Origin of the sequence: Brevundimonas albigilva, assembly GCF_023503965.1 — a bacterium.
In the GTDB taxonomy this organism is placed as follows: domain Bacteria; phylum Pseudomonadota; class Alphaproteobacteria; order Caulobacterales; family Caulobacteraceae; genus Brevundimonas; species Brevundimonas albigilva.
In genome coordinates this window covers 2555054-2609337 of record NZ_CP097298.1, presented here as the reverse complement: position 1 = coordinate 2609337, position 54284 = coordinate 2555054, and the positions used below count along the sequence as shown (strand labels likewise).

Here is a 54284-nt window from a genome sequence, read left to right as displayed (position 1 = left end):
GGCACGACCTTGTTGGCCGCGTCGTGGCCGATGTCGGCGGCGCCCAGATAGGGAATGCCCGCGCGACCGCACCAGAAGCGCACGATCTTTTCGGGCGTCTGGCCGAAATCGGGATCGTTGAAGGTCACGTCGGAGACGCGCCCCAGACGGATGCCCGCCACCCGTCGGATCGAGGCCTGACCGGTCAGGTGGAACATCATCCGGTCGACGCGATAGAGCGCCTCCGACACCTCCTCCAGCATCAGGACGTGGCCGCTCAGATCCGGCTCCAGCGCGGTTCCGACCAGCTGGTCGATGATCGACAGGTTGAAGGCGACCGCCGGGCGCGGGTCGCTGAGCAGGGACGGCTCCAGCGAGGCGGGATCGTCCCGCAGGAACCAGTTGAGGGCGCGATAGGCCGTCTCGTCGTGACGGATGGCGTCGGACGCCATCGGCCCGTGCGCCAGATGGGGAAAGCCGGCCTTGTACAGGATCGCCAACAGGCTGCCGGCGTCGGAATAACCCATGTATTTCTTCTTGCGCGCCACCGCCGTCAGGCGCGGCAGAACCGCCTCGGCGATGCGGCAGGCGCCGTAGCCGCCCCGTCCGAACCAGATGGCGTCCAGGCGCGGATCGTTGGCGAAGTCCACAAAGGCGTCGGCCCGGGCCGCGTCGTCCCCGGCGAAGTGGCCGTGCTTCAGAAAGCAGGACGGATGGAACACCACCGAGACCGACCGATCGGGGAAGTGGGCGGCCATCCAGGCGTCGACGGCCTTGGCCCGATCCTTGGAAAAGCGCGAACTGGCGACGACGACGCCGATCTTCATGACAAGTTCCGTCTGGCCCCGGGCATCGCCCGTGCTAGTCAGGCGCGGTCCAGTCCTCCCGGTTTCGCCTCCATGAATCAAGACGCCTCCTACTTCTTCTGCGGCATCGGCGGATCGGGGATGCTGCCCCTGGCCCTGATCGTCCAGGCGCGCGGCGGACGGATCGAGGGCTCGGATCGCGCCCTGGACCAGGGCCGGACGCCCGAGAAGTTCGACTGGCTGCGCGCGCACGGCGTGACCCTGCACCCCCAGGACGGGTCCGGGGTGACGCGGCCCGACCAGATCGTGGTGGCCACCGGAGCGGTCGAGGACACGGTGCCCGACATCGGCGCAGCCCGTCGCGTCGGCGCGGCGATCAAGACCCGCCCCCAGCTGCTAAGCGAACTGTTCAACGCCGCCGAGACCTCGGTCGGCGTGGCGGGCACCAGCGGCAAGTCCACGATCACCGGCATGATCGCCTGGATCCTGCACCAGACCGGTCGGGCGCCGACCGTGATGAACGGGGCGGTGATGAAGAACTTCGCCGACGCGGACCATCCGTTCGCCAGCGCCCTGGTCGGCGACCCGGCGCTGTTCGTGGCCGAGGTGGACGAATCCGACGGCTCCATCGCCCGCTACGATCCGACGGTGGCGGTGGTGTCCAACATCTCGCTGGACCACAAGTCGATGGAGGAGCTGCGCGACCTGTTCGGCGGCTTCGTCGGCCGGGCCCGCACGGCCGTTCTGAACCTGGACAACCCCGAAACCGCCGCCCTGGCCCAGACGCTGGCGCCCGGCAAGGCGATCACCTTCGGCCTGGGCGAAGAGGCGGCCGACCTGTCCGCCCACGACCTGGAGCCGCTGCCGGCGGGCATGAAGTTCCGACTGATCGCGGGCTGGACCGAGTTCGACGTCGTGCTGAACGCGCCGGGCGCCCACAACGTCGCCAACGCCCTGGCGGCCATCGGCGCGGTCCAGGCGCTGGGCGTCCCGGTGGCCGAGGCCGTGCGCGCGCTGGAGACCTTCGCCGGCATCCGAAGGCGGATGGAGGTGGTCGGGACGGCCGGCGACGTCACCGTCATCGACGACTTCGCCCACAACCCCGACAAGATCGCCGCCACGCTGAAGACGCTGCACGCCTTCGATGGCCGGTTGCTGATCCTGTTCCAGCCGCACGGGTTCGGCCCGCTGAAGCTGATGAGGGAAGAGTTCATCCAGGGGTTCGCCGGCCTGCTGCGGCCCGACGACGTGCTTGTGATGCCCGAGCCCGTCTATTACGGCGGCACCACCGATCGCAGCGTGGGATCAGAGGATATCGCCTCGGGCGTGCGCGCCGCCGGACGCAACGCCGAGGCCCTGGCGGACCGCGCGGCCTGCGGCGACCGGATCATGAGCATGGTCCGCCCCGGCGACCGGATCGTGGTCATGGGGGCCCGCGACGACACCCTGTCGGACTTCGCGCGCGACCTGCTGAACCGGCTGGATCAGTCGGCCGGTCGATAGACGCGGACGTAGTCGACCTCCATCCGCTGCGGGAAGGCGGCGTCGTCCACCCCCTCCTCGCCGCCCCAGTCGCCGCCGACGGCGATGTTCAGGATCAGGTGGAAGGGCTTGTCGAACGGCCAGGTTTCCGGATCGCCGCGCCCGTCGTTGGCGAAGCGGTGGATCGGCGCGTCGTCGATCAGGAAGACGATCTCGTCCGCCGTCCAGCGCACCTGATAGAGATGAAAGGCGTCGCAGGCGTCCGCGACCTGGGTGGTCGCCGTGCTCTGGGTGCCGCGCACGTGGTTGTAGGCTTGCGTATGGATCGAGGCGTGAACGACGCCCGGCCGGTGGCCGACGTGCTCCATGATGTCGATCTCGCCGCCGATGGGCCAGCCCGAGGGCGACTGGGGCAACATCCAGATGGCGGGCCAGCTTCCACGTCCGCACGGCAGCTTGGCGCGGGTTTCCACGAAGCCGCCCCGCCAGCCCGCCGTCGAGATCAGCCGCGCCGAGGTGTAGTCCTGTCCGCCCCAGTCGGCGGGCGTCGGCTCCATGCGCTCGCGCCGCGCCTCGATGACCAGCACGCCGTCCTCGACCCGCGCGTTCTCCAGGCGATCGGCGGAATAGTACTGGGCCTCGTTGTTGTACCAGCCGCCGCGATTGGCGTGCGTGTCATAGGTCCACTTCGACGCATCGGGCGCGCCGTCGCGATCGAACTCGTCGGCCCAGACCAGATCATGGCCGGGGGCGCAGGGTCCGGAGACGCCATAGCCAAGGCGGCGGCGAGCATGAACATGATCAGACCTCCCAGCGTCCTTCGCCCTTGATGACAGGGTGTCGGCGGGGTGGAAAACCCTAATAGACGTCGCGGCGGTAACGTCCGGTTTCCAGCAGCTCCAGCAGACGCGCCTCGCCCAGCGCCTGCTGCAACGCCGAATCACCCCCTGCGACATACCCTCCAGGCTGCCGCAGACATAGACGGCGGCCCCACGATCGACCCAGGCGCGGACGTCGGCGGCGGCGGATGAGATCAGGTCCTGCACGTAACGGCCGCCGCCGGCGTCCCGCGAAAAGGCTCGATCCAGCCGGGTCAGCACGCCCGAGGCGAGCCAGGCCTGAAGCTCGGCGTCGAAGAAGGCGTCGTGCGCGCGCGTCCGTTCCCCGAACAGCAGCCAGGCCCCGGCGCCGGCCGAGGCGCGCGCCTTCAGGTGTGCGCGCAAGCCCGCGATCCCGGTGCCGTTGCCGATCAGAATCAGGGGCGTCTCGGCCGAGGGGCCGTGGAAGCCCCGGTTGACCCGCACCCGCATCCCGACCTCGTCGCCCAGGGCCAGGGTCTGGGTCAGCCACCCCGACGCCAAGCCGAGCTGGCCGTCGGGGCGGCGCATCAGCCGGATCAGCAACTCCAGCCGTCCATCCTCCGGCAGGGAGGCGATGGAGTATTCGCGCGCGCCGGGCGCGGGCTGGCCGTCGCGAGCCGGGACCCCGATCTCGGCTATGTCGCCGGCCGACCAATCGGGCGCGGGCCCCGCCGGCTCGAACGCCAGGTGATAGGCCTCAGCGCCTGGCGAACCCGGATTGACCAAGGTTCGCGACGCCAGCCGCCACGGCTCGTAGGCCGGCGGCGTCCAGTCCGGCGCGGACGCGACGCCCGCGATCTGGTTCAGCTGGTGCTGCCAGTGGCGGATGGCGCCGGCGTCGCCATCGTCCACCTCGACCGGATCGAACAGGGGCTCGGCGCCCGATCGCCGCAGCCACCCGTCCACGGCGTGACCGAAGCCGCAAAACCGGTCGTAGGACCGGTCCCCCAGGGCCAACAGGCCGAAGCGAAGATCGGACAGGTCGGCGTTGCACCCCATCGCCCTGCGCACGAAGCCCGCGGCGGCGTCGGGCGGATCGCCCTCCCCGTGGTCGAGACGATCAGCAAGGCGCGGCCGGCCGTCTTCAGCGTCTCAATGTCCATGTCGGAGAAGGACAGCACCCGCGCGCCCACGCCGCCCTGTCCCAGGGCCTTGGCCGTCATCCAGGCCAGCTCCTCCGCAAAGCCCGTCTGGCTGGCGAAGGCGACCAGAACGGCCTCGCTGTCTCCCGCCATCGCCTCGGACCGGGCGCGGGCGCGGGCCCTGGCCCGTCTTTCGCGCCAGACGATCAGGGCGATCAGGGCCAGCCAGAGCAGGATCGCGCCGGCCGCCCACAGCCAGCGGGCAGGATCGAGGGTCACGCCGTGTCGTCGTCCATCATGGCGCGCCAGGCCGGGGTCATGCGCTCGACCAGTCCCCGGTCGGTGCGCTGGACGAAATGCGCCGCCAGGCCGAGGCCTTCCGCGAACTCGGGCCCGTCGTAGGGCCCCATGACGGTCAGGGCGGTGGCGTAGGCGTCGGCTCTCAGCGCCTGGGCGTGCAGCACGCTGACCGAGGCCAGGCCATTGTCCACCGGCTGGCCGGTCGAGCCGTCGATGGTGTGCGGATAGAGCCGACCCTGATGCTCGAACGCACGGCGATAGTCGCCGCTGGTGGCCACGGCCAGTTCGTGCAGGGCGACCACGGTGCGCGGCGCGGGGCTGTCCGCTAGCCGCTCGATCTCGGCCCACCAGGGCTGGGCGTCCGGCTTGACGCCTCTTCCTTCAGCTCGCCGCCGATCTCGACCAGGTGCGAGGTCGCGCCCATCGCCATGAGGCGGTCAGAGACCCGGTCCACCGCATGGCCCTTGGCCAGGGCGGAGAAATCCAGCTTCATGCCGCCCATCTGCATCACCGCGCGGGCGTCGCGGTTCAACCGCAGTTTCTGCCAGCCCGACACCTTCAAGGCGGCGACGATCTCCTCGTCCTCGGGCGTCGGCAACAGGGGCGAACGAGGACCGGGGGGCCGAAGCCCCACAGATCGACCAGGGCGCCCAGGGTGGGATCGACCGCCCCGTTGGTCTCGTCGCCCAGGTCCATGGCGGCGTCCAGAAAGTCCCAGAACGCCTGCGACACCGCCCAGACCCCCTGGGGGGCCGCGTTGAACCGGCTGATCTCGCTGCCCCGCTCCCACGGGCTGAACAGGCGCACGATTTCGGCCAGTTCCGCCTCGATCGCCGACTGGAACGCGGCCTTGTCGGCGCCGGGCGGGGCGATGAGGCGCGCGTTCCAGGTCGTCCCCATCGTCTGGCCGCCCAGCGACCAGACGATGTCGCTGGGCGGTCGCTCGGGAGCCTGCGCCACGGGCGGAATCAGCACGCGGTCGCCCGACCGGTCGGCCAAGGGCGCGGCGTCGCCGATGCTGACGGGAGACGGCGCGGCCCGACTTGCGGGCTGGAAGGGTTTGTCGGTCATCCGACCCGCTTAGGGCAGGACCTCGACCACCGCCACATATTGCGCATTGGCGCCCGGCTGATCGCCCTGGCCCTCGCTGCGCACCGAGGCGTTCAGCCAGTACATCCCCGCTTCGGGCCAGGTGATCGAGAACGTCCCGTCGGCGCCCGTCTTGACGGTCGATTCCTCGGGATTGTCGCGATAGCGCAGGCCGCCCCGCGCGACGGTGACGTCCAGGTCCGCCGCCGGCCGCCCGTCGTTCAGCAGCTTGAACGTCGCCGCCTCGCCCGCCACCAGGTCGTTGGGATGGGTGACCGGGACCATCTCCAGCCCTTCGTTGGTCGGGGCGAAGACCGTGTCGGTCGGATTGTTCAGGGTGACGAAGGTCTCGATGCGGTTCGCGGTGCGCGTGGCCCGCACGTCGGTCGCGCCCTGCGGCAGGGCGGCCGGAAACTCCGCCGCCGATCCGCGCCAGCGCTTCTGCTCGCCGTTCAGGGTGTAGCTGGCCATGAATCCGTTCATGACGTTGGCGACCTTGTAGGTGCCGTTCTGGGTCAGATGCAGATCGAAGGTCGAGCGGTAGCGGCCCTGCATCTGGTTCTCGGCCTGGGCGGCCGAGCCGTCCGGCGCGGTGATGACCAGGCCGTTCAGCCGCATGGCGTTGTGGTCGGGGATGAAGACCCCGTTGGACATTCCGGCGTCGAAGCTGACCCAGCCGTCGTTGCCCGACAGCACGGTGTAGGCCGGCGCCATCCAGGCGCGGTGGGCCTGGGCGGCCATCGGCGCAGCCAGGACGGCGGTGAGGGCCAGCAGGGCGAGGGATTTCTTCATGGCGACGATCCTTTAGCGGGTGACGGCGACGCGCACGGCGCCCAGTTCATTGGAGCCGGAGGCCTGGCCGGTGTTGGGCGCGCCCCAGCGGAACGGGACGCGCACGGATTCACGGCCGCCCAGTTCGCGCGCCGCCTCGACGACGATGTTGTATTGCCCGGGCTGCAGGCCGGCCAGGCGCGCGCCCGGCACGCGGACGGTCTGGGTTCCCGGCGCGCGCGTGGCGCCCGACACGCCGTCGGCCGGCAGGGTCATGGCGCGACCGCCCTTTCTCCACCAGGTGCGCAGATCCTTCAGCCAGTCCTTGCCGTCGCCCTCGTTGTTGCGGGTCTGCTGGTACCAGACCGCCAGGGTGCGAACGGCGGTCTGATCGGGCTGTTCGATCCAGATCGCCACATAGGGGCGGTGGTAGGAGGCCGTGTTCAGGCGGGGGATGTCGACCGAGACCGACAGGTCGGCGGCCAGGGCCGGCGCGGCCGCGGCCAGGCCGGCGGTGGTGACGACGATGGGAAGAAGGCGCATCCGGTACACTCTCGGCGATTGGCTCAGTGAATGAAGATCAGGGCGATGACGACGGGGATCAGCAGGCCGAGGCCCGCCAGGGGCCAGGTCGACGGCCGCCCCCGCGCGTGAAGCCACATCAGGCCCAGGCCGGTGACCGCGAAGATCACGCAGGCCACGGCGAAGACGTCGATGAACCAGTACCAGACCGGGCCGGCGTTCCGGCCCTTGTGCAGGTCGTTCAGGTAGGCGATCCAGCCGCGGGTGGTGTTTTCGTGCAGGGCGTCGCCTGTCGCCCGGTCGATGGTCAGCCAGCCGTCGCCGCCGGGCGTCGGCAGGGCGACGTAGATTTCATCGGGCGTGGTCTCGGTCGGCTTGCCGGCGATGTCGACCGACAACGTCCGGGAGGCCCAGCGCGCGACCGCCTCGGGCGCCGGGTCGGTCGTTTCGTCCGGGAATGACGACAGGCGGTCAAGCAGCGGCTGCGGCAGGGTCGCGGTCTGCTCGACCGTGACCGGCTCGGCCGGGATCTGGGCCGCGTGGTTCAGGGTGATCCCCGTGACGGCGAACAGGATCATGCCGACCAGGCTGAGCGCCGCCGAAATCCAGTGCCAGGAATGCAGCTGCTTCAGCCAGAACGACCGCGCGCCATTCAGCGCCGCCTTCGGCTTGGCGGGCTGAGGCCTGGCGGGCTTGGCGGATTCAGCCTGACGTTGCGGGGCGAGATCGGTCACGCGACCGCTCTGCCACTGTTGCGAACCGTTTTCAATAGCAGTGGCGGCGGCGACGATCAGTAGGCCAGCCGCACGCCCGCCCTCAGCGTCCGCGGCGGGCCGTAACCCGCCACGCCAGTTCCGGTCTCCGACACCTCCACATCGGCGTCGAACAGGTTGTCGGCGGCCAGCCACAGGGTCGCGCCCGCGCGCATCGCCCATTCCGCCCGGACGTCCGCCGTCACCGCGGCGTCCAGCACGCGGCTATTCAGATCGTCGTCGAAACGCTCGGATTCGTAACGCGCCGCGACCGCCAGGGTCAGGCGGGGCGAGATGCGCCAGTCAAGGCCGGCCGTGGCGCTCCATTCGGGCGCCTGGGCCGGGCGCAAGCCGGTCAGCTGGGGCGCCGCCGTCCCGCCATCGACCTCGGCGTCCGTCCAGGCCAGGGCGGCGTCCAGGGAAATCGTCTTGGACAGGCGCGTCGACCCATTTAGCTCCACGCCCCACGCCTTGATGGTCCCCGCATTCTGCCTCTGTCTCAGGACGCCGCCCGCCGGCACGAAGCCCGCGCGCGGGAAGGTCCCCGGCCCCTCGCCGATCGTGACGTTGACGATGGCGTCCTCGATCTCGTTCCAGAAGACGGTCGCGCCCCAGGCCCGCCCGTCCTGGTCGAAGGCCAGGCCGGCCTCCACGCCGCGCAGCGTCTCCGGCTCCAAGGCGGCGTTGGCCTCGGTGATGTCGTTGCCGACGCGGAACGGCCGGTGCAGTTCGTTCAACGTCGCGGGACGGAACCCGGAATAGGCGGCCGCGCGCGCGGCGTAACCCTGGCCCAGGTCGCGCCGCACGGCCAGGCGGCCGCTGACCACTTCACCGTCGCGATCGGCGTCGGTCTCGTCCAGCAGCGCCGCGCCGGTGGCCAGGTCGTACTCGTAGCGGAAGCCGGCGGTGTTCTCCCAATGGTCCCATCGCAGGCCGCCGGCGACCAGCCAGGCCTCGTCGCTCCAGGACGCATCGACGTAGCCGCCGGCCACGGCGGTCTCGCCGCCCGCCTTGCGGCCCTTGGTGAAGCCGGCGCCGGTCGGATTGCTGAACCGTTCGTTGGTCTGGCCCTCGTTGAAGCGGGCGTCGGCGCCGACCTCCCACTCCAACCGCCCGCCCGCGACCGAGGCCGCGCGGCGGCGCAGGGCGGCGTTCACGCCCCACCCCGCGGCCGGGGTCTTATACTGGTCGTTGGCCGGCGTGGTGGTCGCGCGATCCGCGGCGACCGACGCCGAACTGTTGGCGAAATCGCTTTCGATCCTCCAGCCCTGAAGACGCCAGCCATAGTCGCCAGCCTGGGGCGCCCGAGCCAGGGTGGCGCTCAGCGCGTGGCCGCTGGCGTTGGCGCGGGTGTTCGCCAGGCCGGACCCGCGATCCTCCTCCCAGGTCGAGGCGCGCAGGGACAAGGCGGCCGAGCCGACCGGCGCATCGGCCCGCAACGACGCGCTGCGGCTGTCCAGATCCAGGGGCGTGTCCGCCGCCCCCGCCGCGGCGCCGCGCACCGGAACATAGCCGTCGCTGACCTCATAGAGGCCCGAGGCCGTCAGGCGAACCGCGCCCAGCTGGGTCGAGCCGGACCCCGCGGCTCGCGCCCCGCCCCGTTCCGCGACGGACAGGTCCAGCACGCCGCCCGAATCCCGCTCGCGCAGCTGGATCGTGCCCGTCAACGCGCCGGCGCCATAGGGGCCGGCCCCGGCGCCCCGGATCACGTCCACGCCCTCAAGCGCCTCGGGCGCCGCCTGGGACCAGATGACCCAGCCGCCGAACGGGTCGTTCAGCGGCACGCCGTCCAGCGTGACCAGGGTGCGGCCAGCCCCGGACGGGGCGATGGCGCGCAACGAGATCCCCTGGGTGGTCGGATTGGCGGCCAGGCTCGTGGTCCGCCGGAACAGCGACACGGCCGGCACGCTTCGCAACGCCTCGTCCAGGCGGGTGGAACGACCCAGCACCTGGGGATCCAGTCGCGTCACCGAAAAGGCGGCGTCGGCGGCGGCGGGCGGCAGGCGTGCGGCGGTGACCACCACGTCGGAAACCTGGGCGGGCGGTGGGGGGCGGAGCGTCCTGGAACATCAGGGGTTACAATAGCCACGCTTCGATCCGGTTCACCCCCGCGCGGCGAAAAACCTCAGCGTCGCCCGGAAGTCACACCTCGGCCCAACGGCGCAGCAGGTTGTGATAGACGCCGGTCAGCTCGATCACCGCCTGGTCCTTCGGCCCCTTTTCCACGGCCACGCGCTGGGTGGCGACGTCCAGCCGGAACAGCATCTCGCGGTCGCCGTCGTCGCGCACCAGGCTTTGCAGCCACATGAAGGACGACACCCGCGCGCCGCGCGTCACCGGGGTGACGTGGTGCAGGCTCTTGGACGGATAGAGGACCAGGTCCCCGGCCGGCAGCTTGACCGACTGGGAACCGTACATCTCCTCCACCACCAGCTCGCCGCCGTCGTAGTCCTCGGGCTCGGACAGGAACAGGGTGGCCGACAGGTCGCTGCGGATGCGCAAGGCGCCGCCGCCGCGCTGCTGACGGATGGCGTTGTCGACATGGGTCCCGAACTCGCCCCCGCCCTCGTAGCGGTTGAACAGCGGCGGGAAGAGGGTGTGCGGCAGGGCGGCGGCGACGAACATGGGGTTGGCGTGCAGCGCCTGGGCGACCAGGGCCGAGACTTCGCGCGCGACGGCGGAATCCTCGGGCAGCTGCTGGTTCCGCTTGGCGGTCGCCGACTGGTGGCCCGAGGTCATGTTGCCGTCGGCCCAGGGACCGGCGTCCAGCTTGCCGCGCAGGACGGCCACCTCGTCCTTGGTGAAGACCTGGGGGATGTGCAGCAGCATGGCGGGCCTCGCCGAAAAGGAAGACGGCCCCGCCGGGGACGGGGCCGTCAGGATAGGCCGGGGATCGGGCCTTTAGAAGCGTACGTTCAGCTTCAGGATCGCCTGGCGACCCGGCGCCGGGTCGGCGTGGTGCACGCCGTTGGTCCGCAGGATGTATTCCTCGTCGCCGGCGTTCTGGATGTTCAGCTGCAGGCTGGCCCGGTCGGTCAGCTCGTAGCTGCCGAACAGGTCGATGCGGGTGTATTCCGGGGCGAAGACGCGGTTGGCGCCGCCGCCGGCCCCGCCCTGGTTGCCGCCGAACCGGTCGGACACATAATAGACGCCGCCGCCCAGCGTCAGACGCGGCATGACGCGATAGGTCGAGAACAGGCTGACGCTGTGCTCCGGCGTATTGGCCAGCTGCAGGCCCTCGAAGACGCTGGGAACCGGCTCGCCGTCCACGATGGTCACGGGGCCGCGGACCAGTTCGGAGTCCATGTAGGTGTAGCCGCCGAACACGGTCCAGGCCGGGGTGATGTTGCCCGAGACGCCCAGTTCGAGGCCGCGCACCTCGGTCTCGCCCACCTGTTCGGAAACGCCGTCGTCGACCAGGATCAGAGCGTTCTTGCGGGTGGTCTGGAACAGGGCGCCCGAAAGCGACAGACGCTCGCCGAACAGATTGGCCTTCGCGCCCACCTCGTAGCTCTCGGTGTCTTCCGGATCCAGCACGGCGTTGGCCGCCGTCGGCGCGGCGTTCTGGTCGCCGCCCTGAATGGTCGGCGGGGTCGAGGCGGTCGAGAAGGAGGCGTAGACGCTGGTGTTCGCCGTCGGTTTGTAGACCAGGCCGACCTGATAGTTGACAAAGTCCCATCGCGCTTCAGGGATCGCGACGCCTGCGCCGTCCACGCCGTCGACCGAATAGTCGTCCCAGCGTAGGCCCAGGTTCAACAGCCACTTCTCGCCGAACGCGATGGAATCGAAGGCGTAGACCGCCGTGGTGTCGGTCGTGTTGGCGCTGACCGCGCCGCGCACGATCGAGCCGGTCCACGGATCGTTCGGGTTCGGGTCATAGACCAGGGTGCAGTCGAAGCCGGTGAAGCCCGTCGGGCAGGCCGTGCCGCCGGTCGTGGTGACGGTGTAGGAGGCGTTCTTGTTGTCCTCGGTCGACAGCTCCAGGCCGATGTCGAAGCTGTGCCTGATCGCGCCGGTCTGGAACGAGCCGTACAGGTCGGTGACGTTGGCCAGGGTCTCGGTCGGGTTCCAGCGCGACTTCAGGCCCCGCTTCATCCACCATTCGCCGTCGACCAGCCGCGCCGAGCCGCCGTCGCCGGGGTTGGTCACCACATAGTCGTTCAGGGTTTCCGAGTAGCGGGTGATGTTGCGGATCGCCAGGGTGTCGCTGAAGCGGTGCTCCAGCTTCAGGGTCACGCTGTCCACCTCGTTGCGCAGATAGTCGCGCGCCTTCAGGCCGTAGAAGGTGTCATAGGGCACGTCCAGGATGCCCGAGGCGTCGGGACGCGGCGCCGTGGCGCCGCCCAGCTTGGTGTAGAGCGGGATGCCGTAGTCCGGCATGGAATCGCTGCGCAGGCGATAATGGCTGAGGGTCGCGGTCGTGTCGGTTCCCAGGCCGGTGGCGAAGGCCATCGCCAGGCCGTACTTCTCGAAATCCACCGCGTTCCGGTTCGGAACGTCGCCCTCGGTCGCCAGCAGGTTCAGGCGGAAGGCGGTGGTGTCGTTGAAGCGCCAGTTGCCGTCGATGGTGGCGCGATAATAGTCGTCAGTGCCGACCGCGGCGCCGACGCTGACGAAGTCGGTGAGGCGCGGCGTCTTGGAGCCCAGATTGATGCTGCCGCCGCCCGAACCACGGCCCGAATAGACCGAGTCAGGCCCCTTGATGACCTCGACCTGTTCCAGGTTGAAGACCTCGCGCGACTGGCCGCCCGTATCGCGCACGCCGTCCACGAAGATGTTGTTGGCCGAGGACTGGCCGCGGATGAAGGGACGCTCCGCCAGGGGCTGGCCGCCTTCGCCGGCGCCGAAGGTGATGCCGGGCGAGGTGCGCAGCAGATCCTCCAGCGAGGTGGCGGCGGTCTGGGTGATGATCTGCTCGGGAATGATCGTCACCGCGCGGGGCGTGTCCACCAGCGGCGCCACATATTCCGGGCTTTGCGGTTCGCGTTTCTGGACCTGGCCGTTCACGTCGATGGTGCCCAGGTTGGCCGGCTGTTGCTGGTCGGCGGCGGTGACGACGGCCTCGTCAGCCGACGCATCGGCGGCGACGGCTGGGGCCGCCACCAGCATTCCGGCGGCGCTGGAGGCGAAGAGAAGCGCGCGGAGAGAGGAAGCGCGGGTTTCGGACATATTGGTGCGACCTTTTGGCCTGATTTTGCGATGCGCTCGCAATAACCAGCTTCACATTGCCGCACAAGCCGAATTGAGAATTAATCTCAGTCGCGTCAGCTGGCGATCATCATGGTCTTCGCGGCGGGCGGCGTTTGCAGGTCCAGCCAGGTCGGGTCCGGCATGGCGCGGTGCGCCGCCGCCAGCGCCTCGGACCAGCGGCGGCCCAGGTCGCGGAAATAGGGATCGTCGGCGTCGATCCGCCGCTCCATTCCCACCATCTTGTCGCGGGGAATGACGATCAGGTCGAAAGGCGGCCCCACGGCGATGTTCGACCGGATGGTCGAGTCGAACGAGATCAGGCCCAGCTTCACCGCCTCGGACAGCGACGTGTTCGGGCGCAGGGCCCGGTCCAGGATCGGCTTGCCGTACTTCAGTTCCCCGATCTGAAGATAGGGCGTGTCCGGGCCGCATTCGATGAAGTTGCCCTGCCCGTAGATCAGATACAGGCCCATCTTGCCGCCCGCGATCTGGCCGCCCAGCAGCATGGAGGCGGTGACGTTCAGCCCGTCAGCGGTCGGCGTGGGCGGCGTGTTGATGCTGGCGCGGACGCTGGCCAGGGCGTGCCCCAGTATCTGCGCGGCGCGAAACAGGGTCGGCGCCGTCTCCAGGGTTTCGGGCCCGGCCGAATCCGGCAGGGTCACGCCCTCGCCCACCATCGAAAGCGCCGTTTGGGTGACGGACAGATTGCCGGCCGTGGCGACGGCCAGGACGCGCTCGCCGGGCGTCTTGAAGACGTGAAGCTTGCGATAGGACGAGATGTTGTCCACGCCCGCATTGGTGCGGGTGTCGGCGATCATCGCCAACCCCTCGTCGACCAGCATTCCCACGCAATAGGTCATTGCGCCCTATCCGCTCCCCGCGTTGCGAATCGCCTGACGCTAGCAGATTCGGACGACATGGCGATCAGGACCATCCCCGGCTCTGATGTTGCTGCTGGCTCTGTTGCACCGGGCGCACATGCAGGGCGACCGTCAGACTCTCGACGCCGCCGCCGTAGCTGGTTCCCCGGATCGGCGTGGCCCCCAGCGCGTCCAGGCCGATGGCGACCCGAACGTAGTGATCGGTCGGGCAGATGCCGTTCGCGGGATCGAAGCCGACCCAGCCTAGATCGTCGATCCAGGCCTCGGCCCAGGCGTGGGCGGCGTCCTGGTCGTGCTGGCCGTCGGTCCGGTTCAGGTGACCCGATACATAGCGCGCCGGCACGCCCCCGCCCGCGCGCAGGCGATGAAGATCTGGGCGTGATCCTGGCAAACCCCGCGCCGCAGGGCGAAGGCCTCGGCCGCCGAATGCGTCGCCGAGGTGGCGCCCACGTCGAAGGCCACCGCCTGGTGGATGGCCCCCATCAGCCGGTGCATCCGATCCAGCGCCCCGCCCTGCCCCGCCGTGTCGGCGAAGGCGGTCAGGGCCGCGTCCGGGCGCGTCAGCCGCGTCTCGCGCAGATAGACGCTGGGCGACAGCTTCTCGTTCTGCCCCGGATCACGCCGCCCGTGTCGACGGTGGACACCTCGCCCGTGACGCGGATGGTCAGGTCGTCGGTCGGTCGCTCCGTATAGAGGCTGTGGACGATGTTGCCGAAGGCGTCCTCGCTGCGCCGCAGACGCGCGTCCACGTCGGTCTCTATGCGCCAGTCGCGCACCTGCTGGCTCTCGCACGACTTGGGCGTCAGCCGCAGCATCTGCACGATGAAGCGCGCGGGCCGGGCGTAGGCGTAGCGGGTGGCGTGGTCGATCCGTATCCGCATCGTCAGACCAGGTACTGTTCGTGGATGGCTCCGGCCAGGGCGTTGTTCTCGTTCAGGAAGGCCTGGATGTATTCGTGCAGACCCGACTGGAAGATGTCTTCGATCCGGGCCTCGTTGAACTGGGTCATTCGGTTGGAGGCCAGGCGCTGGGCCGGGCCGCGACGGCCGTAATCCGCCGCCAGCTTCTCCAGATAGCTGACGATCATCCCCTGGCACGACGCCAGCGAGCGCGGCATCTGCCGGTTCAGCACCAGCAGATCGGCCACCAGCCACGGCCGGACGGATTCCCGATAGACCCAGCGATAGGCCGTCAACGCCGACACCTCGCGCAGCAGGGTGGTCCACTGGAAATAGTCCAGCTGCCCGCCGACCCGCTCGCCCGGCGGAAGCAGGAGGTGGTATTTGACATCCAGCAGGCGCGCGGTGTTGTCGGCCCGCTCGATCGCCATGCCCAGGCGTAGGAACCAGTAGGCGTCGTTCCGCAGCATCGTCCGCGACGACGCCCCCTCGACCGCCAGGGACGTGGACTTCACGAAGTCCAGGAAGTTGGTGAAGTCGTCGCGCCGGGTCGGCTCGCCCAACTCCTGCAGGCCGTTCCAGGCCCCGTTGATCGCCTCCCAAAGCTCGATCGTCAGGGCCGTGCGAACGGAGCGCGCATTGGTGCGGGCGCGGGTGATGCAGGCCTTGATCGACGTCGAATTGTCCGCGCCGAAGGCCAGATATTCGCGCACCGACTTCTCCGACGGCGTTCGACCCGAGGCGTCGAAGGCGGTCCTGACGCCGGACGACGCGATCGCCCCGGCCCAGGCGGTGACGGCGGCGTGATCCTTGGCCGGCAGGGCGGCCAGGCGAATGGCGGCCTCCAGGATCCGCGCCAGGAAATCGGCCCGCTCCATGTAGCGGCCGGTCCAGTAGAGACTGTCTGCGGTGCGAGAAAGCATCAGTTGTCCAGCACCCAGGTGTCCTTGGTTCCGCCGCCCTGGCTGGAGTTGACGACCAGCGACCCCTCCTTCAGCGCCACGCGCGTCAGGCCGCCAGGCGCGACGCGCACGCCCGCGGGGCTGGACAGGACGAACGGCCGCAGGTCCACGTGACGGGGCGACAAGGCGCCGCCGGCCAGGGTCGGCGCGGTCGACAGGTCCAGCGTCGGCTGGGCGATGAAGTCGTCGGGATCGGCGATCAGCTTGGCGCGGAAAGCCTCGATCTCGGCCTTGGTCGAGGTCGGCCCGACCAGCATCCCATAGCCGCCGGAGCCGCCGACTTCCTTGACCACCAGCTGATCCAGCTTGGACAGCACCTCCTTCAGCGCCTCGGGCTCGCGGCAGCGCCAGGTCGGCACGTTCTTCAGGATCGCCTCCTCGCCGGTGAAGAAGCGGATGATCTCGGGCATGTAGGTATAGACGGCCTTGTCGTCGGCCACGCCCGTTCCGACCGCATTGGCCAGGGTCACGCGACCGGCGAAATAGGCCGACATCAGCCCCGGCACCCCGACCGCCGAGTCGGGCATGAAGGTCAGCGGGTCGATGAAGTCGTCGTCGATGCGGCGATAGATGACGTCGACGCGCTTGGGCCCTTCGGTCGTGCGCATGAAGACGGTGTCGTCGTTGACGAACAGGTCGCCGCCCTCGACCAGTTCCACGCCCAGCTTGTCGGCCAGGAAGCTGTGCTCGTAATAGGCCGAATTGTAGGGTCCGGGCGTCAGCACAACGATGGTCGGATCCTCGCCCGCCCCGGCCGGGGCCGAGGCCTGAAGCGAACGCAGCAGCATGTCGGTGTAGATTTCGACCGGCCGCACGGCGTGTTCGGCGAACAGGTCGGGGAAAAGCCGCATCATCATCTCGCGGTTCTCCAGCATGTAGGAGACGCCGCTGGGCGTGCGGACATTGTCCTCCAGCACGTAGAAGCCGTCCTCGCCCGTGCGGACCAGATCGACGCCGGAGATGTGGCACCAGACGTCGCCGGGGGGCCGGCGGCCCTGCATCTCGGGCCGGTAGTGCGGATTGGTCAGGATCAGCTCGGGCGGGACGATCCCCGCCTTCAGGCAATGCTGCGGCCCGTAGATGTCCCTTAGAAAGGCGTTGATCGCGGTGACGCGCTGCTTCAACCCCTTTTCCAGCGCCGACCATTCGTCGGCGCCGATGATGCGCGGCACCACGTCGAAGGGGATCAGCCGCTCGTTGGACTCTTCGTCCCCATAGACGGCGAAGGTCACCCCCATGCGCCGGAAGAACAGCTCCGCCTGGCGGGAGCGCGCCTGCAGCAGGTCGGGCGGCGCATTCTCCAGCCACGCCGCCAGCGTGCTGTAGCTGTCGCGGATCCTTCCGGACCCACGGCCGGACATTTCGTCGAAAGCCTTCGTCATTCGCCCCCGCCGCGATGAGAAATCACAGAGTGATGGGCAGAGAACGGAAAGCGCAACAGTTTTGTTGCAGTGCGGCGAAGGAAGTCAGCCCGCCGCCACGGCCTTCATCGACACGGTCGGGTCCGCCAGCCTGCCGGCGTCCACCGGGGTCGCCGCGGCGATCAGCTTCTTTCCCGCCATGAACTCGGGCGGGGCGTTGACCGCCTCGACGCAGACCACCGTGTCGCCCGCCAGGTGGAAGACGGCGAAGGCGCCGCCGGCCGGGTCGCCCCTCAGCACTTGGCGGTCCGCCGCGAACGGCAGGCCGGCGATCTGCAGCTTGAATTCGTACTGATCGGACCAGAACCACGGAACCTCCGGGGCGGGACCGGTTCGGCCGACGATGGCGGCCGCCGCCTGCTTGGCCTGCTCCAGCGCGTTCGGAACGCTTTCCAGCCGGTGATGAATCCCGCCATGAACCGGGATGGGCCGTCGCGTCATGTCGCCCACGGCGAAGACGGCGGGGTCGCTGGTTCGCGCCTCCCCGTCCACCACCACGCCGTCGTCGCACAACAGGCCCGCCGAGCGCGCCAGGCCGTCGCTGGCGGCGGCCCCGACGCCGACCAGGACGGCGTCCGCCTGGATCGTCGACCCGTCGGCCAGGGTCACGCCGTCGCGGCCGATGGCCGTCACCTCGGCGCCGGTCAGTATCTGCACGCCGTGCGCGCGATGGCGCTGGGTGAAGAAGTCCGCCAGGGTCTGCGACGCCACCCGCGCGAGGACCCGGGGCGCGCGCTCGATCACGACCGCCTCGGCGCCCAGGGCGCGCGCGGACGCCGCCGCCTCCAGCCCGACATAGCCGCCGCCGACCACCGCCAGACGCCGCCCCGGTCCCAGGACGGCCTTCAGCCGCTCGGCGTCATGCAAGGTGCGGAGCTCCAGGAGGTCCGGGTGATCGCCGCCGGGCACGGGCAGCTTGCGCGCCGTGGAGCCCGTCGCCAGCACCAGGACGTCATAGGTCTCTTCGGTCCCGTCGTGAAATCCGACCCGCCGCGCCGCCGGATCGACCGAGACGGCCTGGACGCCCGGACGGAAGTCGATGTCCTGCTCGGCGTAGAAGCCGAGGGGGCGCAGCAATAGCGCCTCCAGGTCCGCCTCGCCCTTCAGCCAGGCCTTGGACAGCGGCGGCCGCTGATAGGGGGCGCGTCCTCCTGGCCCGCCAGCACGATCGGCCCCTGGTGTCCGTACTGTCGCAGAAAGGCCGCGACGGAGCCGCCGGCGTGCCCGGCGCCGATGATCAGAACCTTGGTCATGGCGGGACAGATAGAGCGGCGAGCGGCGAGTGGCGAGTGGCGAGTTGGCCTTCTCGCCCCTCTCCATCGTCATCCTAGGGCTGGGGCCGAGGATGACGAGCGAAATGGGAGGGCGACGCCCCGAACGCCCTTGACCGTTCCATCGTTACATCATAGTGGAACGCGCCATGACCGCCCCGCCCGCCCGCGCAGCCCTGCATGACGCGCTCCTTTCGATGGAGACGCGCGAGGAGATGGACGCCTTCCTGGCCGACCTGTGCACCCCAGCCGAACTGCGCGCCTTCGCCGAGCGCTGGCAGGTCGCGCGTCTGCTGGACCAGGGCGGCAAGTCCTATCGCGAGATCGCCGCCGAGGCGCACGCCAGCCCCACCACCGTGGTCCGCGTCGCCCGCTATCTGAAAGACATGCCGCACCAGGGATACCGCATCGCCCTGGACCGGCTGAAAGCCTGAGTATTCGAACATGAGCACCGTGCAGGGACGGCTTCGCATCGCCGTCCAGAAATCCGGCCGCCTGGCCGACCGCAGCCTGGACCTGATCCGCGACGCGGGCCTGAAGTGGGTCAAGGGCCACAACGACCTGCTGTACCGGGTCGAGAATTATCCGATCGACCTGCTGCGCGTGCGCGACGACGACATCCCCACCTTCGTGGCCGACGGCGTCTGCGACCTGGGCATCGTCGGCGAGAACGTGCTGGAGGAGGGCAAGAACGGCGGGGCGAACGCCGCCATCGTCATGCCGCTGGGTTTCGGCCGCTGCACCCTGAAGATCGCGACCCCGCCGACCCTGCCCTATGAGGGTCCGACCTCGCTGGAGGGCCTCAGGATCGCGACCTCCTATCCGAAGATCCTGCGCCGCTTCTTGGACGACAACGGGGTCGCCGCCGACATCGTGACCATGCGCGGCGCGGTCGAGGTCGCGCCCCGGCTGAAGCTGGCGGCCGCCATCTGCGACCTGGTGTCGACGGGCGCGACGCTGGAGGCCAACGGGCTGAAGGCCCAGGACACGGTGCTGGAAAGCCAGGCGGTGCTGATCCGTTCGCCCATCGCCCCCGAGCCGGAACTGGCCGAACTGCTGGACAGCGTGATCGAGCGGATGGCGGGCGTCGTCTCCTCGCAAGGGGCGAAATACGTCATGCTGAACGCACCCCGCGCGGCGCTGGACCAGATCACCGCCATCCTTCCTGGCGCCGGTTCGCCCACCGTCATGCCCCTGTCGGGCCGCGACGACGCGGTGGCCGTCCACGCCGTGTGCCAGGAGGCGGTCTTCTGGGAGACGCTGGAGAAGCTGAAGGCCGCCGGCGCCTCGGCCATCCTGGTCCTGCCGATCGAGAAGATGATGTGATGAAGCGCATCGACTGGTCATCGCTGGACGACGCGGGACGAAAGGCCGCGCTGGCCCGCCCCGCGCGCCGGACATCGGGCGACGTGACGAACGTCGTGCGCGACATCCTGGACGACGTGCGCGAACGCGGCGGCGCGGCCGTGGTCGATTGGTGCGTGAGGCTGGACAAGGCCCCGCCCCGCCGGATCGCCATCACCGAGCAGGCCGTCGCCGAGGCCCGGAACGCCCTGCCGCCCGCCGACACCCGCGCGCTTCGTATGGCGGCCGAGAACGTCCGCATCTTTCACCAGGCGACCCGGCCGGAAGACACGCCCTTCGTCGAGACGACCCCCGGCGTGCGGTCGAAACTGGCGTGGCGTCCGATCGCGTCGGCGGGCCTTTACGTGCCCGGCGGCACGGCGCCGCTGTTCTCGTCCTTGCTGATGCTGGCCATACCCGCCGGCGTGGCGGGGGTGGGCGAGCGTGTCGCCGTGACCCCGCCGGGCAAGGACGGAAGCGTCCATCCCGCCATGATCCTGGCCGCCGCCGAGGCGGGCCTGGACGCCCTGTGGCTGATGGGCGGGGCCCAGGCCATCGCCGCCCTGACGTTCGGCGTCGAACTGGAGGACGGGACCATACCGGCCTGCGGCAAGCTGTTCGGCCCCGGCAACGCCTATGTGGCCGAGGCCAAGAAGCAGGCCGCCGCCCTGCCCGGCGGCCCCGCCGTCGACATGCCCGCCGGCCCGTCGGAACTGATGGTCATCGTCGATCGCGACGCCGCGCCCGAGATCGCCGCCGCCGACCTGTTGAGCCAGGCCGAACACGACACCGACGCCCAGGTGATCCTGGTCTCCACCAGCCGCGCCACGATCGACTACGTCCTGGCCGAGGTGGAGGCCCAGGTTTCGACCCTGCCGCGCGAGGCCGTCGCCCGCGCCTCGCTCCAGGAAGGCCGCGCCATTCTGGTGCGCGATCTGGACGCCGCCTGCGAGGCGGCCAACCTCTATGGTCCCGAACATCTGGCGATTCAGGTGGAGTACGCCGAGGAACTGGTGGAGCGGATTCAGGCGGCCGGCGCCGTCTTTGTCGGGCGCTTCGCCGCCGAGACGCTTGGCGATTACGCCGCCGGCCCCAGCCACGTCCTGCCGACCGACGGCGGCGCGCGCACCTTGGGCGGCGTGACGACTGCCAGCTTCATGACCACCATGTCGGTGCAGCAGGTCGATCGGGACGGCGCGCGCCGACTGGCCCCTGTCGCGGCGCGCCTGGCCCGGATGGAGGGCCTGGAGGCCCACGCCCGCGCCGCCGACCTGAGGAGCGAGGCATGACCCTGCCCGCCCCCTATCCGCCGCTGGCGTCGGGCGGCGACGGCCTGGATCGCTATCCGACCGATCCGCGGGCGCTGGCCGCGCGCATGGCGGCGATCTATGGCGCGCCGGTCGACCAGGTGCTGCCGGTGCGCGGCCTGACGCATGGGCTAGAGCTGGTCTGGCGTCTGGCCGCCCGCGACGGCGGCGCGGTCGAGGCGCCCAAGGCCGAACCCTATGACAGCCTGGCCGCCATCTATCCGACGAAAGGCGAGGCGGCGGCCGTCGTCGTCCGCGCCCTCGGATCGCCGGAGGCCGTGGCCGAAATGGCCGCCCGCGTCTTCCCCGCCCTGCTCGTGGTCGATGAAGGGCTGATCGAATTCTCCGACAGCGTCTCGGCCGTCACCGTCGTCGCCGACCACCCCAATCTGGTCGTCCTTCGCAGCCTGTCGCTGGCGTATGGCCTGGCGGGGGCGCGGGTCGGCGCGGCTGTCGCCCGGCCCGAGGTCCTGGCGCGCCTGGCGTCGGTGCGGGAGCCCTACGCCCTGCCCGAGCCGCTGGTTCGCCTGGCGATGCAGGCCCTGGATCCGTCCAGGATGATCGAGACGGGCGAACGCATCGCCTCGGTCCGACGCGAACGTGAACGGATCGCGCGCGAACTGGGCCGACAGATGACGGTCGAGCCGGGCGTCGGGCCCATCGTCATGGCCCGGCCGGAGAATGCGGCGGCGATGCTGGCGGCGCTGCGGACCTATGGCGTCGACGCCGACCTGTCCGGCGACCGGCTGCGCTTGCCGATCTCGATCAGGCCCGAGGTCAACGACCGGCTGCTGGCCGCCTTCGGCCTGACGCCCGCCAAGCGTCGCCCGGCCCGCGTCGGCCAGGCCGTGCGCGACACCAAGGAAACCCGCATCGTCTGCGCCGTCGACCTGGACGCGGCCGGCCCGATCCGCATCGAAACCGGCGTCGGCTTCTTCGATCACATGCTCGAGCAGATCGCCGCCCACGGGGGCTTCTCCCTGCGGCTGCAGTGCGAGGGCGATCTGCACACCGACCCGCACCACACCATCGAGGACAGCGCCATCGCCCTGGGCCAGGCGCTGAAGCAGGCGCTGGGCGAACGCCGGGGCATCGCCCGCTACGGCTTCGTACTGGCCATGGACGAGGCCGAGGCCCACGTCGCCCTCGACCTGTCGGGGCGGCCGTACCCCGTGTTCGAGGGACGCTTCGAGACGCCCTACATCGGCGAATACCGCACCGACCTGACCGCCCACGTCTTCCGCTCGCTGGCCGAGGCGATGGGCGCCGCCGTCCACATCAAGGTCACGGGCCAGGACGACCATCACAAGACCGAAGCCGCCTACAAGGGTTTCGGGCGCGCCCTGCGCCAGGCCATCCGGATCGAAGGCGACGCCGTGCCGTCGACCAAGGGGGTGCTGTGAGCGAGGTCGCCGTCGTCGCCTATGGCGCGGGAAACGTCGCCTCGGTCCAGTTCGCGCTGGAGCGGCTGGGCGCCTCCGTGCGCCTGACCGACGATCCGGCCGTCGTCGCGGACGCCGAGCGCGTCATCCTGCCCGGCGTGGGCGCCGCAGGTTATGCGATGACGCGTCTGGCCGAACTGGGCCTGGTCGAGCCGCTTCGGGCCTTTTCGCGTCCGTTGCTGGGCGTGTGCCTGGGCCAGCAACTGCTGTTCGAGCGCAGCGAGGAAGGCGACGGCGTTCGGATGCTGGGCGTCATCCCGGGCGCGGTCAGGCGACTGGCGCCCGAAGGCGACCTGCCGGTGCCCCACATGGGCTGGAGCCGCCTGACGCCGGATCGGGACGATCCGCTGCTGGACGACGTCGCGGCCGGCGCCTACGCCTATTTCGTTCACGGCTTCGCCTGCCCGGACGGTCCGGCGACCCTGGCGCGCGCGGACTATGGCGGCGCGGTCCCCGCCGTGGTGCGGTCGGCCAATCGCTGGGGCTGCCAGTTTCACCCCGAACGGTCGGCCGACACGGGCGCGACCATTCTCAAGAACTTCCTGAGTCTCCCATGCTGATCTACCCCGCCATCGACCTGAAGGACGGCGTCTGCGTGCGCCTGATGCACGGCGACTTCGATCAGGTGACGCGCTACGACGACCAACCCGCCGCGCGTCTGACGACCTTCGCCGCAGAGGGCGCGCAGTGGATCCACGTCGTCGATCTGGATGGCGCCGAAGCCGGCCGGGCGATGCAGCACGGGCTCATCGGCGAACTGACGAGCGCCATTGACGTCAAGATCCAGTCCGGCGGCGGCGTGCGCGGCGCCAACGACGTGGCCGCGCTGTTGGACGCCGGCGTCTCGCGGGTCGTCATCGGCTCCCTGGCCGTCACGCAGCCAAACGACGTCGCCGCCTGGCTCAAGGGTTTCGGGGCCGAGCGCATCACCCTGGCGTTGGACGTCAAGATAGACGGCGGCGTTCCCATCGCCGCCTTGAAGGGCTGGACCCAGTCCTCTGGCGTCACCTTGTGGGACGCCTTGGATCGCTATCCGAAGGGCGTGGCCAAACACCTGCTGGTCACCGACGTGGGCCGCGACGGCGCCCTGACCGGACCGAATCTGGAGCTGCTTTCGGAGATCCGCTTGAGACGGCCCGACCTGGTGCTGCAAGCGTCGGGCGGCGTCTCGTCGCTGCAGGACATCGCCGCGATCAAGGCTTTGGGGTGCAACGGCGTCATCGTCGGCCGCGCGCTCTACGAAAACCGCTTCACCTTGCCCGAGGCCATCGCGACGGCCCGGCGATCATGACCGCACGGCGCATCATTCCCTGTCTGGACGTCAAGGACGGCCGGGTGGTCAAGGGCGTCAAATTCGTGGGCCATGCGGACATGGGCGACGCCGCCGACCTGGCCGCGCGCTACCGCGACCAGGGGGCGGACGAACTGGTCTTCTATGACATCGCGGCCAGCCCCGAGGGGCGGACGCTGGACTATGGCTGGATCCGGGACATCGCCCGGCTGCTGGACATCCCCTTCTGCGTCGCCGGCGGCATCCGCAGCGTGGAGCAGGCGGCGCGGTGCCTGGATCACGGCGCGGACAAGGTGTCGATCAACTCCCCGGCGCTGGAGCGGCCCGAACTGATCGCCGAAATGGCCGAGCGGCTGGGCGGCCAGTGCGTGGTGGTCGGCGTCGACAGCCGGTTCGAGGACGGCGAATGGGTCGTGCACAAGTACACCGGCGATCCGGACGCCCGTCGCCGCGCGGGCAAGCGCACGCTCGACTGGCTGGACCAGGCGCAGGGCCTGGGCGCGGGCGAGATCGTGCTGAACTGCATCGACCAGGACGGGGTGCGCAGGGGCTATGACATCGAACAACTGGCCGCGGCCCGCGCCCGACTGACCATTCCGCTGATCGCCTCGGGCGGCGCCGGCGCGCCGGAGCATTTCAGGGACGTCTTCAGACAGGCGAACGTCTCGGGCGCGCTGGCCGCCAGCGTGTTCCATACGGGGGCGATCGCGATCCCGGGCCTGAAGACCTATCTCGCAGACCAGGGGCTGGAGATGCGCCTATGACATTCGACCCGGACACCGTCGACTTCGCCAAGGGGAACGGCCTGGTTCCGGTCGTGGTCCAGGACGCCGACACCCTGCAGGTCCTGACCCTGGCCTATATGGACCGCGCGGCGGTGGACGAGACCATGTCTTCGGGCGAGGCGACCTTCTTCTCCCGCTCGCGCGGCGGTCGGTGGCGAAAGGGCGAAACCTCGGGCGACCGGCTGCATGTCGTCTCGATCACGCCGGACTGCGACGCCGACGCCCTGGTGCTGGGGGTGCGCCCGGTCGGGAACGCCTGCCATCTGCACCGCACCAGCTGTTTCGGCGATGGCGACGCTCCGGGCCTGGGCCGTATCGCCCGGCTGGAACAGACCATCCGTCAGCGCGCCGCCGCAGACCCGTCAGAGAGCTGGACGGCGCGGCTGATCGCGCAGGGCCCCAAGCGGATCGCCCAGAAGGTCGGCGAGGAAGGCGTGGAGACCGCCCTGGCCGGCGTGGCGGGGCCGGACGAAGAACTGGCCAGCGAAGCGGCGGACCTGATCTACCACCTGCTCGTTCTTCTCCATGCCCGTAACATGGTGTTTCAGGACGTCCTCGACGTGTTGGCCTCGCGGGCGGAAGCGGGCAAAGGCGCGGGCTAGGCCGTAAAGGCGATCGGTCCCGGCAAATGGGATTCTGGAAGGGAAGACGGCATGGCGGCACTCATTCTGTTCGGCGGCGGCGGCGACCTCGCCATGCGGATGCTGCTGCCATCGCTCTATTTTCTCGAACACGACGGCCTGCTGCCCGAGGGGCTTAAGATCATCGGCGCGGCGCGCTCGGAAGAGACCCCTGACGAATATGTGGCCAAGGTCCACGCGGCGGTGAAGGCGCGCGCCGAGACCGACCGCCTCTGGGACGAACAAAGCTGGTCGCGCATGAAGGCGCGGCTGGACTACCTGGCCGTGGACGCGACCAGCGCCGACAGCCTGAAGGGACTGAAAGCCAAGGTCGGCGACGACGCCGTCACCTCTTTCCTGGCCGTGTCGCCGTCCCTCTACGCCCGCATCGTCACCGCCATGAAGGCGGCGGGCCTGGCCGAACGGAACGCTCGGATCGTGCTGGAAAAGCCGGTCGGCCGCGACCTGAAGTCCTTCCTGGAGATCGACGACGCCGTCGCCCACGCCTTCCGCGAGGACCAGGTCTTCCGCATCGACCATTACCTGGGCAAGGAGACGGTCCAGAACCTGATCGCCCTGCGGTTCGGCAACACCATCTTCGAGCCGCTGTGGAACAATCTGACGATCGACCACGTGCAGATCACCATCGGCGAGACGGTCGGCGTGGGCGATCGCTGGCCGTACTATGACGAGTACGGCGCGCTGCGCGATATGCTGCAGAACCATATGCTGCAGCTGCTGTGCCTGGTGGCGATGGAGCCGCCCAGCGACCTGGACCCGGACTCGGTCCGCAACGAGAAGGTCAAGGTGCTGCGCTCCTTGCGCCCCATCACGCCGGACGAGGCCGAGCGCGTGACCGTGCGCGGCCAGTATGTGGCGGGCGTTTCCGAGGGCAAGCCGGTCAAGGGCTATGACGAGGAGCGCGGCGAGGACTCCGACACCGAGACCTTCGTCGCCATCCGCGCCGACATCGACAACTGGCGCTGGGCCGGCGTGCCCTTCTTCATGCGCACCGGCAAGCGCCTGCCGGAAAAGCGCACCGAGATCGTGATCCAGTTCAAGCCGGTGCCGCACTCCATCTTCGACCGCGACGATCGGGGCGAGGTGCAGGCCAACCGCATGGTCATCGAGCTGCAGCCCGAGGAAGACATCTCCCTGACCGTGATGAACAAGCGCCCGGGCCTGAGCCAGCGCATGCAGCTGCAGCCGATCAAGATGAGCCTGTCGTGGGGCGTCGACGGCAAGGGCGACGCCCCGCCGCGTCGCCGGATCGCCTATGAGCGGCTGCTGCTGGACGCCATGGCCGGCGATTCCACCCTGTTCGTCCGCCGCGACGAGGCCGAGCAGGCCTGGCGGTGGGTGGACGAGGTCGCCGAGGCCTGGGCCGAATCCGGCCAGAAGCCGCATGAGTACGTCGCCGGAACCTGGGGGCCGGACGCCGCGGATATGCTGGTGGCGCGCACCGGACGCGACTGGAACACCGCCGATGCGTGAGGTTGAAATCGAATCCTTCGCCGGCGTCGACGCCTGGGCCGAGGCCATCGCCGCACGGTTGGCGGAGACCCTGGGCGGCGCCCTGCGCGACGCCGGCCGGGCCGTCTTCGCCGGTCCGGGCGGATCGACCCCGCCCCCGTCTATCGTCGCCTTGCCGCGACCGACCTGGACTGGGCGAACGTCGCCGTCACCCTGGTGGACGAGCGTTACGTCCCCGAGACCTCGCCGGACTCCAACGCCCGGCTGATCCGCGACGTGCTGTTGCAGGGTCCAGCCGCCGCCGCGCGGTTCGTGCCCCTCTATACGCCCGAGGTGACGGTGGACCGCGCCGCCGCGGTGGCCGCGCACGCCCTGGCCGATGTCGGCGGTCGTTTCGACGCGGTCCTTCTCGGCATGGGGGAGGATGGCCATATCTGTTCCATGTTCCCGGAAAGCCCCACCCTCAAGACCCTGCTGACGCCCACCCTGAAACCGACCGTGCTGGGCGTGCCGCACGGCCGCGACGGCCTGGCGCCGCCGCAGGAGCGGCTGTCGATCAACCTGCCCTATCTGATGTCGGCCGGGCGGGTGATCCTGGGCCTGAAGGGCGCGACCAAACGCGCCGTCTTCGAAGACCAGGCCAAGGGCGATCCCAAGGTTCAGCCCATCGCGGCCCTGCTGGCCAATGACGTTCCCCTAGAAGTTCTGTGGACGGAGGAAGGCTGACATGGCCCTTCATCCCACGGTCGCCGCGGTCACCGCCCGCATCGTCGAGAAAAGCCGCGAGACCCGCGCCGACTATCTGCGCCGCATGGACGCCGCGCGCGACAGCGGCGCCGGCCGGGCCAAGCTGAGCTGCGCCAACTGGGCGCACGCCTTCGCCGGCCAGACCATCGCCGACAAGCTGACGGCCATGGACGGCTCCAGGCCGAACCTGGGGATCATCACCGCCTACAACGACATGCTGTCGGCCCACCAGCCGTTCGAACGCTTTCCCGGCGTGGTGCGCCAGGCGGTGCGCGAGGTCGGCGCGACGGCCCAGGTCGCCGGCGGCACGCCCGCCATGTGCGATGGCGTCACGCAGGGCCGGCCGGGCATGGAGCTGTCGCTGTTCAGCCGCGACGTCATCGCCATGTCGGCCGGCGTCGGCCTGACGCACGACGCCTTCGACGCCGCCATGATGCTGGGCGTGTGCGACAAGATCGTGCCGGGCCTGTTCATGGGCGCCCTGGCCTTCGGCCATCTGCCGGTCGTGTTCGCCCCGGCCGGCCCGATGCCGTCGGGCATCCCGAACGCGGAAAAGGCCCGCGTCCGCGCCGAATACGCGCAGAACAAGGTGGACCGGCAGACCCTGCTGGAAAGCGAGATCGGCAGCTATCACTCGCCCGGCACCTGCACCTTCTACGGCACCGCCAACTCCAACCAGATGATGATGGAGCTGGGCGGGCTGCACATGCCGTCCACCGCCTTCGTCCATCCCGACACCGGCCTGCGCGACGCCCTGACGGCGGCGGCGGCCAAGCGGGCGGTCGAACTGGCGCGGACCGGCGAAAGCCGCATGGCCGACGTCATCGACGAGAAGTCCATCGTCAACATGATCGTGGCCCTGCTGGCCACCGGCGGTTCGACCAATCACGCCATCCACCTGGTGGCAATGGCGCGGGCGGCGGGGATCCTGATCGACTGGACCGACATGGACGAGCTGTCGTCGGTCACGCCGCTGCTGGCGCGGGTCTATCCCAACGGCTCGGCGGACGTGAACGCCCCAGGCCGCCGGCGGCGTCGCCTTCGTGGCGCGCGAACTGGCCGCCAACGGAAACATCCACACCGATGTGACCACCATCATGGGCAAGGGCGTCGCCGCCTATTTCCAGGAACCGTCAATGGTGGACGGCGAACTGGTCTGGCGCGACGGCGTGACGGAGAGCCTGGACCGCGACATCCTGCGCCCCGCCTCCGACCCGTTCGACAGGGAGGGCGGCCTGCGTCTGGTCCAGGGCGACCTGGGCCGGGCGGTGATCAAGATCTCGGCGGTCAAGCCCGAGAACCGCATCGTCGAGGCGCCGGCCGCCGTTTTCGAGACCCAGGAGGACGCCCTCCAGGCCTTCAAGGACGGCAAGCTGTTCCGCGATGTGGTTGTGGTGCTGCGCTTCCAGGGGCCCAAGGCCAACGGCATGCCGGAACTGCACAGCCTGTCGCCGGCCCTTTCGGTGATCCAGGACCGCGGCTTCAAGGTCGCCTTCGTCACCGACGGCCGCATGTCGGGCGCCAGCGGCAAGACCCCGGCGGCGATCCACGTCAGCCCCGAGGCCCTGGCCGGCGGGCCCCTGGCCCACATCCGCGACGGCGACATCATCCGCCTGGATCCCGAGGCCGGGGTCCTGACCACCGTGGGCGTCGACGACCTGACGGGCCGCCCGCGCGCCACGCGCAGCCCCGCCCATGCCGAGGGCTCGTCCTGGGGCTATGGACGCGAACTGTTCGGCGCCTTCCGCCATGTCGTCACAACGGCCGAGGAAGGCGCCACCGTCTGCTTCGCCGTCAACGGCTCCAGCAGCGTCGTGCACGCCGACACGCCGCCCAATCCCAATGTCGTCGACCGGACCGTGGACGCCTGATCCGCCGAACCGAGCGCAGGAAACGCATCATGAATGACAAGACCCTTCTCGTCGGCGACGTCGGCGGCACCAATGCTCGTTTCGCCGTGGCCCGCATGGTCGACGGCCGCCCGGTCCTGGACCACCACGAGAGCTTTCCGGCCGAACGTTATCCGACCTTCCTGGAGGGGGTGCAGGCCTTCATCGACGGCTGCGAGGTCAAGCCGTCGGGCGGCGTGATCGCCGTCGCCGGTCCGGTGACGGACGGGGCCATCGACCTGACCAACTCGCCCTGGCAGGTGTCGGAATCCGAACTGCAGACCCTGGGTCTGCAGCCAGTCAAGCTGATCAATGACTTCGAGGCGCTGGCCTGGGGCGCGCCCATCGTGCCGGAGGACCAGTTGGAGAGCCTGGGCGGACCCGTCGACGGCGATCCGCACTCGACCGTGGCGGTGCTGGGTCCCGGCACCGGCTTCGGCGTCTCGGCCCTGGTTCGCGACGCGCACGGCAAGGAAATGGCCATGCCGTCCGAGGGCGGCCACGCCTGCTTCCCGCCCGGAGACCCCGTCGAGGACGAGATCCTGCGAATTTTGCGCCGGCGTTACGACCGGGTGTCGATCGAGCGGCTGATCTGCGGCCCGGGTCTCCTGAACATGCACCGCGCCCTGGCCGAGATCGACGGGCGCGAGACGCATATCGAGGATCCCGCCGAGATCACCGCGACGGCGCTCAAGGACCCCAACAGCCCGTGCGGGGCCACTCTGGCGCGGTTCTGCGCGATCCTGGGCGCGGTCGCCGGCGACATCGCCCTGACCACGGGCGCGCGCGGCGGGGTCTATATCGCCGGCGGCATCGTTCCGCGCATCCTGCCTTTCATCAAGGCCAGCCCGTTCCGCCAACGCTTCGAGCGGAAGGGCCGGTTCAAGGAATACATGGCCGACATCCCGACCAAGGTGATCATGCACAAGCACGCCGCCCTGCTGGGCGCCGCGCGCGTGGCCTTCGCCGAAGCCGGAGAGTAACGGCGGGCTCACACAAAAATCACGCCGGCGTGAACCGATCCGGCGCGGCGACGTTTCCTCTGCTCCACAACGGAGGAAGTTCCATGAAGAAGATCGCCATCGCCGCCGTCTCGCTGTTCGCCCTGGCCGGTGTCGCCGCCTGCGGTGAAAGCGCCACCGACAAGGCCGCCGAAAGCCAAGCCGACGCCATCGAGGCGCAAGGCGAAGCGCGCGCCGATCGCTGGAAGCCCAGGCGGCTCAAGCGCCGACCGACGCTCAGTCCGATGCTCTGGACGCCCAGGCCGACCGCGTCGAAGAGAACGCCGACCGTCGCGCCGATCAGGTCGAGCAGCACGGCGGCAACGCCGACGGCGGCATGACCACCCAGAACACCCCGACGCAGCACTGATCGCCTGGTCGAAGAACGAAAGGCCCCGCTTCGGCGGGGCCTTTTTTTGTGGGCGTCAGTCGATGCAGAGGCCGACGTCGGCCTTGCCGTCCTTCACCGTGGTGTGACAGCCGAACCGGCTGCTGGTCGGCTGGCAGACGCCAGTCGCAGGCTGGCCGGGCTTGGGTGGCGCCCCGTCTTCCAGCCAGCAGTCGCCCTGGCATTGATCGCCGTCGGTGCACCGCTTGCCCGCGTCGGCGTAGGTCACCACGCACTGCCAGCTCTGCAGGCGTCCCACGCGCTGCATCGTCCCGCCGCGCTGGGCGCAGGCCGAGGCGTCGGCGCTCTGGACGGCAGTGTCGGTCGAAGCCGTCGACGCGGCGGGCTGGGGCGCGCAGGCGGCGGCCAGAAGGGCGGCGCCGGCCAGAAGAGCGGTGCGAATCAAGAGACCTGTCCTTTTTCAAAGCCGGACCAGACGTCGTCGTAGTCCAGCTGCATCTGGGGCGAGCCTTGCGCCCATTTCGTGACGCGGATCGGCATCCGGGTCTCGAACATGAAGGCCAGGGTGTTCTCGATCTTGTGCGGCTTCAGCTCGGCCTTGACCGCGCCGTCATAACTGGCCTGGTCGGGACCGTGTCCGCTCATGCGGTTGTGCAGGCTGGCGCCGCCGGGCGCGAAGCCGCCGGCCTTGGCGTCATAGGCGCCGGTGACCAGCCCCATGAACTCGCTCATGACGTTCCTGTGGAACCACGGCGGTCGGAAGGTGTGCTCGGCCACCATCCAGCGCGGCGGAAAGATCACGAAGTCGATGTTGGCCGTGCCGGGCGTCTCGGACGGACTGGTCAGGACGGTGAAGATCGAAGGATCAGGATGATCGTAGCTGACCGTGTTGATCGTGTTGAACCGCGCCGTGTCGTAGCGGCAGGGCGCCAGGTTGCCGTGCCAGGCGACGACGTCCAGCGGGCTGTGGTCGAAGCGCGTGGCCCACAGCCGCCCGCCGAACTTCTGCACGCATTCGGTGGGGCGGTCGACGTCTTCATAGGCGGCGACCGGGGCTTCGAAGTCGCGCGGATTGGCCAGGCCGTTGGCGCCGATCGGCCCCAGGTCGGGGATGCGGAAGGGACTGCCGTAGTTCTCGCAGACATACCCCCGCACCGGGCCGTCGACCTCGACACGGAAGCGGACGCCGCGCGGGATCAGGACGACATGGCCCGGCCCGGCCTCGATCACGCCCATCTCGGTCACGAAGCGATGCGCGCCCTGCTGCGGCACGATCAGAAGTTCGCCGTCGGCGTCGTAGAAGACCCGGCCGATCATAGACCGGTTGGCGGCGTAAAGATGGATGCCCGCCCCGGCGCCCGCGTCCGGCTCTCCATTGCCGCCGTAGGTGACCAGGCCCTCCACCCAGTCGGTTGGCTGTTCCGGCGACGGCAGCGGGTCCCATCGCATCCGGTTGGGATTGGGCGGCGTCTCGTCGAACGGTCCCGATCGAACCCGGCCCTGATCGAAGGGCGCGTAGGGCCCGTGCTGGGCCGACGGTCGCAGGCGGTAGAGCCAGCTTCTGCGGTTCTCGGCGCGCGGCGCGGTGAAGGCCGTGCCGGACAGCTGTTCGGCGTACAGGCCCATCGGCGTCTTCTGCGGCGAGTTCTGTCCCACCGGCAGGGCGCCGGGCGCCGCCTCGGTGGCGAAGTGGTTGCCGAAGCCGGACATATAGGCGGGCGCGTTGGATCGCGTCGTCATCGTGTGTCTCCCTTGACGCGCAGGTGTAGGACTTAAGCCGACGCCGGGCTAGGTTCGAGGTCCGACTTTGGGCCTGAGCGCCGGGCGATCCGGCCTGACGCGACCGGCCAGGGCGCGCGGCAGGGGCGACGGAAGGCCCAGGGCCAGCGCCGCCAGATGCTCGCCCAACAGCGGCGCCAGGCACAGCCCTCGCGACCCCAGCCCGCCCAGCATCAGCAAGCCGCCGTCCAGCCGGCCGGCGATCGGCAGACGGTCGGCGGTGGTCGCACGGACGGCGACGCGCGCCTGGGCGCTGGGCGCCGCCTCCACCCGGTCCGCCAGGGCGGGCGCCCGCGACCTGAGCGTGTCGCGGTTGCGGGCGCTGTCTTCCGGACGGACCGCCAGATCGGTGCGGCCGCGATCATGCGTGGCGCCGAACAGCACCCCCTGCCCTGTCGGGGCCGCATAGCCGCCCCAGGCCACGGCGCGGACGCTCGGCCCCTCGACCCAGTCCGCCTGTCCCCGCACGGGGGTCAATTCGGGATGGCGCGACCGATCCAGAAGCGACGCCGCCCCCCACCCCCGGCCAGGATGACGATGTCCGCCTCGGCGATCACCTCGCCGCCCGGCGCGACCAGCCGCCAGCCCTCTTCGGCCCGCTCCAGACGCTCCACCTGCCCGCTGCGACGATCGACGCCGGCCAGCCAGGCGTCGAGCACGGCAAGAGGCCGCACGACCAGCGCCTGGGCCATCAGCAGCCCGCCCTCCTCCATCGGCTCTCCCAGCCAGTCCGACGCTTGGCGGGGGTTCAGGATCGTCATGGCGTCCGGCGGCCAGATCGGCTGGGCGGCGATCCTGTCGAAACGGGCGACGTCGCGCGGCGCCTGGGGCGTCTGCAGCACGCCGCGCGCGACCACCGCGTTCTCGACATCGCCATAGAGCTGGCACGCTCGCTCCAGCGCCTGGGCGTAGAGGGCCGCCACGTCCGCATCCCCGACGTCTAGACGGGGCGTCACCAGGCCGATGGGAAACCCCGACCCGCCCGCCCCCGGTCGCTCGGCCTCGATCACCACCGGCTGGAGGCCTGCCGCCGCCAGCGCCCGCGCGGCCGAGGCCCCCGCCATGCCCGCGCCGACGACCGCGACCCGCGGGCGGGGATCTGCGGCGTCGCTCGCCCCGGCAGCCGAGCTTCCAGCCGTTCGCGCTTGCGCCCATGTCCGGGCCGCTTGTCGACGACGAAGCCGCGTTCGGCCAGGCCTCGCCGCACCGCCCCGGCCACGGTGAAGGTCGCCACGCGCGCGCCGGGCGCCGACCGCGCCTGGATCAGGTCCAGCACCTGCGGTGACCACATCCCCGGGTTCAGGGCGGGCGAGAAGCCGTCCAGGAACCAGGCGTCCGCCTGGCCCCACCAGGCCTCCAGCGCCCAGGCCGCATCGCCGACCGCCAGGTCCAGGACCGCGTGATGCTCCGGCAGGTCGATGCGGTGAAAGCCGGGCGTGGGCGCCGGCCAGGCCTGGATCAGCGCGCTCGCCGCCTCTCCGACCTCGGGCCAGTTCGCCAGGGCGCGCCCAGCCTCCTGGGCGCTCAGCGGGAACCCCTCGATGGAAAAGACGTGCAGCCGGCCCTCCTGGGGCCGCGTCCGCCGCCACAGGTCCAGCAGGGCGGCGATGTTCAGCCCCGTGCCGAAACCCAGCTCGGCCACGGTGAAGGAGCGACGCCCCGCCCAGGCCTCCGGCAGGCCGCACCCCTGCAGGAACACCGCCCGCGTCTCCGCCAGGCCGTCGTCGCGGGAAAAATAGACGTCTCCGAACCGGCCCGAACGCGGCTCGCCCTCTTCGGTCCAGGTCAGTTGCGGCGAAGCATCCTCGGTCGTCATCGCGCCGCTCTAGCACGGGTCAAGAAAAAGGGCCGCCCCGATGGAGCGGCCCCTATCCCGGTTCACGAACCGATCGGCTCAGTGGGCCGGCGCGGGCGTCGGCGCGGTCTCTTCGGCCGGCGGCTGGGCGGTCATGGCGGCGCCGTCCGGGGCGGCGCCGTCCGGGGCGGCGGTGTCGGCGGCGGCCGAGGCGGCCTCGCCGGCGGCGGCGGCGGCGTCGGTCGCGGCCTGGTCGGCGGTCACGGCGGCGTCGGCGGCGGTGTCGGCGGCGGCGGCCGCATCGGCGGCGGCGTCCTGCGCCTTGTCTTCGCTGGCGTTCTGGCAGGCGGCCAGCGCCAGGGCGGCGGCCGAGGCGACGATCAGGGGGGTGATACGCATGGGGAATTCCTCCGGATGCTGTTGCGAGGTCGATGCCTCTGGCGAACGATAACGCCGCCGTGATCGCATGGGCAAGCCAGGATCAGGGCGGCGTCATGTCGCTTGCTCAACGGTCGGCTGGCTTGGCCGTTCCGCGGATCACTCCGTCAGGCTGTTGAGCGTCTCTTCCATTTCCACGAACGAGGGCTGGGCCACCGAGAGGGATGTCGCCCCGGCCGATCTCGACCGAAATCTGCGCCGCATTGCCGTGCAGGTGCGCGACCAGCACGGATTGGATGATCTTGTAGTAGGCGCCGTCCTGCTCGACGATGTCCTTCAGACGGGTCGCGAACGGCCCGATCATGCCATAGGCCAGGAACACGCCCAGGAAGGTGCCGACCAGGGCCCCGCCGATCATCCCGCCCAGGACCTCGGGCGGCTCGGTGATCGAGCCCATGGTCTTGATGACCCCCAGAACCGCGATGACGATGCCCAGGGCCGGCAGGGCGTCCGCCATGTTCTGCAGGGCGTGAGCGCCCGCCTGGGCCTCGTGATGGTGCTTTTCCAGCTGCTTTTCCATCGCGTCCTCGACCTGGTGCGGATCCTCCAGGTTCATGGTCATCATCCGCAGGGTGTCGCAGATGAAATCGACGGCGAAATGGTCCTTCAGCACCTTGGGGTACTTCTGGAAGATCGGCGATTCCTTGGGCTTTTCGATGTGGCTTTCCAGGGCGACCACGCCCTTGGACTTCATCGTCTTGGTCAGCTGGAACAGCAGCGACAGCAGCTCCTTGTAATCCTGCTTCTTCCACTTGGGCCCGCCGAAGATGCGGCCGAAGCCGCCCAGGGTCGCCTTGATCACGTCCATGCTGTTGGCGATCACGAAGGCGGCGACGCCCGAACCCAGGATCCCCATCAGTTCGAACGGCAGGGAGTGCAGGATGACGGCCATCTTGCCGCCGGCCAGCAGATAGCTGCCGAACACCATGCCGAACAGCAAGACGATGCCGATGATCTGGAACATGAGGCGGGAGGGTCCTGACGCGAAACGCCGGAACCATGACCGTTAATGCTTAAGACCCCGTTTCCCGAACGCCGTCCCGCGACGTCAAAGGCGCGTTTCGCCGTCCAGGATCTTTGTGCGGGCCGCCGCCGTCAGCTTGGCGTAACCGGATTTGCCGCCGCGCACGTACAGGGCCGCGCCGGCCTTGGCCGGATCGAAGCGTCGGCCACCAGGTCGGCCTTGCGGTACTTGAAGGTCCCGGTCGTGTCGGCCGCCTTGATCAGGCGCAGGAACACCGGCTGGGCGTAGGCGGGCAGCTTGCCGTCGACGTGGGCGTCGAAGGCGGCGGCGTCGAACTTTCCGTCGACCACCAGCGCGGCCATGCCGGCCTTGCCGTCGTGGCCCGGCACGGTGACCCCATAGACGATCGCCTCGCTGACGCCGGGCGCATCCATCAGCACCTGTTCGACCTCGGAGGTGGAGACGTTCTCGCCCTTCCAGCGGAAGGTGTCGCCCGTCCGGTCCATGAAGTAGAAATAGCCTTCGTCGTCCTGACGCATCAGGTCGCCGGTGCGGAACCAGCGGTCGCCCTTCTTGAAGACGTCGGTCAGGATCTTCTTCTGCGAGGCGGCCTTGTCGGCGTAGCCCGAGAAATCGTGGCGGATGTCGTTGCCGATCTCGCCGATCGCCTCGCCCACGTCCCCGACGCGGACAGGGCGGCAGAAGCCATCGGGGCCGCGCACGGGCTCCTCCGTCTCCACGTCGAACTGGATCAGGCGGATGTTGATCTGCGACTTCAGATAGCTGGGCACCCGGCCGATCGCGCCCTGCTTGCCGTCGAAGTTGAACAGCGAGACGTTACCTTCGGTCGAGCCGTAGAATTCCAGGATGTTCGGGATACGGAACCGGCTCTGGAACTCGGGCCAGACATCAGCGCGCAGCCCGTTGCCGAAGGCCAGACGCAGCTTGTGCGCCTTTTCGTCCGCGTTCGGCGGACAGTTGACCAGATAGCGGCACAGCTCGCCGATATAGACGAACATCGTGGCCTTCGACGCCTTCACGTCGGGCCAGAAACTGGTCGCCGAGAACTTCTTGCGGATGATCGTCCGCGCGCCGTTCAGGAAGCCCGCGCCGATCCCCACCAGGCCGCCGGTGGAATGATACAGAGGCAGGACGTTGAAGACCCGGTCCTCCGGCGTCGAGGCCGTGGCTCCGGCGAAGGCGCGCATATAGGTGCGGGCGCGCGAATGCGGGATGCGCGCGGCCTTGGGCAGGCCGGTCGTGCCAGAGGTGTAGATGAACAGGCAGGTGTCGCGGTTGGTCAGCCCCTCCCGCGCCGACTTCGCCGGCCGCACCGACGAGCCGCCGCGCACCGGGTTGTCCAGTCCGCGGCGATTGCTGGCCTCCTCGTCCTCGGGCAGGCCCAGGACCCACAGCATCAGGTCGCGGTCGATATGGGGACGCGAGTCTTCGACCTGGCGCCAGCAGTCCTCGTCCGCCACCACGTTGAAGCCGCCGGAAATCGACAGGCAGTGTCCCAGCGCCGGCCCCGCCAGGTTGGTGTTGATCAGGGCCGCCGCCACGCCGACCTTGGAAAAGCCGATCCACGCCGCCAGATATTCCACCCGGTTGGTCATCATCAGGGCGATGGTGTCGCCCTTGCGCAGCCCGCGGCTCTTGGCCCAATGGCCGAAGCGGTTGGCCATGGCGTCGAACTCGCGGAAGGTGACGCTGCGCCGTTCGTCCTCGAAGGCCACGTGGTCGGCGAACTTGTCGACCGCCTCCTCGATGTCGTCGCACAGCAGGACGTCGCTATCCAGTTGGATCGGCTTGATACGCTTGAGCAGGCGGAACAGGCCGCGTGCGAACCGGACGTCGCGTCGGATATTCGCCACCAAACCCATGTCCGCCGATACTCCCGGTCTGTCGTTTCGTCCCTGCCCTTCGGTGATGGCCGAAGGCGCCCGTCCGGGTCAACCGCAAGACTTTAGGGCCGCATGACCCTTCATCCGATTGCCGGCGAGCGTGACCCATTTGTTCGGGTGACGTCGGGGAAATCCAGACCCCGCCCCTCGAATTGCGGCTGAAGCCGGTCGATCCGCGCCAATTTGGCGCGGGTTTCGCCCCAGTCGGGGCCACAACGGTGTTTCTTCAAGGTTTTCGCTCTGTTCGCGGAACGGGCGCCGAGGCCGCGCGGTTGGTTGACCAACGTTATGGAGGACATCTTATGTCTATGACCTATCCGACCCGCGAGCCGGCCTCGGCCATCGATACCCAAGACGCCGTCTTCGTGCCCCGCTACGCCCGCACCGCGCGATCCAGCAAGAAGCCGGTGAAGACTTGGATGATCCTGGCCCCGTTGGGCGCCGTGGTGGTCATCGGCGGCGCGGCGGCGATGATGATGGGCGGCGAGCAGACGAGCATCGCGCCCGCTCCGGCCGAACAGCCCGCCGACACCACGACCCCGGTTTCGTCGCAGGCCGCGTCCAGCGCGATGACGGCCGCCGAGACGCCGGTCGCGACCGCCGCACCGGTCGAAGCGGCCCCGCCCGAACCCGCGACCGCGGCGCCGGCGGCGCGCCGCGCCGAGGCGCCCGCCCGTCGCGCGCCCCCGTGGCGGCGCGCCCGGCCCCGGCCCAGCGCGGACAGGCGCCCGCCGAAGAGGCGCCGGCGGTCGAACCGACCGGCCCGCGTCCCTACAGCGCCGAGACCCGCGTGCTGAACAGCGCGCCGGCCACGGCCGCCCCGGCGACGCCGACCTCGACGCCCCCGGCTCCGGCCATCTCGGTCCAGCCCCTGGACTGATCCGACGATAGGAAGCGACGGCCCCGCCTCTCTCCGGCGGGGCCGTTTTTTCATGGCTTCAAGGCGTCGAAGAAGGCGGGCACGGTTCGCGTGGCGGGGCCGTACGCGCCTTCGTCGAACAGATGACGTCCCGCCGTCGGCTCCAGATTGATCTCCACCGTGCGCGCGCCGGCCGCCTTGGCGATCTGCACGAAACCCGCCGCCGGATAGACTGCGCCCGACGTTCCGATCGAGACGAACAGGTCGCAGCGCCACAAAGCCCTTTCGATCCGGTCCATCTCCAGCGGCGTCTCGCCGAACCAGACGATATGGGGCCGCATCACCCCGTGCGGATGATGCGGCGAGGCCTGATCGGGGGCCATGTCGCCGAACCAGTCGCTGACGACGCCCGAACGGGTGCAGCGCGCCTTCAGCAGCTCCCCATGCATATGGATCAGGTCGAATCCGGGCGCGGGCGGCGTGTCCCGGTGCGCCCGGTCGTGCAGGTCGTCGACGTTCTGCGTCACCAGCAGGACATCGCCTTCCCATCGCGCGGCCAGTCGCGCCAGGGCGACATGGGCGGCGTTGGGTTCGACCTGGCCCAGTTGACGGCGGCGCTGGTTGTAGAAGTCCTGAACCAGCGCGGGATCGGCGGCGTATCCCTCGGGCGTCGCGACCGCCTCGACCCTGTGGCCGCACCACAGCCCGTCCGACGCCCGGAAGGTCGGCACGCCGGATTCCGCCGAGATGCCGGCGCCGGTCAGGATGACGAGATTGCGAGAGGACATGGGCCGATTGAATAGGCTGTCGCCGCGAATGCAAGAATCGAGCGGCTTGTCGATGGGCGATGTGACGCCTACCTGGCCGACTTCGGCGCTTGCCGATCGGCGCTCACGCCGTGCGGCGACCAAGGATAAGGTTGGCTGGGGTCTGGGCGCGGATCGCGTAGGTCGCCTTCACCGCATCGGAAAAGGGCAGATCGTCCAGGCTGCCGACCGAATAGTCGTAGGACGCCTCGATGATGATCCAGCGCGGCCGGTAGGGACTGTCGGCCAGGAGCGCGTTCAGGACCTTGATGTCCTCCCCCTCGATATCCAGGGACAGCAGGTCGAAGTCTTGCGGGACCTGGCGTTCGGCGAGGATGGCGTCCAGTTTGCGGACCTCGACCTCCACGCCGCCCCGCAGCGCGCCCCAGGCTTCGGTCGCCGTGGGGTTCAGGGAGGAGATGTCGTCGTTGACGCCCAGGGACAGCGTGGCGCGCCCCTCGAAATCCGACACGGCGCAGTTCAGAAGTTCGAAATCCAGCCCCGCGAAACCGCGCCGTATGTCCGGAACGAGGGCGGGGTTGGCCTCGATCAGCAGACCCCGCCAGCCGAAATGCTTCAGCAGGTCGTAGGAGTTGGAGCGCTCCACGCCGCGCGCGCCGACATCGACCACCCATCCCGCGCCCTGGTGCTCGGCCACCCACAGGCGCAGGAGGTCGAAGGTTTCGCCGTATTGAGACACATCGTTGGTGAAGCGGCCGCCCTTCGCCGCGAACTCGTCGGAGTCCGTGAAGCCGCGAACGACATCCTCGACCGTCGCCGATCCCGAGGTCAGGGCCTCGAGCCACTGACGGCGTCCGACCTCGTCCGCCGGGCGCCTCAGAAGAGCGACATAGAGGGCGTCGACCAGGGCGCCCGGTTCCAGCGACTTCATGCGCGGCATCCGCTTGATCAAGAATTCGGGCCTTCACCCAAGCCGATGCCGCGGGTTCAAACAAGCCAAGATCGGATGACGAAGGGGATCGGGCGTTGCTAAGAGTGCGCAAAGCCTGAGGAGCCCGCCATGAAAACCCGCGCCGCCGTCGCCTTCGAAGCCAAACGTCCGCTCGAGATCGTCGAACTCGATCTGGAAGGCCCCAAAGCCGGCGAGGTGCTGATCGAGATCAAGGCAACGGGCGTATGCCACACCGACGCCTACACCCTGGACGGGCTGGATTCGGAAGGCATCTTTCCCTCGATCCTCGGTCATGAAGGCGCGGGCGTGGTGGTCGAGGTGGGACCGGGCGTCACCAGCGTCGAGGTCGGCGACCATGTGATCCCGCTCTACACGCCGGAATGCCGCCAGTGTAAGTCGTGCCTCAGCCGCAAGACCAATCTGTGCACCGCGATCCGCGGCACCCAGGGCAAGGGTCTGATGCCCGACGGCACCAGCCGCTTCAGCTACAAGGGCCAGGCCATCGCCCACTACATGGGCTGCTCGACCTTCTCGAACTACACCGTCCTGCCCGAGATCGCGGTGGCGAAGATCCGCAAGGACGCCCCGTTCGACAAGGCGTGCTACGTCGGCTGCGGCGTGACCACGGGCGTGGGGGCGGTGGTGAACACCGCCAAGGTCGAGCCGGGCGCCAACGCCGTGGTCTTCGGCCTGGGCGGCATCGGCCTGAACGTCATCCAGGGGCTGAAGATGGTCGGCGCCGACATGATCGTCGGCGTGGACATCAACGGCGACAAGGAAGAGTGGGGCCGTCGCTTCGGCATGACCCACTTCGTCAATCCGAAGGAGGTGTCGGACGTGGTGGCCCATCTGGTCGAGCTGACCGGCGGCGGGGCCGACTACACCTTCGACTGCACCGGCAACACCGTGGTCATGCGGCAGGCGCTGGAGGCCTGCCACCGCGGCTGGGGCGAAAGCGTCGTCATCGGCGTCGCCGAGGCCGGCAAGGAGATCGCCACCCGCCCGTTCCAGCTGGTCACCGGCCGCGTCTGGCGCGGCTCGGCCTTCGGCGGCGCGCGCGGCCGCACCGACACGCCCAGGATCGTCGACTGGTACATGGACGGCAAGATCGAGATCGACCCCATGATCACCCACATCCTGCCGCTGGAACGCATCAACGAAGCGTTCGACCTGATGCACGCGGGCGAGAGCATCCGCTCGGTGGTGGTGTTTTGAGGTCAGTTGCCGAAAGAAACTGACCTCGCTATCCCTTCCGTCCAAACCCACGGAGCCAAAGCCATGTTCACCCATGTCACCGTCGGCGCGAACGACATCGAGGCGTCTCGCCGGTTCTATGACGCGGCGCTGGGAGCGCTGGGCGTCGAGCCGGCGCAAGGGCCGGACCCCAAGGGCCGCTATTGGTGGCGGACGCGGCTGGGCGCCTTCGCGGTCGGCCATCCGATCGACGGCGAACCGGCCTGCCACGCCAACGGCGGCACCATCGGCTTCGCGGCGAAGACCCCCGAGATAGTCCAGGCCTTCCACGACGCCGGCGTCGCCGCCGGCGGCCGCGCCATCGAAGACCCGCCGGGCGAACGCAAGGGCCCGTTCGGCCTCATGATCCTGGCCTATCTGCGCGATCCCTCCGGCAACAAGATCTGCGCCATGCACCGGACGAGCGGCTGATGGAAACCACGAAGACCCACGTCGTCCACGGCGGAACCCTCCGCTATCTGAAGCACGATAGCGCGACGACCGGCACGCCGATGACCCTGTCGGTCTTCGTCCCGCCGGGGGAAGGGCCGTTCCCGGTCGTGATCTGGCTGTCGGGCCTGACCTGCACCGAGGACAACTTCACCACCAAGGCCGGAGCGTACCGCGCGGCGGCCGAGCATGGGCTGATCGTGGTCGCCCCCGACACCAGCCCGCGCGGAGACGGCGTGGCGGACGATCCGGCCTACGACCTGGGCCAGGGCGCCGGCTTCTATCTGGACGCGACCCAGGCGCCCTGGGCGTCGCATTTCCGCATGGAGTCCTATGTCACCGGCGAGCTGATCGATCTGATCGACGCCCAGTTTCCGACCACCGGCGCCCGCTCGATCCTGGGCCATTCGATGGGCGGGCACGGGGCGCTGACCCTGGCGCTGAACCACCCCGGACTGTTCCAGTCCGTCTCCGCCTTCGCCCCGATCAGTTCGCCGACCCGATGCCCGTGGGGGAAAAGGCCTTCACCGCCTATCTGGGATCGGACGACGTCGCGGCCTGGAACCGTCACGACGCGGCCCGGCTGATCGAGGCGGGCGCCGCGCGCGGGGTCTATGACGACATCCTGATCGACCAGGGCGACGCCGACAGCTTCCTGACCGACCAGCTGAAGCCCGACCTGCTGAAGGCCGCCGCCGAAGCCTCGGGCCAGAAGATCACCATCCGGATGCAACCGGGCTATGACCACTCCTACTTCTTCATGACCAGCTTCATCGACGACCACCTGGCGTTCCACGCCGCGCGATTGAAGCATTGATGCGCGACCGTTGGCTCCTGAACCTCGCCATTCTGTTTGGCGTCATCGCGTCAGGCGCAGCCTCAGCCCAGCAGCAGGCCGGAGACCTCGATTGGCGCCCAACCGTCGTTTCTCCGGCGTATCATGGCGAGGCCCCTCTGATCCGGCTGGATGAGGGCCATGGCGGTGTTCCGAGCCTCGCGAACCGGTATGCCGGTTTCGCGGCCTTGATGCGTGCGGACGGCTATCGCCTCGACGCCGCTCACGAACGATTCGATACGCCGGGGGCCTTGGACGGGGTCGCCGTTCTGGTCATCACCAATCCGCAGCCCCTTGATCCGGCGCAGGCGTCCGCCTTCGACGCGGCGGAGATCGAGGCCTTGGCCCGATGGGTGGAAGGCGGCGGCTCTCTGCTTCTTGCGGCCGACCACGCCCCGCATGGTGCGGCGGCTGAAGCGCTGGGCGCCCGGTTCGGCGTGACCATGGGCAAGGGCTATGCGTTTCAACTGGCCGACGCTCGCGTCAACGCCACCCTGACCTATCCTAGGCAGGCGCTGGCTGACCATCCGATCATCGAAGGCCGCAACCCTGGCGAAACGGTCCGCACGGTGCGTACCTTTACCGGCCAATCGCTGAAAGGGCCGCCGGGCGCGACTGTTTTGATCGCGATGAGCAGCGACGCCATGGAGGCGCCCAATCTGGAGGCGCTTGAGGAAATCGCGCGCCGGCTGCGCGCGGGAGAGGCGCCTTCCGCGGTCGTGTCGGAGTTGGCCCGCCCCGCCCTGCCCGCTCAGGCGCTGGCGTTCGACTTCGGGCACGGACGCGTGGCGGTTCTGGGCGAAGCCGGGATGCTGACCGCCCAGATCGTCCGGTTCGACGACGGCCGCCCTCCCGTTCGCTTCGGTCTCAACACCGAGGGCCACGACGACCAGCAGTTTGCGCTGAACCTCATGCACTGGCTGTCACGCCTGGCGCCCTGATGCTAGAGCACCGCAATGACCGATCCCTACGAGCCGATGTTTTCCGCCCTTTGCCGCGAAGTGGGTTTCTGCCTGCACGACAAGGGCCAGAAGCGGGTCGTGGCGGCGCTGCCGAACGGGCTGGACGCGGCGGTCAGGGCGGTGTTCGCGGCCGAGGGCGTGGACGAGCCGAATGCGCCGGGCGACCTGAAGCGGGCCGTGCGCGACTGCCTGAAGGCCCACTTGCCGCAAAGCTGAGCCGTAACGCATAAGGCGGAACGATTCGGGCCGCACGGCTTGGGTTCAGCGAACGGGCGCCTAGATGAGGCGCATCGGAAATCCTTGTCGAACAGGAGCCCATCATGGCCTTCACCCTGCCGCCCCTCCCCTATGCCTACGACGCCCTGGAACCGGCCATCGACAAGGAGACGATGACCTTCCACCACGACAAGCACCACCAGACCTATGTCGACAACCTGAACAAGGCCGTGGACGCCGACGCCTCGCTGCAGGGCAAGTCGCTGGAAGACATCTTCGCCAGCATCTCCAGCGCCCCGAAGGCCGTGCGCAACAACGGCGGCGGTCACTGGAATCACAGCCTGTTCTGGGAGCTGCTGGCTCCCGAGGGCCAGACGGGCGAGCCGTCGGCCGAGCTGAAGGCCGCCATCGACAGCGACCTGGGCGGCATGGACAAGTTCAAGGAAGACTTCAACGCCGCCGGCGCCGCGCAGTTCGGCTCGGGCTGGGCCTGGCTGATCGTGCAGGACGGCAAGCTGAAGATCACCTCCACCCCGAACCAGGACAATCCGCTGATGGACGTCGCCGACGAGAAGGGCGACGTGGTCCTGGGCGCCGACGTGTGGGAGCACGCCTATTACCTGAAGTACCAGAACCGCCGCGCCGACTATCTGAAGTCGTTCTGGTCGGTGGTGAACTGGAACAAGGTCAACGAGTTGTACGCCGCCGCTAAGTAGGCGACGCCTGTCGAACGTGGCGAAGCCCGCCGGGTCGGACCCGGCGGGCTTTGCCTATCTCGCCTGTCCGCCTAGATGCGCAGATCGAGACCGTGTCGGGCGCGGTCGTTCATCCGTTCCGCATGATGCTGGCGAACGGTGCGTCGCTGACGCAGCATTTCATGGATCCCGTCCGCCAGCTCCAGAAGCTGGGCGTCGTTCAGCGGCTCGACCAGATCCACCAGCCGCCGTTTCAGCGTCTCGAGCGCGACGTCCGACACTCCGCTCTGAAAGCTCTTGGCTTCCGGATCCACCTCAAGTCTCCCTCGATCCAGCAATGAGAGGTTGCAGGCTGGATAAGGCGGTGGCGGACAGTCCGTTCCGTTGAAAACGTGCTTAACGCCCGCCGCGCTTGACTCCCGGCCCGCTCTGGCCATAAGCGCCGCCTTCCACGCCTCCGGTCTCCGGCAGGCGGGATTGATGACGGAAGATGCGTGGACCGCCGTTGAGATCGCATTCCCAATTCAGGGGACGCCGGGCCGCATCGTTGAAAAGAGAACAGAATGTCCAAGCGCCATAGCGCCAAGTACAAGATCGACCGGGCCATGGGTGAAAACCTGTGGGGCCGCTCGAAGTCCCCGGTCAACAAGCGTTCCTACGGCCCCGGCCAGCACGGCCAGCGCCGCAAGTCGAAGGTCTCGGACTTCGGCCTGCAGCTGAAGGCCAAGCAGAAGCTGAAGGGCTACTACGGCAACATCACCGAAAAGCAGTTCGCCAAGACCTACGCCGAGGCCGCCCGCCGCAAGGGCAACACCTCGGAGAACCTGATCGGCCTGCTGGAAGCCCGTCTGGACGCGGTCGTCTATCGCGCCAAGTTCGTCCCGACCGTCTGGGCCGCCCGTCAGTTCGTCAGCCACGGCCACGTGCTGGTCAACGGCAAGAAGGTCGACATCGCCTCGTACCGCGTGAAGGCCGACGACGTGGTCTCGGTCAAGGAAAAGTCGCGCAACATGGCGCTGGTGCTGGAAGCCCAGCAGTCGTCGGAACGCGACGTGCCGGATTACCTGGAACTGGCCGACCGCAGCTTCTCGGTGCGTTTCGTGCGCGCCCCGGAACTGGCCGACGTGCCGTATCCGGTGAAGATGGAGCCGAACCTGGTCGTCGAATACTACGCCTCCTAAGCGAAGGCGCGACCGCAAGACTTCAGGGCCCCGGATACGTCCGGGGCCTTTTGCTTTCCAGATGTTCCCTTCCCGCGCGAATGGGGGCATTCTGCGCGAATTGAGGATCCTGGGCATGGGAGACCGCCGGCCGGTGAAGCGAGCCGCCATCGCACGCGCATCCTTGGGCCTCGCTGGCGCAGCGAGCCTGGCCGCCTGCGCCGGAACCGTCGCGCCCAGCGTGTCCACGGCCGGAATGCCGGGCGCCCTGGAGCCGGTGCACGCAGCCGCCTTCACGCGCAACGAGGCCATCTTCTGGGTCAGCTCCAACGGCTGCACCCGCAAGGAAGACCTGATACCGATCGTCACCATCCAGGGCGGCGACGCGGTCATCACCCTGCGCCGCCTGGACGAGGACAAGTGCCGCGATCCCGAGGTCGACGGCGTCGAGGTGAAGTGGTCGTTCGAGGAACTGGGCCTGGCGCCGGGCCAGGCCGTCAGCGTCAACAATCCCTATCAGCTGCCCCAGACCTGACGGCTTAGCTTTTCATTAGCCGTGATCGTCAGCGGCTTGGTCAAGCTTCCTGGGTACGAAAGCGATCCCAAGTCTCCCGTCGGGTATCGTAATGCGCTTCTTTTCCTGCCTGACCCAAGACCATAACCTGTGGCTCGTCGGACTGGCCGCCGCCCTGTGCGTCCTGGGGTCGGTCGTGGCCGCCCGCCTGTTCCAGCGTCTGCGTTACGCCGAGCGCGGGGCCCGGTCGGCGTGGACCTTCATGGGCGCGGTCGCCACGGGCGCCACCATCTGGTGCACCCATTTCGTGGCCATGATCGCCTATGAGCCCGGCGTCGACATCACCTACGAACCGATGCTGACCGGCGTGTCCCTGGTCGTCGCCATCCTGGGCAGCGCCGCGGCGCTGTGGGTGGGATCGAGACATTTCCGCCGCGCCTCGACCCTGGGCGGCGTGATCTTCGGCCTGGCCGTCACGGCGATGCACTACACCGGCATGGCGGCCTTCGCGGCCGAAGCCGTGGTGCACTGGTCCGCCGCCTACATCGCCGCGTCCGTCATCGGGGCGGTGGTCTTCGGCGCCCTGGCCTTCCAGCGCGTCGAGGCGTCGGGCCGCAGCGGTTCGCCGTGGACCGGCGTGGCCCTGATGGTCGTCGGCATCGTGGCGCTGCACTTCGTGGGCATGGCCGCCATGACGGTGATCCCCCTGGCGCCGCACGACGGCGCCGTCACCGCCGACCAGGCCAACCTGGCCATGGCCTTCGCCGTCGCCGGCGTCGGGCTGCTGGTGCTGGGCACCGGCATGTCCAGCCACGCGCTGGACCTGCAGTCGCGCGCCCGCGCCAAGGCCCATATCGAACAGCTGATGGAGGGCAGCGTCGACGGCATGGTGGTCGAACAGGACGGCCGCATCCTGGCCGCCAACGCCGCCTTCGCCGCCCTGATCCAGGTCGACGCCCCGGCCCTGTCCGGCGACAGCCTGTCGCGCTGGATCGAGGGTCTGGACGGCCTGTCGGTCAGCGCCCTGACGCAGACGACGCTCGCCCTGCCCGGCGGCGCCTCCGTGCCGGTCGAGGTCGCGGTTCGCCGCGACGACGTGCAGGGCGCCGAGGCGCCGTTCATGATCTACGCCGTGCGCGACCTGCGCGCGCGCCTGGCCCAGGAGCGGCGCATCGCCCATCTGGCGCGCAACGACGCCCTGACCGGCCTGCCCAATCGCGCCAGTTTCCTGGAATGGCTCAGCCGCCAGATCGGCGAAACCAGCGTGCATCCGCGCGTCGCCCTGCTGGCGATCGATCTGGACCGCTTCAAGGAGGTCAACGACATCCACGGCCACGCGGCGGGCGACCAACTGCTGATCCGCATCGCCGAGCGCATGAAGGCCGCCCTGAAGCCGGGCGAGTTCGTGGCGCGCCTGGGCGGCGACGAGTTCGTGGCCGTCACGCCGGTCGTCGAACGCGCCGACTCCCTCGACCTGGCCTATCGGCTGCGTAACGCCATCGCCGCGCCCGTGGACCTGGATTTCGCCGAGGTCTCTTGCGGCGCCAGCGTCGGCGTGGCGCTGTGGCCGGACGACGCGACCGACATCTCGGCCCTGATCAACGACGCCGACCTGGCCATGTATCGCGCCAAGGCCTCGCTGACGACCGACGTGTGCTTCTACGAGGAAGCGATGGACGAGGCCGTCCGCAACCGCCGCCGCATGGTGCAGCAGTTGCGCGAGGCGCTGGACCAGGACCAGTTCAGCCTGAATTGGCAGGTCCAGGCCTCGGTCGAGACCGGAGAGATCACGGGTTACGAGGTGTTGCTGCGCTGGATCCGTCCCGACGGCGCCTTCATCTCGCCCGCCGACTTCATTCCGCTGGCGGAGGAAAGCGGCCTGATCCTGCCGATCGGCGAATGGGTGCTGCGCAAGGCCTGCGCCGAGGCGGCGGGCTGGGCCGCGCCGCACAAGATCGCGGTCAACCTGTCGCCGGTCCAGCTGGGTCACGTCGATCTGCCCAGACTGGTCCATCAGATCCTGCTGGAGACCGGCCTGGCGCCCACCCGGCTGGAGCTGGAGATCACCGAGACGGCGATGATCAGCGACATGGAGCGCACGACCCATATCCTGCGCCAGCTGAAGGCCTTGGGCGTGTCGATCGCCATGGACGACTTCGGCACCGGCTATTCTTCGCTGTCGACGCTGCGCGCCTTCCCCTTCGACAAGATCAAGCTGGACCGGTCGTTCATGTCCGAGCTGGACGGCGGCCCCCAGTCCTCGGCCATCATCCGGGCCGTCCTGGCCCTGGGCGAAAGCCTGGCGATCCCGGTTCTGGCCGAGGGGGTGGAGACGCTGGAGCAGCTGTCCTTCCTGCGCGACCAGGGGTGCACCGAGGCGCAAGGCTATCTGCTGGGCCGTCCCAAGCCGGTGGCGGACGACTTGATCCAGCTCGAGGCCAGGACCCTCTGGGCGGGAGCCGCGGCCGCCTGAGCGGTCAGACGGTCCGGCCGTAGCCCGGCCAGGTCGTCTTTCCGGCGCGTTCGTACTGGACGGGCAGGTTCTCGGCCTGGCCCAGGGCGACGGCGGCGTGATGGGCCCAGTTCGGATCATCCAGCGCCGCGCGCGCGATGGCGATCAGATCGGCCTGGCCGGACGCGACGATCTGTTCCGCCTGGTGCGGATCGAAGATCATGCCCACGGCCATGACGACGGCCTGAGGCACGGCGACCTTGACGGCCTCGGCGAAGCGAAGCTGATACCCGGGCTCGGCGCCCGGGATGTCGGCGCGGGCGACGTTGCCGCCCGACGTCAGGTGCAGATAGTCGTAACCCAGGTCGTGCATCGCCGCGCCGAAGGCCACGACCTCCTCCAGCGCGACGCCGCCCTCGACCCAGTCAGAGCCGTTGAAGCGCACGCCAAGCGCCTTTGTCCGGGGCCAGGCGTCCCGCACGGCCTTGGCCACGCGCAGGGGGAACCGAGCCCGGTTCTCGGCCGAGCCGCCGTACTGGTCCGTTCGCTGATTGGAGAGGGGCGACAGGAACTCGCACAGCAGATAGCCGTGCGCCGCGTGGACCTCCACCAGATCGAAACCCGCCCGGTCGGCTCGGCGGGCGGCGTCGGCGAAGGCCGCCACGACCCGGTCCATGTCCGCCTCGGTCATCTCGACGGGCGTGTGCCAACTCTCCTTGAAGGCGAGGGCCGACGGGCCGAACGTCGTCCAGGCGCCCTCCTCCTCCGTCAGGGCCTGCCCCCTTTCCACGGCGCCGCGGTCCAGGCCTTGCGTCCCGCATGGGCCAGTTGGACGCCGATCGGCGTGTCGGAATAGGTCCGCAGCCCCTGGATGATGTCGGCGAAGGCCGCCTCCTGGGCGTCGTTCCACAGGCCGGTGTCGTCCGGCGTGATCCGCCCGGCCGCCTCGACGCCCGTCGCTTCGACGATCACCAGGCCAGCGCCTGAGATGGCCAGCCGCCCCAGGTGCTGGACGTGCCAGGGCTGGGGCACGCCATCCACTGCGGAATATTGGCACATCGGCGCGATCGCGATGCGGTTTCTCAAGGCCAGGGGGCCGACGGCGAGGGGCGAGAACAACAGGCTCATGAAAGGCGTCCGGCGTCAGGTAAGGATGACCCTAGCTATGGCCCGCCCCCGTCCGATCAAGCCCGACCTTGCCGATTGTTCATCCAGCTTGCCGTTTTTTCACGTGTGCCCGGCCCTTGGCCGCGCCACAAAAGGGTCAAGCTTCATTAGGGGAACACCAGATGCTTCGTCTCGCCATCGCCATCGCCATCGCCGCGCCGCTGCTCAGCGGCTGCATCATCATCGCCACGGAAAAGCCCACCACCCGCGTCGTGTCCGCCCCGGCCGCAGAGGCGGCCCAATAATGCGCACGGCTCTCAAACTGCTGACCGCGGGGGTGCTGGCGGCGCCGCTGCTGGCCGGCTGCGTCATCTACAGCAACGAGGCGGGCGAGACCGTCCGCGTCAACATGGGAGACGCCAAGGCGCCGGCGGCCGAGGCGATCCGATCGGCGCGGTTCGCGGACGGCGCCCTGGTGGTCCGCGTGGACTCCAACGGGTGCACCCAGGCCTCGGACTTCGAACTGGCGGTGGTGGACGGGTCGCCGGCCGATATCACCCTGAAACGGACGCGCGAGGACCTGTGCAAGGCCTTGGTCGCCGACGGCGTCGAACTGCGCTGGACCTACGCCGACCTGGGCCTGGAGCCCGGCACGCCGACGCGGATCCTCAATCCGCTGAAGTGACCCGGCCGGCCTGGAACGGCCCCAGCAACTCCGCCGGGATCCGGACGGGGCGCAAGGTCCGGCTTTCCACCAGGCACCACTCCGAGACGCCCTGGGCGCAGACGCGGCCCTGGGCGTCCTCGATCCGCACATAGCGATTGAAGCGCGGCCCCTGGGGATCGCCGACCCAGGTGCGGGCCGTCACGTCCTGCGATCCGGGCGGCAGGGGGCGGAAATAGTCGATCTCGTGACGCAGGGCGACCCAGGACCACCGGCCGCGCGTGTCCTCATCGAAGCGCGCGTTCCAGTGCGCCGTTCCGGCATCCTGAAGCCAGCCGACATAGACCACGTTGTTCACGTGGCCGTTGGCGTCGATGTGTTCGTCACGGACCTCAAGGGGAACCGTGAACAGCTCCCGGTCCGCTCGCGGCTCCAGGACCGCGCGCGCCATCAGGCCTCGCCCAGGACCACGCCCTTTTCGGCCATGAGGGCCTGGAGCTCGCCCGACTGGAACATCTCGCGCACGATGTCTGAGCCGCCGACGAATTCGCCCTTCACATAGAGCTGGGGAATGGTGGGCCAGTCGGTGAAGGCCTTGATGCCCTCGCGCAGGGATTCGTCCTGAAGCACATCGACGCCGACGAACGGCGCGCCGACATGATCCAGGATCTGGACCGCCAGGGACGAGAAGCCGCAGCGCGGCTGGTCCGGGGTGCCCTTCATGAACAGCACGACGTCGTGCTGGCCCACGGTGTCGGCGATGAAGGCGTGGACGGGATCAGCGGCTTGGGTCGCGGTGTCGTTCACTGGGAGGCCCTTTTCTACAAGCCCGTCAGCTAGGCGCCGGCCGCCGCCGGGTCAAGGTCAGGCGGCGCGACTGACCCGCGCCATCTCGATCTGGGCCGACAATCCGGGCGGCAGATCGCGTTCCGGCGTGGCCGCCAGGACCTTCAGCCGCTCGACGTCGTCGGCCTGGACGATCACGCTGGAGATGCTGGGGTCGGTCAGCACATAGGCCAGGCAGATCGCCTCGGCCGTCCAGTGCTGCGTGCGGTAGAGGAAGCCGAACGCATCGTCGCCGCCCCTGCGGGCCGGATGCCCCTCGGGCGCGCGACCGAAGCCGAACAAGCCCTTCTTGACCGGTTCGGACGGGCCGCGACGGGCCTTGCGACGGTCGGTGAAGTAGTCGTAGGCGAACACCGCCATGTCCTGTTCGCGCGCCGAGCGAACGCGGTGCCGCACCGGCCAGCCGGAGTTCAGGTCGAACGGCGTCAGCAGGGCGTCGAAGGCGCCGGTCGACACATAGGCGTCCATCACCTCCCCGCCCCCGGCCACGCCCAGCAGCTTGACCCGTCCCGTCGCGCGCATGGCCTTCAGGGCCTCCAGCGACGATCGGGGCAGTTCGTCCTCGGCCGGTTCCTCCAGGGTGGCCAGGTCGATCCAACCCAAGCCGGAATAGTGCAACACCCGGTCGATTGCAGCGGTCATCCCCTGGGCCGAGAAATCCCGTTGCGGCTTCCTGCCGTCGCCGACGCCCAGCGTCAGGGCCACCGACACCAGCTTGCGGTCGACGTGCGACAGCGCTTCTCCCAGCACCTCGGCCACCACGGGATCGGCCGCCTCGAGCCGATAGCTGTTCAGGCCGCATTCCAGCGCCGTATAGAGCAGGTCCAGCGCCGCGCCGCGTCCGCGCGCCAGGGTCTGCTGACCCAGGCTGAGGGTCAGGTTCGAAACGGCGGCGCCGGAGCTTCCAAACGGCCTGTAGCGCATCGCTCACGCCTCTCCGGACGGCGCGCTGGTTTCCAACGCCAGGGCGTGAAGATCGCCGCCCATCTGACCCTTCAGCGCGGCATAGACCATCTGGTGCTGCCGGACGCGCGAAACGCCGGCGAAGGCCGTCGAGACGACGCGGGCGCGATAGTGGTCTCCATCGCCGGCCAGGTCCTCGATCGCGATCTCCGCGTCGGGAAAGGCCTCCTCCAGGTGCTGACGCAAGGTGTCCACGGACATGGGCATGGATGGATACTCTCGAACTCTGTGCGCCGATCCTGTCAGATAAACCTTAACCGCCGCCTACGCCGCCGCCGCGCGGCCGCCGAAACAGGCGCACCGGCGACCCCTTGTAGTCGGCCTCGGCGTAGGGCGCGTAGCCGACGCCCTGGGCCAGCCGGATGGACGGGTCGTTGTCCGGCGAGATCATGCAGACGGTGGCTTCCGCCGCCAGTCGGGCGTCCGCCCACCCCAGCGCGGCCCTGAGCGCCTCGCCGGCGTAGCCCTGCCCCTGGAAGGCGGGCGCGACGCCCCAGCCCAGTTCCGGGTGGACGAACGGCGGATCCAGCGCGCGGCGATAGTCGAACACGCCGACGCTGCCGACATAGGCGCCGCCTTCGGTCAGCCGGATCGACCAGTTGCCATGTCCCTGCGCGGCCCAGTGCCCCAGGTCGCGCAGCAGGCGGAACCACACCTCTTCCTCGCTCAAGCCCCGGCCCATGATGTGCCGGGTGAAGGTCTCGTCGGACCACAGGGCCAGCAGATCCTGAAGGTCGGACGCCGCGACCGGCGTCAACGTCAGTCGCGAGGTGGCCAGGATCGAGCCGTTCACATCAGCCCCAACTGCTTGAAGCTGGCCACGCCGTCGCGGCCGACGACCAGGTGGTCGTGCACCTCCACGTTCAGGGCGCGGCCGGCCTGCACGACCTGTTTCGTCATCTCGACGTCGGCGCGGCTGGGCGTCGGGTCTCCGGACGGGTGATTGTGCACCAGGATCAGGGCGCTGGCCGACAGCTCCAGCGCCCGTCGCACTACCTCGCGCGGATAGACGGGGGCGTGGTCCACCGTGCCGCGGTTCTGCACCTCGTCCAGGATCAGCTGGTTCTTCTTGTCGAGATAGAGCACGCGGAACTGCTCGCGCGGTTCGTGCTGGAGCGCCACACGGACATAGGCCAGCAGCGCCGACCAGGAGGAGATGACCGGGCGCTTGGCCGTCGGCTCGCGCGCGATCCGGCGCGTCACGTCGAAGATCAGTTGCAGGTCCAGCGCCACCGCGCGCGTGGCCTTGCCAAGCGCATAGCCCAGCGAACGCGCCACCTGATCCTCCACCGCCTCGTGGCTGGCCGCGCCGATGCCTTCCAGCCCGCCGAACCGGGCCAGCAGATCCTTGGCCAAGGGCTTGGTGTCCTTGTAGGGCACGCTGCGGAACAGCAGCAGTTCCAGCAACTCATAGTCCGGCAGGGCGTCCAGGCCGCCCTTGGCCGCGCGCTCTCGCAGGCGGTCGCGGTGCCCGCCATGACGCGGCGCGGTCTTCTGCGGTCGCGGTGCGCTCTCTTCCAGCATCCCAGCCCTCCGCTCCGCAACCTAGGCGGAACGGCCAGGCGCCGCCAGAGGCGTCAGAGAGGCTTGAACAGGCCCTTGGGCGAGGCGGTGAAGATTTCCACGCCGTCCTCGGTCACGCCCACCGTGTGTTCGCACTGGGCCGACAGGGACTTGTCGCGGGTCACGGCGGTCCAACCGTCCGACAGCACCTTCACGTGCGGCTTGCCCAGATTCACCATCGGCTCGACCGTGAAGAACATGCCGGCCTTCAGGGTCGCGCCCTCGCCCTTCCGGCCATAGTGCAGGACGTTGGGGCTGTCGTGGAAGACGCGGCCGATGCCGTGGCCGCAGAAGTCGCGCACCACGCTCATGCGCTGGGCCTCGACGAACTTCTGGATGGCGAAGCCGATGTCGCCGAACGTGTTTCCGGGCTTCACCTGGGCCAAGCCCAGTTCCAGCGACTGATAGGTGACGTCGACCAGCTTCTTGGCGCGGGTCGGCACCTCGCCCACGCCGTACATCCGGCTGGAATCGCCGTGCCAGCCGTCGACGATCACCGTGTGGTCGATGTTGACGATGTCGCCGTCCTTCAGCACCCGGTCGCCCGGGATCCCGTGGCAGACCACGTGGTTGATCGAGGTGCAGACGGTCTTTTCGTACCCCTTGTAGCCCAGGCAGGCCGGCAGGCCGCCGTTGTCCAGGGTGAACTCG

General features: G+C 69.3%; 61 protein-coding genes and 5 pseudogenes (2 of these 66 running past the window's edge). 26 read left to right on the top strand and 40 right to left on the bottom strand.

Going from position 1 to position 54284, the window contains the following annotated elements; translation table 11 throughout:
• Window positions 1–806, bottom strand: partial view of an LD-carboxypeptidase gene (locus MU852_RS13735; RefSeq protein ID WP_249750031.1) — the 5' portion only. The gene continues 16 nt to the left of window position 1, outside the view; 806 of the gene's 822 nt are visible here — the first part of the coding sequence; the start codon lies at window positions 804–806; the stop codon falls past the left edge of the window.
• Between the two features lie 72 nt (window positions 807–878).
• Here MU852_RS13735 and MU852_RS13730 point away from each other — a divergent pair, with 72 nt between their 5' ends.
• Window positions 879–2288: a UDP-N-acetylmuramate--L-alanine ligase gene (locus tag MU852_RS13730; RefSeq protein WP_249750030.1), complete on the top strand. Its 1410-nt coding sequence runs from the start codon at window positions 879–881 to the stop codon at window positions 2286–2288.
• Here MU852_RS13730 and MU852_RS13725 read toward each other — a convergent pair.
• The 18 genes and pseudogenes from MU852_RS13725 to MU852_RS13655 form a co-directional block, all read right to left on the bottom strand.
• Window positions 2270–3223 (bottom strand): glycoside hydrolase family 16 protein, encoded by a 954-nt coding sequence (locus MU852_RS13725; protein WP_249751967.1) that lies wholly within the window; start codon window positions 3221–3223, stop codon window positions 2270–2272. The two genes, MU852_RS13730 and MU852_RS13725, sit on opposite strands and share 19 nt — an antisense overlap.
• 45 nt (window positions 3224–3268) lie before the next feature.
• Window positions 3269–4290: pseudogene (locus tag MU852_RS13720) on the bottom strand (sulfite reductase subunit alpha); the annotation flags it as partial.
• Window positions 4291–4484: 194 nt separating this feature from the next.
• Complete coding sequence (locus MU852_RS17525) at window positions 4485–4847, bottom strand: FAD:protein FMN transferase (protein ID WP_283843867.1); 363 nt, start codon at window positions 4845–4847, stop codon at window positions 4485–4487.
• Complete coding sequence (locus tag MU852_RS17520; RefSeq protein WP_283843635.1) at window positions 4835–5107, bottom strand: FAD:protein FMN transferase; 273 nt, start codon at window positions 5105–5107, stop codon at window positions 4835–4837. The genes MU852_RS17525 and MU852_RS17520 overlap by 13 nt, the downstream gene beginning before the upstream one ends.
• Window positions 5068–5580, bottom strand: a complete 513-nt coding sequence (locus MU852_RS17515) for an FAD:protein FMN transferase (RefSeq protein WP_283843634.1) — start codon at window positions 5578–5580, stop codon at window positions 5068–5070. The genes MU852_RS17520 and MU852_RS17515 overlap by 40 nt, the downstream gene beginning before the upstream one ends.
• 9 nt (window positions 5581–5589) lie before the next feature.
• Entirely contained in the window at window positions 5590–6390 is an 801-nt protein-coding gene (locus MU852_RS13710) for a DUF4198 domain-containing protein (RefSeq protein ID WP_249750029.1), read from the bottom strand.
• A gap of 12 nt (window positions 6391–6402) precedes the next feature.
• Complete coding sequence (locus MU852_RS13705; RefSeq protein WP_249750028.1) at window positions 6403–6912, bottom strand: DUF2271 domain-containing protein; 510 nt, start codon at window positions 6910–6912, stop codon at window positions 6403–6405.
• A 23-nt stretch (window positions 6913–6935) separates the two neighbouring features.
• Window positions 6936–7625 (bottom strand): PepSY-associated TM helix domain-containing protein, encoded by a 690-nt coding sequence (locus MU852_RS13700; protein WP_249750027.1) that lies wholly within the window; start codon window positions 7623–7625, stop codon window positions 6936–6938.
• A 56-nt stretch (window positions 7626–7681) separates the two neighbouring features.
• The gene (locus MU852_RS13695) at window positions 7682–9667 is read right to left on the bottom strand and encodes a TonB-dependent receptor (RefSeq protein ID WP_249750026.1); all 1986 of its coding nucleotides are present in this window, start codon (window positions 9665–9667) and stop codon (window positions 7682–7684) included.
• Window positions 9668–9785: 118 nt separating this feature from the next.
• Entirely contained in the window at window positions 9786–10472 is a 687-nt protein-coding gene (locus tag MU852_RS13690; RefSeq protein WP_249750025.1) for a Fe2+-dependent dioxygenase, read from the bottom strand.
• 72 nt (window positions 10473–10544) lie between these two features.
• Window positions 10545–12812, bottom strand: a complete 2268-nt coding sequence (locus tag MU852_RS13685; RefSeq protein WP_249750024.1) for a TonB-dependent receptor — start codon at window positions 12810–12812, stop codon at window positions 10545–10547.
• 95 nt (window positions 12813–12907) lie between these two features.
• Window positions 12908–13693, bottom strand: a complete 786-nt coding sequence (locus MU852_RS13680) for a proteasome-type protease (RefSeq protein WP_249750023.1) — start codon at window positions 13691–13693, stop codon at window positions 12908–12910.
• 64 nt (window positions 13694–13757) lie between these two features.
• Entirely contained in the window at window positions 13758–14057 is a 300-nt protein-coding gene (locus MU852_RS13675) for a transglutaminase-like domain-containing protein (protein ID WP_283843633.1), read from the bottom strand.
• Complete coding sequence (locus MU852_RS17510; RefSeq protein ID WP_283843632.1) at window positions 14027–14209, bottom strand: transglutaminase-like domain-containing protein; 183 nt, start codon at window positions 14207–14209, stop codon at window positions 14027–14029. The genes MU852_RS13675 and MU852_RS17510 overlap by 31 nt, the downstream gene beginning before the upstream one ends.
• Before the next feature lie 65 nt (window positions 14210–14274).
• The gene (locus MU852_RS13670; protein ID WP_249750022.1) at window positions 14275–14595 is read right to left on the bottom strand and encodes a transglutaminase N-terminal domain-containing protein; all 321 of its coding nucleotides are present in this window, start codon (window positions 14593–14595) and stop codon (window positions 14275–14277) included.
• A gap of 2 nt (window positions 14596–14597) precedes the next feature.
• Window positions 14598–15536 (bottom strand): alpha-E domain-containing protein, encoded by a 939-nt coding sequence (locus tag MU852_RS13665; RefSeq protein ID WP_249750021.1) that lies wholly within the window; start codon window positions 15534–15536, stop codon window positions 14598–14600.
• Window positions 15536–16957, bottom strand: coding sequence for a circularly permuted type 2 ATP-grasp protein (locus MU852_RS13660; protein WP_249750020.1), 1422 nt, complete (start codon window positions 16955–16957; stop codon window positions 15536–15538). The genes MU852_RS13665 and MU852_RS13660 overlap by 1 nt, the downstream gene beginning before the upstream one ends.
• A gap of 84 nt (window positions 16958–17041) precedes the next feature.
• A pseudogene (locus tag MU852_RS13655) lies at window positions 17042–18249 on the bottom strand (NAD(P)/FAD-dependent oxidoreductase).
• 167 nt (window positions 18250–18416) lie between these two features.
• Here MU852_RS13655 and MU852_RS13650 point away from each other — a divergent pair.
• From MU852_RS13650 to MU852_RS13590, 13 genes and pseudogenes are all read left to right on the top strand, one after another.
• Window positions 18417–18701: a YerC/YecD family TrpR-related protein gene (locus tag MU852_RS13650; protein ID WP_249750019.1), complete on the top strand. Its 285-nt coding sequence runs from the start codon at window positions 18417–18419 to the stop codon at window positions 18699–18701.
• 10 nt (window positions 18702–18711) lie between these two features.
• The gene (hisG, locus tag MU852_RS13645; RefSeq protein ID WP_249750018.1) at window positions 18712–19593 is read left to right on the top strand and encodes an ATP phosphoribosyltransferase; all 882 of its coding nucleotides are present in this window, start codon (window positions 18712–18714) and stop codon (window positions 19591–19593) included.
• Window positions 19593–20900, top strand: coding sequence for a histidinol dehydrogenase (gene hisD / locus MU852_RS13640; protein WP_249750017.1), 1308 nt, complete (start codon window positions 19593–19595; stop codon window positions 20898–20900). Before hisG ends, hisD begins: the two co-directional genes overlap by 1 nt.
• A complete protein-coding gene (gene hisB, locus MU852_RS13635; protein WP_249750016.1) occupies window positions 20897–22321 on the top strand; it encodes an imidazoleglycerol-phosphate dehydratase HisB in 1425 nt (474 codons plus the stop codon). Before hisD ends, hisB begins: the two co-directional genes overlap by 4 nt.
• Window positions 22318–22920 carry an imidazole glycerol phosphate synthase subunit HisH gene (gene hisH, locus MU852_RS13630; protein ID WP_249750015.1) on the top strand — a complete coding sequence of 201 codons (603 nt, stop codon included), beginning with the start codon at window positions 22318–22320 and terminating at the stop codon, window positions 22918–22920. Before hisB ends, hisH begins: the two co-directional genes overlap by 4 nt.
• The gene (gene hisA / locus MU852_RS13625) at window positions 22914–23651 is read left to right on the top strand and encodes a 1-(5-phosphoribosyl)-5-[(5-phosphoribosylamino)methylideneamino]imidazole-4-carboxamide isomerase (protein ID WP_249750014.1); all 738 of its coding nucleotides are present in this window, start codon (window positions 22914–22916) and stop codon (window positions 23649–23651) included. Before hisH ends, hisA begins: the two co-directional genes overlap by 7 nt.
• Window positions 23648–24415, top strand: coding sequence for an imidazole glycerol phosphate synthase subunit HisF (gene hisF, locus MU852_RS13620; protein WP_249750013.1), 768 nt, complete (start codon window positions 23648–23650; stop codon window positions 24413–24415). The genes hisA and hisF overlap by 4 nt, the downstream gene beginning before the upstream one ends.
• The gene (gene hisIE, locus MU852_RS13615; RefSeq protein ID WP_249750012.1) at window positions 24412–25038 is read left to right on the top strand and encodes a bifunctional phosphoribosyl-AMP cyclohydrolase/phosphoribosyl-ATP diphosphatase HisIE; all 627 of its coding nucleotides are present in this window, start codon (window positions 24412–24414) and stop codon (window positions 25036–25038) included. Before hisF ends, hisIE begins: the two co-directional genes overlap by 4 nt.
• Window positions 25039–25089: 51 nt before the next feature.
• Window positions 25090–26550, top strand: coding sequence for a glucose-6-phosphate dehydrogenase (gene zwf / locus MU852_RS13610; RefSeq protein WP_249750011.1), 1461 nt, complete (start codon window positions 25090–25092; stop codon window positions 26548–26550).
• Between the two features lie 12 nt (window positions 26551–26562).
• On the top strand, window positions 26563–27255 hold the full coding sequence (gene pgl, locus MU852_RS13605; protein ID WP_347342396.1) for a 6-phosphogluconolactonase: 693 nt from the start codon (window positions 26563–26565) through the stop codon (window positions 27253–27255).
• A gap of 1 nt (window position 27256) precedes the next feature.
• A pseudogene (edd, locus tag MU852_RS13600) lies at window positions 27257–29147 on the top strand (phosphogluconate dehydratase).
• A 29-nt stretch (window positions 29148–29176) separates the two neighbouring features.
• A complete protein-coding gene (gene glk / locus MU852_RS13595) occupies window positions 29177–30148 on the top strand; it encodes a glucokinase (RefSeq protein WP_249750010.1) in 972 nt (323 codons plus the stop codon).
• Between the two features lie 83 nt (window positions 30149–30231).
• Window positions 30232–30507 (top strand): hypothetical protein, encoded by a 276-nt coding sequence (locus MU852_RS13590; RefSeq protein ID WP_249750009.1) that lies wholly within the window; start codon window positions 30232–30234, stop codon window positions 30505–30507.
• 84 nt (window positions 30508–30591) lie between these two features.
• Here MU852_RS13590 and MU852_RS13585 read toward each other — a convergent pair whose 3' ends face one another.
• From MU852_RS13585 to MU852_RS17500, 9 genes and pseudogenes are all read right to left on the bottom strand, one after another.
• Window positions 30592–30960, bottom strand: coding sequence for a hypothetical protein (locus MU852_RS13585; RefSeq protein WP_249750008.1), 369 nt, complete (start codon window positions 30958–30960; stop codon window positions 30592–30594).
• Window positions 30957–32255: a homogentisate 1,2-dioxygenase gene (gene hmgA / locus MU852_RS13580; RefSeq protein ID WP_249750007.1), complete on the bottom strand. Its 1299-nt coding sequence runs from the start codon at window positions 32253–32255 to the stop codon at window positions 30957–30959. The genes MU852_RS13585 and hmgA overlap by 4 nt, the downstream gene beginning before the upstream one ends.
• 48 nt (window positions 32256–32303) lie before the next feature.
• Window positions 32304–32762 carry an FAD-dependent oxidoreductase gene (locus MU852_RS17970; RefSeq protein WP_249750006.1) on the bottom strand — a complete coding sequence of 153 codons (459 nt, stop codon included), beginning with the start codon at window positions 32760–32762 and terminating at the stop codon, window positions 32304–32306.
• Between the two features lie 5 nt (window positions 32763–32767).
• Window positions 32768–33358 carry an FAD-dependent oxidoreductase gene (locus tag MU852_RS17965; protein ID WP_347342308.1) on the bottom strand — a complete coding sequence of 197 codons (591 nt, stop codon included), beginning with the start codon at window positions 33356–33358 and terminating at the stop codon, window positions 32768–32770.
• The gene (gene mnmC2 / locus MU852_RS17960; protein ID WP_249750005.1) at window positions 33301–34110 is read right to left on the bottom strand and encodes a tRNA (5-methylaminomethyl-2-thiouridine)(34)-methyltransferase MnmC2; all 810 of its coding nucleotides are present in this window, start codon (window positions 34108–34110) and stop codon (window positions 33301–33303) included. Before mnmC2 ends, MU852_RS17965 begins: the two co-directional genes overlap by 58 nt.
• A gap of 78 nt (window positions 34111–34188) precedes the next feature.
• Window positions 34189–34488, bottom strand: a complete 300-nt coding sequence (locus tag MU852_RS13560; protein ID WP_249750004.1) for a hypothetical protein — start codon at window positions 34486–34488, stop codon at window positions 34189–34191.
• A gap of 138 nt (window positions 34489–34626) precedes the next feature.
• A pseudogene (gene motA, locus MU852_RS13555) lies at window positions 34627–35491 on the bottom strand (flagellar motor stator protein MotA).
• A 131-nt stretch (window positions 35492–35622) separates the two neighbouring features.
• Entirely contained in the window at window positions 35623–37374 is a 1752-nt protein-coding gene (locus tag MU852_RS13550; protein ID WP_430641153.1) for a long-chain-acyl-CoA synthetase, read from the bottom strand.
• Window positions 37375–37768: 394 nt separating this feature from the next.
• On the bottom strand, window positions 37769–37894 hold the full coding sequence (locus tag MU852_RS17500) for a hypothetical protein (protein ID WP_283843631.1): 126 nt from the start codon (window positions 37892–37894) through the stop codon (window positions 37769–37771).
• Between the two features lie 189 nt (window positions 37895–38083).
• Between MU852_RS17500 and MU852_RS13545 the strand changes: the two genes are divergently transcribed.
• The gene (locus tag MU852_RS13545; RefSeq protein WP_249750002.1) at window positions 38084–38275 is read left to right on the top strand and encodes a hypothetical protein; all 192 of its coding nucleotides are present in this window, start codon (window positions 38084–38086) and stop codon (window positions 38273–38275) included.
• Between the two features lie 50 nt (window positions 38276–38325).
• On the opposite strand, the gene MU852_RS13540 is transcribed toward MU852_RS13545, so the two are convergent.
• Both MU852_RS13540 and MU852_RS13535 read right to left on the bottom strand, forming a co-directional pair.
• Entirely contained in the window at window positions 38326–39042 is a 717-nt protein-coding gene (locus MU852_RS13540; RefSeq protein WP_249750001.1) for an NAD-dependent deacylase, read from the bottom strand.
• A 103-nt stretch (window positions 39043–39145) separates the two neighbouring features.
• Window positions 39146–39952: an FkbM family methyltransferase gene (locus MU852_RS13535; RefSeq protein ID WP_249750000.1), complete on the bottom strand. Its 807-nt coding sequence runs from the start codon at window positions 39950–39952 to the stop codon at window positions 39146–39148.
• Window positions 39953–40081: 129 nt separating this feature from the next.
• On the opposite strand from MU852_RS13535, the gene MU852_RS13530 reads away from it, so the two are divergent.
• The 6 genes and pseudogenes from MU852_RS13530 (at window position 40082) to MU852_RS13505 (ending at window position 44385) form a co-directional block, all read left to right on the top strand.
• Window positions 40082–41188 carry an S-(hydroxymethyl)glutathione dehydrogenase/class III alcohol dehydrogenase gene (locus tag MU852_RS13530; RefSeq protein ID WP_249749999.1) on the top strand — a complete coding sequence of 369 codons (1107 nt, stop codon included), beginning with the start codon at window positions 40082–40084 and terminating at the stop codon, window positions 41186–41188.
• 63 nt (window positions 41189–41251) lie between these two features.
• Complete coding sequence (locus MU852_RS13525; protein ID WP_249749998.1) at window positions 41252–41638, top strand: VOC family protein; 387 nt, start codon at window positions 41252–41254, stop codon at window positions 41636–41638.
• Window positions 41638–42473, top strand: a pseudogene (gene fghA / locus MU852_RS13520) (S-formylglutathione hydrolase). Before MU852_RS13525 ends, fghA begins: the two are co-directional and overlap by 1 nt.
• Window positions 42473–43432 (top strand): DUF4350 domain-containing protein, encoded by a 960-nt coding sequence (locus tag MU852_RS13515; protein WP_249749997.1) that lies wholly within the window; start codon window positions 42473–42475, stop codon window positions 43430–43432. Before fghA ends, MU852_RS13515 begins: the two are co-directional and overlap by 1 nt.
• 15 nt (window positions 43433–43447) lie before the next feature.
• Complete coding sequence (locus tag MU852_RS13510) at window positions 43448–43669, top strand: hypothetical protein (protein WP_249749996.1); 222 nt, start codon at window positions 43448–43450, stop codon at window positions 43667–43669.
• 104 nt (window positions 43670–43773) lie between these two features.
• Entirely contained in the window at window positions 43774–44385 is a 612-nt protein-coding gene (locus MU852_RS13505; protein ID WP_249749995.1) for a superoxide dismutase, read from the top strand.
• Window positions 44386–44456: 71 nt separating this feature from the next.
• On the opposite strand, the gene MU852_RS13500 is transcribed toward MU852_RS13505, so the two are convergent.
• Window positions 44457–44678: a hypothetical protein gene (locus MU852_RS13500; RefSeq protein ID WP_249749994.1), complete on the bottom strand. Its 222-nt coding sequence runs from the start codon at window positions 44676–44678 to the stop codon at window positions 44457–44459.
• A gap of 249 nt (window positions 44679–44927) precedes the next feature.
• Here MU852_RS13500 and rpsD point away from each other — a divergent pair, with 249 nt between their 5' ends.
• The 3 genes from rpsD to MU852_RS13485 all read left to right on the top strand — a co-directional run bounded on the left by rpsD (window position 44928) and on the right by MU852_RS13485 (window position 48511).
• The gene (gene rpsD, locus MU852_RS13495; protein ID WP_201216789.1) at window positions 44928–45545 is read left to right on the top strand and encodes a 30S ribosomal protein S4; all 618 of its coding nucleotides are present in this window, start codon (window positions 44928–44930) and stop codon (window positions 45543–45545) included.
• A gap of 115 nt (window positions 45546–45660) precedes the next feature.
• On the top strand, window positions 45661–46059 hold the full coding sequence (locus MU852_RS13490) for a hypothetical protein (protein ID WP_249749993.1): 399 nt from the start codon (window positions 45661–45663) through the stop codon (window positions 46057–46059).
• A 91-nt stretch (window positions 46060–46150) separates the two neighbouring features.
• Window positions 46151–48511, top strand: a complete 2361-nt coding sequence (locus MU852_RS13485) for a bifunctional diguanylate cyclase/phosphodiesterase (protein WP_249749992.1) — start codon at window positions 46151–46153, stop codon at window positions 48509–48511.
• Window positions 48512–48515: 4 nt separating this feature from the next.
• Here MU852_RS13485 and MU852_RS13480 read toward each other — a convergent pair whose 3' ends face one another.
• On the bottom strand, window positions 48516–49280 hold the full coding sequence (locus MU852_RS13480) for an oxidoreductase (protein ID WP_283843629.1): 765 nt from the start codon (window positions 49278–49280) through the stop codon (window positions 48516–48518).
• Window positions 49259–49618 carry an oxidoreductase gene (locus MU852_RS17495; protein ID WP_283843627.1) on the bottom strand — a complete coding sequence of 120 codons (360 nt, stop codon included), beginning with the start codon at window positions 49616–49618 and terminating at the stop codon, window positions 49259–49261. The genes MU852_RS13480 and MU852_RS17495 overlap by 22 nt, the downstream gene beginning before the upstream one ends.
• Before the next feature lie 161 nt (window positions 49619–49779).
• Between MU852_RS17495 and MU852_RS17490 the strand changes: the two genes are divergently transcribed.
• Both MU852_RS17490 and MU852_RS13475 read left to right on the top strand, forming a co-directional pair.
• On the top strand, window positions 49780–49902 hold the full coding sequence (locus MU852_RS17490) for a hypothetical protein (RefSeq protein WP_283843626.1): 123 nt from the start codon (window positions 49780–49782) through the stop codon (window positions 49900–49902).
• Window positions 49902–50282: a hypothetical protein gene (locus MU852_RS13475; protein ID WP_249749991.1), complete on the top strand. Its 381-nt coding sequence runs from the start codon at window positions 49902–49904 to the stop codon at window positions 50280–50282. Before MU852_RS17490 ends, MU852_RS13475 begins: the two co-directional genes overlap by 1 nt.
• Here MU852_RS13475 and MU852_RS13470 read toward each other — a convergent pair.
• The 7 genes in view from MU852_RS13470 to map are tightly spaced (at most 57 nt apart) and all read right to left on the bottom strand, a layout consistent with a single transcriptional unit that may run on beyond the window.
• Complete coding sequence (locus tag MU852_RS13470) at window positions 50266–50712, bottom strand: acyl-CoA thioesterase (RefSeq protein ID WP_249749990.1); 447 nt, start codon at window positions 50710–50712, stop codon at window positions 50266–50268. The genes MU852_RS13475 and MU852_RS13470 overlap by 17 nt on opposite strands.
• On the bottom strand, window positions 50712–51068 hold the full coding sequence (gene grxD / locus MU852_RS13465) for a Grx4 family monothiol glutaredoxin (protein ID WP_249749989.1): 357 nt from the start codon (window positions 51066–51068) through the stop codon (window positions 50712–50714). The genes MU852_RS13470 and grxD overlap by 1 nt, the downstream gene beginning before the upstream one ends.
• A 57-nt stretch (window positions 51069–51125) precedes the next feature.
• Window positions 51126–52031: an aldo-keto reductase family protein gene (locus MU852_RS13460; RefSeq protein ID WP_249749988.1), complete on the bottom strand. Its 906-nt coding sequence runs from the start codon at window positions 52029–52031 to the stop codon at window positions 51126–51128.
• 3 nt (window positions 52032–52034) lie between these two features.
• The gene (locus tag MU852_RS13455; protein WP_249749987.1) at window positions 52035–52277 is read right to left on the bottom strand and encodes a BolA family protein; all 243 of its coding nucleotides are present in this window, start codon (window positions 52275–52277) and stop codon (window positions 52035–52037) included.
• 46 nt (window positions 52278–52323) lie between these two features.
• Window positions 52324–52863, bottom strand: a complete 540-nt coding sequence (locus MU852_RS13450; RefSeq protein ID WP_249749986.1) for a GNAT family N-acetyltransferase — start codon at window positions 52861–52863, stop codon at window positions 52324–52326.
• Window positions 52860–53594, bottom strand: a complete 735-nt coding sequence (radC, locus tag MU852_RS13445) for a RadC family protein (protein WP_249749985.1) — start codon at window positions 53592–53594, stop codon at window positions 52860–52862. Before radC ends, MU852_RS13450 begins: the two co-directional genes overlap by 4 nt.
• A 53-nt stretch (window positions 53595–53647) precedes the next feature.
• Window positions 53648–54284 carry the 3' portion of a type I methionyl aminopeptidase gene (gene map / locus MU852_RS13440; RefSeq protein ID WP_249749984.1) on the bottom strand. 182 nt of this gene lie beyond the right edge of the window, so only the last 637 of its 819 coding nucleotides appear in the window; its start codon lies beyond the right edge, outside the window — the gene reads right to left on this strand; the stop codon is at window positions 53648–53650.

Coding starts and splice junctions, on each gene's coding strand:
- MU852_RS13670 (WP_249750022.1), bottom strand. CDS start 14,595: ATGCGGATACGGATCGACCACGCCACCCGCTACGCCTACGCCCGGCCC.
- MU852_RS13510 (WP_249749996.1), top strand. CDS start 43,448: ATGACCGATCCCTACGAGCCGATGTTTTCCGCCCTTTGCCGCGAAGTG.
- MU852_RS17510 (WP_283843632.1), bottom strand. CDS start 14,209: ATGCACCGGCTGATGGGGGCCATCCACCAGGCGGTGGCCTTCGACGTG.
- MU852_RS13685 (WP_249750024.1), bottom strand. CDS start 12,812: ATGTCCGAAACCCGCGCTTCCTCTCTCCGCGCGCTTCTCTTCGCCTCC.
- MU852_RS13475 (WP_249749991.1), top strand. CDS start 49,902: ATGCGCACGGCTCTCAAACTGCTGACCGCGGGGGTGCTGGCGGCGCCG.
- hisF (WP_249750013.1), top strand. CDS start 23,648: ATGACCGCACGGCGCATCATTCCCTGTCTGGACGTCAAGGACGGCCGG.
- MU852_RS13665 (WP_249750021.1), bottom strand. CDS start 15,536: ATGCTTTCTCGCACCGCAGACAGTCTCTACTGGACCGGCCGCTACATG.
- MU852_RS17515 (WP_283843634.1), bottom strand. CDS start 5,580: ATGACCGACAAACCCTTCCAGCCCGCAAGTCGGGCCGCGCCGTCTCCC.
- MU852_RS17965 (WP_347342308.1), bottom strand. CDS start 33,358: ATGGCGGGGGCCTCGGCCGCGCGGGCGCTGGCGGCGGCAGGCCTCCAG.
- MU852_RS13680 (WP_249750023.1), bottom strand. CDS start 13,693: ATGACCTATTGCGTGGGAATGCTGGTCGACGAGGGGTTGGCGATGATC.
- hisD (WP_249750017.1), top strand. CDS start 19,593: ATGAAGCGCATCGACTGGTCATCGCTGGACGACGCGGGACGAAAGGCC.
- MU852_RS13725 (WP_249751967.1), bottom strand. CDS start 3,223: ATGTCGCAGGGGGTGATTCGGCGTTGCAGCAGGCGCTGGGCGAGGCGC.
- MU852_RS13505 (WP_249749995.1), top strand. CDS start 43,774: ATGGCCTTCACCCTGCCGCCCCTCCCCTATGCCTACGACGCCCTGGAA.
- MU852_RS13470 (WP_249749990.1), bottom strand. CDS start 50,712: ATGGCGCGCGCGGTCCTGGAGCCGCGAGCGGACCGGGAGCTGTTCACG.
- MU852_RS13550 (WP_430641153.1), bottom strand. CDS start 37,374: ATGGGTTTGGTGGCGAATATCCGACGCGACGTCCGGTTCGCACGCGGC.
- hisB (WP_249750016.1), top strand. CDS start 20,897: ATGACCCTGCCCGCCCCCTATCCGCCGCTGGCGTCGGGCGGCGACGGC.
- zwf (WP_249750011.1), top strand. CDS start 25,090: ATGGCGGCACTCATTCTGTTCGGCGGCGGCGGCGACCTCGCCATGCGG.
- MU852_RS13455 (WP_249749987.1), bottom strand. CDS start 52,277: ATGCCCATGTCCGTGGACACCTTGCGTCAGCACCTGGAGGAGGCCTTT.
- rpsD (WP_201216789.1), top strand. CDS start 44,928: ATGTCCAAGCGCCATAGCGCCAAGTACAAGATCGACCGGGCCATGGGT.
- MU852_RS13490 (WP_249749993.1), top strand. CDS start 45,661: ATGGGAGACCGCCGGCCGGTGAAGCGAGCCGCCATCGCACGCGCATCC.
- MU852_RS13535 (WP_249750000.1), bottom strand. CDS start 39,952: ATGAAGTCGCTGGAACCGGGCGCCCTGGTCGACGCCCTCTATGTCGCT.
- MU852_RS13730 (WP_249750030.1), top strand. CDS start 879: ATGAATCAAGACGCCTCCTACTTCTTCTGCGGCATCGGCGGATCGGGG.
- hmgA (WP_249750007.1), bottom strand. CDS start 32,255: ATGACGACGCGATCCAACGCGCCCGCCTATATGTCCGGCTTCGGCAAC.
- hisA (WP_249750014.1), top strand. CDS start 22,914: ATGCTGATCTACCCCGCCATCGACCTGAAGGACGGCGTCTGCGTGCGC.
- MU852_RS13530 (WP_249749999.1), top strand. CDS start 40,082: ATGAAAACCCGCGCCGCCGTCGCCTTCGAAGCCAAACGTCCGCTCGAG.
- MU852_RS13705 (WP_249750028.1), bottom strand. CDS start 6,912: ATGCGCCTTCTTCCCATCGTCGTCACCACCGCCGGCCTGGCCGCGGCC.
- MU852_RS13650 (WP_249750019.1), top strand. CDS start 18,417: ATGACCGCCCCGCCCGCCCGCGCAGCCCTGCATGACGCGCTCCTTTCG.
- MU852_RS13590 (WP_249750009.1), top strand. CDS start 30,232: ATGAAGAAGATCGCCATCGCCGCCGTCTCGCTGTTCGCCCTGGCCGGT.
- MU852_RS13525 (WP_249749998.1), top strand. CDS start 41,252: ATGTTCACCCATGTCACCGTCGGCGCGAACGACATCGAGGCGTCTCGC.
- radC (WP_249749985.1), bottom strand. CDS start 53,594: ATGCTGGAAGAGAGCGCACCGCGACCGCAGAAGACCGCGCCGCGTCAT.
- MU852_RS13660 (WP_249750020.1), bottom strand. CDS start 16,957: ATGACGAAGGCTTTCGACGAAATGTCCGGCCGTGGGTCCGGAAGGATC.
- MU852_RS13710 (WP_249750029.1), bottom strand. CDS start 6,390: ATGAAGAAATCCCTCGCCCTGCTGGCCCTCACCGCCGTCCTGGCTGCG.
- MU852_RS13540 (WP_249750001.1), bottom strand. CDS start 39,042: ATGTCCTCTCGCAATCTCGTCATCCTGACCGGCGCCGGCATCTCGGCG.
- MU852_RS13485 (WP_249749992.1), top strand. CDS start 46,151: ATGCGCTTCTTTTCCTGCCTGACCCAAGACCATAACCTGTGGCTCGTC.
- MU852_RS13460 (WP_249749988.1), bottom strand. CDS start 52,031: ATGCGCTACAGGCCGTTTGGAAGCTCCGGCGCCGCCGTTTCGAACCTG.
- mnmC2 (WP_249750005.1), bottom strand. CDS start 34,110: ATGACGACCGAGGATGCTTCGCCGCAACTGACCTGGACCGAAGAGGGC.
- MU852_RS13560 (WP_249750004.1), bottom strand. CDS start 34,488: ATGCGTATCACCCCCCTGATCGTCGCCTCGGCCGCCGCCCTGGCGCTG.
- MU852_RS13690 (WP_249750025.1), bottom strand. CDS start 10,472: ATGCTGCTGCACATCCCCCAGGTCTTCACCAAGGACGAGGTGGCCGTC.
- MU852_RS17495 (WP_283843627.1), bottom strand. CDS start 49,618: ATGAGCCTGTTGTTCTCGCCCCTCGCCGTCGGCCCCCTGGCCTTGAGA.
- MU852_RS17490 (WP_283843626.1), top strand. CDS start 49,780: ATGCTTCGTCTCGCCATCGCCATCGCCATCGCCGCGCCGCTGCTCAGC.
- hisIE (WP_249750012.1), top strand. CDS start 24,412: ATGACATTCGACCCGGACACCGTCGACTTCGCCAAGGGGAACGGCCTG.
- hisG (WP_249750018.1), top strand. CDS start 18,712: ATGAGCACCGTGCAGGGACGGCTTCGCATCGCCGTCCAGAAATCCGGC.
- MU852_RS17500 (WP_283843631.1), bottom strand. CDS start 37,894: ATGCTCGTCTGCTCGCCGCCCATCATCATCGCCGCCGCGCCGCCGATG.
- MU852_RS13515 (WP_249749997.1), top strand. CDS start 42,473: ATGCGCGACCGTTGGCTCCTGAACCTCGCCATTCTGTTTGGCGTCATC.
- glk (WP_249750010.1), top strand. CDS start 29,177: ATGAATGACAAGACCCTTCTCGTCGGCGACGTCGGCGGCACCAATGCT.